Annotated in this window: 49 protein-coding genes, 1 tRNA gene and 2 pseudogenes (2 of these 52 running past the window's edge); 33 read left to right on the top strand and 19 right to left on the bottom strand. The window is 72.0% G+C overall.

Going from position 1 to position 57,671, the window contains the following annotated elements:
* A protein-coding gene (aceE, locus tag AB0H83_RS06870) for a pyruvate dehydrogenase (acetyl-transferring), homodimeric type (RefSeq protein WP_360088050.1) crosses the window boundary here: on the bottom strand, positions 1-1,623 show its 5' portion. 1,122 nt of this gene lie to the left of the window's left edge; the window shows 1,623 of its 2,745 coding nt (coding positions 1-1,623); its start codon is at positions 1,621-1,623; its stop codon lies beyond the left edge, outside the window.
* Between the two features lie 250 nt (positions 1,624-1,873).
* Here aceE and AB0H83_RS06865 point away from each other — a divergent pair, with 250 nt between their 5' ends.
* The 6 genes and pseudogenes from AB0H83_RS06865 to AB0H83_RS06840 all read left to right on the top strand — a co-directional run bounded on the left by AB0H83_RS06865 (position 1,874) and on the right by AB0H83_RS06840 (position 6,535).
* Entirely contained in the window at positions 1,874-2,332 is a 459-nt protein-coding gene (locus tag AB0H83_RS06865; RefSeq protein WP_360088047.1) for a hypothetical protein, read from the top strand.
* A 23-nt stretch (positions 2,333-2,355) separates the two neighbouring features.
* The gene (locus tag AB0H83_RS06860) at positions 2,356-2,769 is read left to right on the top strand and encodes a YjbQ family protein (RefSeq protein WP_360088044.1); all 414 of its coding nucleotides are present in this window, start codon (positions 2,356-2,358) and stop codon (positions 2,767-2,769) included.
* Positions 2,770-2,829: 60 nt separating this feature from the next.
* Complete coding sequence (locus tag AB0H83_RS06855) at positions 2,830-3,273, top strand: NUDIX domain-containing protein (RefSeq protein ID WP_360088041.1); 444 nt, start codon at positions 2,830-2,832, stop codon at positions 3,271-3,273.
* A gap of 54 nt (positions 3,274-3,327) precedes the next feature.
* Positions 3,328-4,509: pseudogene (locus AB0H83_RS06850) on the top strand (thiamine pyrophosphate-dependent enzyme); the annotation flags it as partial.
* A gap of 417 nt (positions 4,510-4,926) precedes the next feature.
* Positions 4,927-5,997: pseudogene (locus AB0H83_RS06845) on the top strand (transketolase C-terminal domain-containing protein); the annotation flags it as partial.
* Between the two features lie 106 nt (positions 5,998-6,103).
* Complete coding sequence (locus tag AB0H83_RS06840) at positions 6,104-6,535, top strand: DUF3052 domain-containing protein (protein ID WP_033362448.1); 432 nt, start codon at positions 6,104-6,106, stop codon at positions 6,533-6,535.
* On the opposite strand, the gene AB0H83_RS06835 is transcribed toward AB0H83_RS06840, so the two are convergent.
* Entirely contained in the window at positions 6,532-6,726 is a 195-nt protein-coding gene (locus AB0H83_RS06835) for a hypothetical protein (protein ID WP_360088038.1), read from the bottom strand. The two genes, AB0H83_RS06840 and AB0H83_RS06835, sit on opposite strands and share 4 nt — an antisense overlap.
* Positions 6,727-7,661: 935 nt before the next feature.
* Positions 7,662-10,310, bottom strand: coding sequence for an Hsp70 family protein (locus AB0H83_RS06830; protein WP_360088035.1), 2,649 nt, complete (start codon positions 10,308-10,310; stop codon positions 7,662-7,664).
* A 47-nt stretch (positions 10,311-10,357) separates the two neighbouring features.
* On the opposite strand from AB0H83_RS06830, the gene AB0H83_RS06825 reads away from it, so the two are divergent.
* On the top strand, positions 10,358-10,810 hold the full coding sequence (locus tag AB0H83_RS06825; RefSeq protein ID WP_360088032.1) for a peroxiredoxin: 453 nt from the start codon (positions 10,358-10,360) through the stop codon (positions 10,808-10,810).
* Between the two features lie 75 nt (positions 10,811-10,885).
* Positions 10,886-10,960: transfer RNA gene (locus AB0H83_RS06820), tRNA-Val, on the top strand.
* Positions 10,961-11,056: 96 nt separating this feature from the next.
* Here AB0H83_RS06820 and AB0H83_RS06815 read toward each other — a convergent pair.
* Positions 11,057-11,290, bottom strand: coding sequence for a hypothetical protein (locus tag AB0H83_RS06815; protein WP_360088029.1), 234 nt, complete (start codon positions 11,288-11,290; stop codon positions 11,057-11,059).
* 308 nt (positions 11,291-11,598) lie between these two features.
* Here AB0H83_RS06815 and AB0H83_RS06810 point away from each other — a divergent pair, with 308 nt between their 5' ends.
* Entirely contained in the window at positions 11,599-12,093 is a 495-nt protein-coding gene (locus AB0H83_RS06810; protein WP_360088026.1) for a hypothetical protein, read from the top strand.
* 14 nt (positions 12,094-12,107) lie between these two features.
* Here the strand turns inward: AB0H83_RS06810 and AB0H83_RS06805 are convergent, their stop codons facing one another.
* Positions 12,108-12,551: a hypothetical protein gene (locus tag AB0H83_RS06805; RefSeq protein WP_360088023.1), complete on the bottom strand. Its 444-nt coding sequence runs from the start codon at positions 12,549-12,551 to the stop codon at positions 12,108-12,110.
* A 66-nt stretch (positions 12,552-12,617) separates the two neighbouring features.
* Complete coding sequence (locus tag AB0H83_RS06800) at positions 12,618-13,967, bottom strand: GH1 family beta-glucosidase (RefSeq protein WP_360088020.1); 1,350 nt, start codon at positions 13,965-13,967, stop codon at positions 12,618-12,620.
* A 65-nt stretch (positions 13,968-14,032) separates the two neighbouring features.
* Here AB0H83_RS06800 and AB0H83_RS06795 point away from each other — a divergent pair, with 65 nt between their 5' ends.
* Positions 14,033-14,806 carry an aldo/keto reductase gene (locus AB0H83_RS06795; protein WP_360088017.1) on the top strand — a complete coding sequence of 258 codons (774 nt, stop codon included), beginning with the start codon at positions 14,033-14,035 and terminating at the stop codon, positions 14,804-14,806.
* 51 nt (positions 14,807-14,857) lie between these two features.
* Here AB0H83_RS06795 and AB0H83_RS06790 read toward each other — a convergent pair whose 3' ends face one another.
* The gene (locus tag AB0H83_RS06790; protein WP_360088015.1) at positions 14,858-15,313 is read right to left on the bottom strand and encodes a hypothetical protein; all 456 of its coding nucleotides are present in this window, start codon (positions 15,311-15,313) and stop codon (positions 14,858-14,860) included.
* Between the two features lie 83 nt (positions 15,314-15,396).
* Between AB0H83_RS06790 and AB0H83_RS06785 the strand changes: the two genes are divergently transcribed.
* Positions 15,397-16,959 (top strand): methyl-accepting chemotaxis protein, encoded by a 1,563-nt coding sequence (locus tag AB0H83_RS06785; protein WP_360088012.1) that lies wholly within the window; start codon positions 15,397-15,399, stop codon positions 16,957-16,959.
* A gap of 408 nt (positions 16,960-17,367) precedes the next feature.
* Here the strand turns inward: AB0H83_RS06785 and AB0H83_RS06780 are convergent, their stop codons facing one another.
* The 4 genes from AB0H83_RS06780 to AB0H83_RS06765 all read right to left on the bottom strand — a co-directional run bounded on the left by AB0H83_RS06780 (position 17,368) and on the right by AB0H83_RS06765 (position 22,232).
* On the bottom strand, positions 17,368-17,721 hold the full coding sequence (locus AB0H83_RS06780; RefSeq protein ID WP_360088009.1) for a hypothetical protein: 354 nt from the start codon (positions 17,719-17,721) through the stop codon (positions 17,368-17,370).
* Positions 17,718-17,843 carry a hypothetical protein gene (locus AB0H83_RS06775; RefSeq protein ID WP_360088006.1) on the bottom strand — a complete coding sequence of 42 codons (126 nt, stop codon included), beginning with the start codon at positions 17,841-17,843 and terminating at the stop codon, positions 17,718-17,720. The genes AB0H83_RS06780 and AB0H83_RS06775 overlap by 4 nt, the downstream gene beginning before the upstream one ends.
* Positions 17,844-18,013: 170 nt before the next feature.
* Complete coding sequence (locus AB0H83_RS06770) at positions 18,014-18,931, bottom strand: hypothetical protein (RefSeq protein WP_360088003.1); 918 nt, start codon at positions 18,929-18,931, stop codon at positions 18,014-18,016.
* Between the two features lie 121 nt (positions 18,932-19,052).
* Positions 19,053-22,232 (bottom strand): efflux RND transporter permease subunit, encoded by a 3,180-nt coding sequence (locus AB0H83_RS06765; RefSeq protein WP_360088000.1) that lies wholly within the window; start codon positions 22,230-22,232, stop codon positions 19,053-19,055.
* A gap of 98 nt (positions 22,233-22,330) precedes the next feature.
* On the opposite strand from AB0H83_RS06765, the gene AB0H83_RS06760 reads away from it, so the two are divergent.
* The 3 genes from AB0H83_RS06760 (at position 22,331) to AB0H83_RS06750 (ending at position 25,576) form a co-directional block, all read left to right on the top strand.
* Positions 22,331-22,825, top strand: coding sequence for a MarR family transcriptional regulator (locus AB0H83_RS06760; RefSeq protein WP_360087997.1), 495 nt, complete (start codon positions 22,331-22,333; stop codon positions 22,823-22,825).
* Positions 22,826-22,833: 8 nt separating this feature from the next.
* Entirely contained in the window at positions 22,834-24,243 is a 1,410-nt protein-coding gene (gene gltX, locus AB0H83_RS06755) for a glutamate--tRNA ligase (protein WP_360087995.1), read from the top strand.
* 64 nt (positions 24,244-24,307) lie between these two features.
* Entirely contained in the window at positions 24,308-25,576 is a 1,269-nt protein-coding gene (locus AB0H83_RS06750; RefSeq protein ID WP_360087992.1) for a cellulase family glycosylhydrolase, read from the top strand.
* Between the two features lie 5 nt (positions 25,577-25,581).
* Here AB0H83_RS06750 and AB0H83_RS06745 read toward each other — a convergent pair whose 3' ends face one another.
* The 3 genes from AB0H83_RS06745 to AB0H83_RS06735 form a co-directional block, all read right to left on the bottom strand.
* Positions 25,582-26,907 (bottom strand): TIGR04013 family B12-binding domain/radical SAM domain-containing protein, encoded by a 1,326-nt coding sequence (locus tag AB0H83_RS06745; protein ID WP_360087989.1) that lies wholly within the window; start codon positions 26,905-26,907, stop codon positions 25,582-25,584.
* A 176-nt stretch (positions 26,908-27,083) separates the two neighbouring features.
* On the bottom strand, positions 27,084-27,494 hold the full coding sequence (locus tag AB0H83_RS06740; protein WP_360087986.1) for a hypothetical protein: 411 nt from the start codon (positions 27,492-27,494) through the stop codon (positions 27,084-27,086).
* A 13-nt stretch (positions 27,495-27,507) separates the two neighbouring features.
* On the bottom strand, positions 27,508-28,398 hold the full coding sequence (locus AB0H83_RS06735) for a ParA family protein (protein WP_360088101.1): 891 nt from the start codon (positions 28,396-28,398) through the stop codon (positions 27,508-27,510).
* A 208-nt stretch (positions 28,399-28,606) separates the two neighbouring features.
* Here AB0H83_RS06735 and AB0H83_RS06730 point away from each other — a divergent pair, with 208 nt between their 5' ends.
* A complete protein-coding gene (locus AB0H83_RS06730; RefSeq protein ID WP_360087983.1) occupies positions 28,607-29,497 on the top strand; it encodes a hypothetical protein in 891 nt (296 codons plus the stop codon).
* Positions 29,498-29,531: 34 nt separating this feature from the next.
* Here AB0H83_RS06730 and AB0H83_RS06725 read toward each other — a convergent pair whose 3' ends face one another.
* Positions 29,532-31,748, bottom strand: a complete 2,217-nt coding sequence (locus AB0H83_RS06725) for a UvrD-helicase domain-containing protein (protein WP_360087980.1) — start codon at positions 31,746-31,748, stop codon at positions 29,532-29,534.
* Positions 31,749-31,858: 110 nt separating this feature from the next.
* Here AB0H83_RS06725 and AB0H83_RS06720 point away from each other — a divergent pair, with 110 nt between their 5' ends.
* From AB0H83_RS06720 to fabF, 6 genes are all read left to right on the top strand, one after another.
* Positions 31,859-32,866, top strand: a complete 1,008-nt coding sequence (locus AB0H83_RS06720; protein WP_360087977.1) for a cellulase family glycosylhydrolase — start codon at positions 31,859-31,861, stop codon at positions 32,864-32,866.
* A 12-nt stretch (positions 32,867-32,878) separates the two neighbouring features.
* A complete protein-coding gene (locus AB0H83_RS06715) occupies positions 32,879-34,105 on the top strand; it encodes a helix-turn-helix domain-containing protein (protein WP_360087974.1) in 1,227 nt (408 codons plus the stop codon).
* Between the two features lie 184 nt (positions 34,106-34,289).
* On the top strand, positions 34,290-35,450 hold the full coding sequence (locus AB0H83_RS06710) for an acyltransferase domain-containing protein (protein ID WP_360087971.1): 1,161 nt from the start codon (positions 34,290-34,292) through the stop codon (positions 35,448-35,450).
* On the top strand, positions 35,447-36,400 hold the full coding sequence (locus tag AB0H83_RS06705) for a beta-ketoacyl-ACP synthase III (protein WP_360087968.1): 954 nt from the start codon (positions 35,447-35,449) through the stop codon (positions 36,398-36,400). The genes AB0H83_RS06710 and AB0H83_RS06705 overlap by 4 nt, the downstream gene beginning before the upstream one ends.
* 95 nt (positions 36,401-36,495) lie before the next feature.
* Positions 36,496-36,741, top strand: a complete 246-nt coding sequence (locus AB0H83_RS06700) for an acyl carrier protein (RefSeq protein ID WP_203847813.1) — start codon at positions 36,496-36,498, stop codon at positions 36,739-36,741.
* A gap of 88 nt (positions 36,742-36,829) precedes the next feature.
* Positions 36,830-38,047: a beta-ketoacyl-ACP synthase II gene (gene fabF, locus AB0H83_RS06695; protein WP_360087963.1), complete on the top strand. Its 1,218-nt coding sequence runs from the start codon at positions 36,830-36,832 to the stop codon at positions 38,045-38,047.
* 77 nt (positions 38,048-38,124) lie between these two features.
* On the opposite strand, the gene AB0H83_RS06690 is transcribed toward fabF, so the two are convergent.
* Positions 38,125-39,840 carry a glycoside hydrolase family 3 N-terminal domain-containing protein gene (locus AB0H83_RS06690; RefSeq protein WP_360087960.1) on the bottom strand — a complete coding sequence of 572 codons (1,716 nt, stop codon included), beginning with the start codon at positions 39,838-39,840 and terminating at the stop codon, positions 38,125-38,127.
* 27 nt (positions 39,841-39,867) lie between these two features.
* Positions 39,868-40,359 carry a DUF3145 domain-containing protein gene (locus AB0H83_RS06685; RefSeq protein ID WP_360087957.1) on the bottom strand — a complete coding sequence of 164 codons (492 nt, stop codon included), beginning with the start codon at positions 40,357-40,359 and terminating at the stop codon, positions 39,868-39,870.
* 262 nt (positions 40,360-40,621) lie between these two features.
* Here AB0H83_RS06685 and AB0H83_RS06680 point away from each other — a divergent pair, with 262 nt between their 5' ends.
* On the top strand, positions 40,622-40,954 hold the full coding sequence (locus AB0H83_RS06680; RefSeq protein WP_360087954.1) for a hypothetical protein: 333 nt from the start codon (positions 40,622-40,624) through the stop codon (positions 40,952-40,954).
* Positions 40,955-41,114: 160 nt separating this feature from the next.
* Positions 41,115-42,173, top strand: coding sequence for an alpha/beta hydrolase (locus AB0H83_RS06675; protein WP_360087951.1), 1,059 nt, complete (start codon positions 41,115-41,117; stop codon positions 42,171-42,173).
* Positions 42,174-42,216: 43 nt separating this feature from the next.
* Here AB0H83_RS06675 and AB0H83_RS06670 read toward each other — a convergent pair whose 3' ends face one another.
* Positions 42,217-43,215, bottom strand: a complete 999-nt coding sequence (locus AB0H83_RS06670) for a saccharopine dehydrogenase NADP-binding domain-containing protein (protein ID WP_360088098.1) — start codon at positions 43,213-43,215, stop codon at positions 42,217-42,219.
* Positions 43,216-43,297: 82 nt separating this feature from the next.
* Here AB0H83_RS06670 and AB0H83_RS06665 point away from each other — a divergent pair, with 82 nt between their 5' ends.
* From AB0H83_RS06665 to galK, 5 genes are all read left to right on the top strand, one after another.
* A complete protein-coding gene (locus tag AB0H83_RS06665; RefSeq protein ID WP_360087948.1) occupies positions 43,298-43,927 on the top strand; it encodes a DedA family protein in 630 nt (209 codons plus the stop codon).
* Between the two features lie 113 nt (positions 43,928-44,040).
* The gene (locus AB0H83_RS06660; protein WP_360087945.1) at positions 44,041-46,203 is read left to right on the top strand and encodes an ATP-dependent DNA helicase; all 2,163 of its coding nucleotides are present in this window, start codon (positions 44,041-44,043) and stop codon (positions 46,201-46,203) included.
* Positions 46,204-46,444: 241 nt separating this feature from the next.
* Positions 46,445-47,224 carry a DeoR/GlpR family DNA-binding transcription regulator gene (locus tag AB0H83_RS06655; RefSeq protein ID WP_360087942.1) on the top strand — a complete coding sequence of 260 codons (780 nt, stop codon included), beginning with the start codon at positions 46,445-46,447 and terminating at the stop codon, positions 47,222-47,224.
* Positions 47,225-47,244: 20 nt separating this feature from the next.
* Positions 47,245-48,318 carry a galactose-1-phosphate uridylyltransferase gene (gene galT, locus AB0H83_RS06650; RefSeq protein ID WP_360087939.1) on the top strand — a complete coding sequence of 358 codons (1,074 nt, stop codon included), beginning with the start codon at positions 47,245-47,247 and terminating at the stop codon, positions 48,316-48,318.
* Positions 48,315-49,454 (top strand): galactokinase, encoded by a 1,140-nt coding sequence (gene galK, locus AB0H83_RS06645; RefSeq protein WP_360087936.1) that lies wholly within the window; start codon positions 48,315-48,317, stop codon positions 49,452-49,454. Before galT ends, galK begins: the two co-directional genes overlap by 4 nt.
* Here the strand turns inward: galK and AB0H83_RS06640 are convergent.
* On the bottom strand, positions 49,444-51,549 hold the full coding sequence (locus tag AB0H83_RS06640; protein WP_360087933.1) for an NPCBM/NEW2 domain-containing protein: 2,106 nt from the start codon (positions 51,547-51,549) through the stop codon (positions 49,444-49,446). The genes galK and AB0H83_RS06640 overlap by 11 nt on opposite strands.
* Positions 51,550-51,800: 251 nt before the next feature.
* Here AB0H83_RS06640 and AB0H83_RS06635 point away from each other — a divergent pair, with 251 nt between their 5' ends.
* The 5 genes from AB0H83_RS06635 to AB0H83_RS06615 form a co-directional block, all read left to right on the top strand.
* The gene (locus AB0H83_RS06635; RefSeq protein ID WP_360087930.1) at positions 51,801-52,886 is read left to right on the top strand and encodes an ABC transporter substrate-binding protein; all 1,086 of its coding nucleotides are present in this window, start codon (positions 51,801-51,803) and stop codon (positions 52,884-52,886) included.
* Positions 52,887-52,957: 71 nt separating this feature from the next.
* Complete coding sequence (locus tag AB0H83_RS06630) at positions 52,958-54,484, top strand: sugar ABC transporter ATP-binding protein (protein WP_360087927.1); 1,527 nt, start codon at positions 52,958-52,960, stop codon at positions 54,482-54,484.
* 85 nt (positions 54,485-54,569) lie between these two features.
* Positions 54,570-55,538, top strand: a complete 969-nt coding sequence (locus AB0H83_RS06625) for an ABC transporter permease (RefSeq protein ID WP_360087924.1) — start codon at positions 54,570-54,572, stop codon at positions 55,536-55,538.
* Positions 55,535-56,542: an ABC transporter permease gene (locus AB0H83_RS06620; protein WP_360087921.1), complete on the top strand. Its 1,008-nt coding sequence runs from the start codon at positions 55,535-55,537 to the stop codon at positions 56,540-56,542. The genes AB0H83_RS06625 and AB0H83_RS06620 overlap by 4 nt, the downstream gene beginning before the upstream one ends.
* Before the next feature lie 204 nt (positions 56,543-56,746).
* Positions 56,747-57,671 carry the 5' portion of a nitric oxide synthase oxygenase gene (locus AB0H83_RS06615; protein ID WP_360087918.1) on the top strand. The gene runs 362 nt beyond the window's last position, so the window shows 925 of its 1,287 coding nt (coding positions 1-925); its start codon is at positions 56,747-56,749; its stop codon lies beyond the right edge, outside the window.

Raw genomic sequence — 57,671 nt, 5'->3', positions numbered from 1 at the left:
GTCGGGGATGACCGGCACCCAGCGCCGACCCATGCCCTTGTCGCGCATGAGGTCCTTGAGCATGCGGACGAACGCCATCGTGGTGGCGACCTTCTGCTTGCCCGAGCCGCGCTTGATGTCGCCGTAGACCGACGAGGACGGCAGCTGCAGCGGCACATGGGTGGTGCGCCGGTTGGGCACCGGCCCGCCCAGCTGCGCGCGCCGCTCCCGCATGTACTGCATCTCGTCGGACTTCTCGTCGGGCCGGTAGTACGGCACCGCGTACGGGTTGTCGCCGATCGCGCTGTCCGGGATGTCCAGGTACAGCCGGTCGCGGAAGTCCTTGACGTCCTGCAGCGTCAGCTTCTTCATCTGGTGGGTGGCGTTGCGGCCCTCGAAGTGCGAGCCGAGCGTCCAGCCCTTGATCGTCTTGGCCAGGATGACCGTCGGCTGGCCGGTGTGCTCGGTGGCCGCCTTGTACGCCGCGTAGAGCTTGCGGTAGTCGTGCCCGCCGCGCTTGAGGTTCCAGATCTCGTCGTCGGACAGGTGCTCGACCATCTTGCGGGTGCGCGGGTCACGGCCGAAGAAGTGCTCCCGCACGTACGCGCCCGACTCGGCCTTGTAGGTCTGGTAGTCACCGTCGGGGGTCACGTTCATCAGGTTGACCAGCGCGCCGTCGGTGTCGGCGGCGAGCAGCGGGTCCCACTCCCGGCCCCAGACGACCTTGATCACGTTCCAGCCGGCGCCGCGGAAGAACGCCTCCAGCTCCTGCATGACCTTGCCGTTGCCGCGGACCGGGCCGTCCAACCGCTGCAGGTTGCAGTTGATGACGAAGGTGAGGTTGTCCAGCTCCTCACGGGCGGCCACGCCGATCGCGCCGATCGACTCCGGCTCGTCCATCTCGCCGTCGCCGAGGAACGCCCATACGTGCTGCTGGCTGGTGTCCTTGAAGCCGCGGTTGTGCAGGTACCGGTTGAACCGCGCCTGGTAGATCGCGTTGATGCCGCCCAGGCCCATGGAGACCGTCGGGAACTCCCAGAAGTTCGGCATCAGCCGCGGGTGCGGGTAGCTGGGCAGGCCCTTGCCCATGCCGCCGTGCGACAGCTCCTGGCGGAACCCGTCGAGCTGCTGCTCGCTCAGGCGGCCCTCCATGAACGCGCGCGCGTACATGCCCGGCGACGCGTGGCCCTGGAAGAAGATCTGGTCGCCGCCGCCCGGGTGGTCCTTGCCCCGGAAGAAGTGGTTGAAGCCCACCTCGTACAGGCTGGCGGCGCTGGCGAACGTGGAGATGTGGCCGCCGACGCCCACGTCGGGGCGCTGGGCGCGCTGCACCAGCATCGCCGCGTTCCACCGGATGTAGGCGCGGATGCGCCGCTCGACGTGCTCGTCGCCGGGGAACCAGGGCTCACGCTCCGGCGGGATCGTGTTGATGTAGTCGGTGGTCGTCAGCGGAGGCACGCCGACCTGTCGCTCCCGCGCGCGCTCCAGCAGGCGCAGCATCACGTAACGGGCGCGCTTCGTGCCGCGCTCGTCGATCACTCCGTCCAGCGAGTCGACCCATTCGGTGGTCTCCTCCGGGTCGATGTCCGGCAGTTGACTCGGCAGGCCGTCGCTGATCACTGGGCGCTTGCGTTCGGTGGACACAGGCGTTCCTTCTAGGTGTAGGACCGGTCGCGCTGCGGTAGGACGGCTAAGACCGGTCGGGATGGCCTCGGGGTGTGCGTGTTGAGGCAATGTGTGAGCCCATGTCCCATCCTGCCTGTCTCCGGTGCCGTCCGTCACGTCTACGGGGAGTCAACTGCGACACGCGACACGATACCGGTCGGTAACTTTCGGGTGACAAAACGGCGACTCATCGTTCATCCCAGGGTCCCGGGTCCGCTACGGTCCGGCCGTGTCCGACAACTCCGCCTGGTGGCTGCTGCTGCCGCTGCTCTGCATCGTGGGCTCGATCACCGTCGTGGCCGTCACGATCACGTTCGTCGTGCGCCGGGTCGTGCGCGGCACGGTGAACACCGCCTTCAACGGCACACTCGGCGGCGGCTTCGGCCCGGGTGGCCGCTCGTCGCCGGGTGGCACGCCGTTCGGCCCCGACTGGACCCCTGACGGCTTCGCCGGCGGCCCCTACGACGGGCACGGCGGCGCCCACGGCTCCCACCACGGCGCCCATGGTGGCTCCCACGACGGGCACGTGCACGGGTGGGGCCACAACATGGACCACGGTCACCACTCGCACTCCCACGACTCCGGGTCGTCCTGGTCGTCGTCGGACTCCGGCTCGTCGTCGTCCAGCGACTCCGGCTCGTCGTCCTCGTCGGACTCGGGGTCGTCGTCCTCGTCGTCCAGCGACTGACACCGGCTGCAACACTGTCGCGTATGCACTCCGAGGTCATCACCGTGCGCACCGGGTCGCGGCCCGTGGTGCGCGACATCACGGACGAGGCGTCGCGGTTCGTCGCCGCGCACGCCCCGGACGGCGACGGGCTGCTGCACGTGTTCGTCCCGCACGCCACCGCCGGGGTCGCGATCATCGAGACCGGTGCCGGCAGCGACGACGACCTGCTGCGCGCACTCGACGCCGTCCTGCCGGCCGACGACCGCTGGCGGCACCGGCACGGCTCGCCCGGCCACGGCCGCGACCACGTGATGCCGGCGTTCGTCGCGCCGTACGCGACCCTGCCCGTCGTGGCCGGCCGGATCGCGCTGGGCACCTGGCAGTCCATCTGCCTGGTCGACCCCAACGGCGACAACGCCACCCGCCAGGTCCGCTTCAGTCTCCTTCGCGGTTGAGCGCCGAATGCACCGCGTTTCTGCCGGACATCCCGGCCATCAGGCGGGAGGATCGCAGGCGTGATCGAGCGTCGCGTCGCCGTCGTGTTCCTGGTCGACCCGCAGGGGCGGATCCTCATGCAGCACCGCGACTCCCACGCCAAGGTCTCGCCCAACCAGTGGGCGATGCCCGGCGGCAAGATCGAGGACGGGGAGACGCCCGAGGAGGCCGCCCGCCGCGAGGTGCGGGAGGAGACCGGACTCGCCGTCACCACCCTGGAGCACTACGTGACCGGTACCCGACCCTCGGTGACCACCGCCGACGGGCTCGTGGAGATGCACGTGTACTACGCGGCGACCGACGCCACCCAGGACGAGATCGTGCTCGGCGAGGGCCAGGCAATGGTGTTCCTCACACCTGAGGAGGCACTCGCCCGTGACCTCGGCGTGACCGCGGCGCTTCTCGTGCCGGGCTTTCTGGCGTCTGCGCAGTACAGGGCCTTGGTGGAGCGTCGCATGCGGTAGCCGGCGCGGCACGCCGGGGCGCATCGGACTGGCAGACGAAGACCAATGTCGGCCATGCTGTCGAGCGTGACCACGCCTCAGGATCTCGACGAGCGGTTCCGCGCGGAGCTCGCCGGGCTCGTCGCCGCCACGGTCATCCGGGATCTCGACGAGCCGGTGCGTGACGACACCGCGCTCACCGGCGCGCAGGCCCGGGCGCTCTACGACGCCCAGTGCACCAGCCGCCACCTCGACCTCGCCGCCCGCTGGCTGCGCAGCTTCGACGCCGGTTACTACACGATCGGCTCGTCCGGCCACGAGGGCAACGCGGCGGTCGCCGCGGCGCTGCGCCCGACGGACCCCGCCCTGCTGCACTACCGCTCCGGCGGGTTCTACTGCATGCGCGCCGCCCAGGTCCCCGGCAGCGACCCGATCCGCGACGTGCTGCGCGGGGTCGTCGCCTCCTCGAAGGAGCCGATCGCCGGCGGCCGGCACAAGGTCTTCGGCCACCCCGACCTGCACGTGGTGCCAACCACCTCGACGATCGCCTCGCACCTGCCGCGCGCCGTCGGCGTCGCCTTCGCGCTCGGCCGCGCCCGCCGGCGCAACCCCGCCGCCGGGGCCGCCAACGGCCACGGCTGGCCCGGCGACGCCCTCGTCGTGTGCTCCTTCGGCGACGCGTCGGTCAACCACGCCGCCGCGACCGCCGCGCTCAACACCGCCGGCTGGTGCGACCACGTCGGCCTGCGGCTGCCGCTACTGTTCGTCTGCGAGGACAACAGCCTCGGCATCAGCGTCCGCTCCCCCGACGGCTGGGTCGCCGCCGCCCTCGGCAGCCGCCCCGGGGTGCGGTACTACACCGCCGACGGCTGCGACAGCGCCGCCACCTACGACCGGGCCGCCGAGGCCGCCGCGTGGGTGCGCCGCTTCCGGCGGCCCGCGGTCCTGCACCTCACCACCGTGCGGCTGATGGGCCACGCCGGCGCCGACGCCGAGATGGCGTACCGCTCCTCCGTCGAGATCGCCGCCGACCTGGCCCGCGACCCCCTGGTGCGCACCGCCCGGCTCCTGGTCGAGGCCGGGGTGGCCACCCCGGCGGAGCTCATGGGCCGCTACGACGAGCTCGGCTGGGACGTGCGCCGCGTCGCCGAGGAGGTCCTGAGCGAGCCGAAGCTCGGCAACGCCTCGGAGGTGACCGCGCCGCTCGCGCCGCGGCGGCCGGTGCGGGTGTCCCGGGCCGTCGCCGACGCCGCCGCCGACCTGGTCGACGAGGCCGTGGACCCCGACGCGGGCACCGACATCGACGACGACCTGGAGTTCACGGAGGCGTACACCGATGCCTCGGACACCGCGGTCGTCGACGGCGCGGCTCCGGCCGCTGGGGACGGCGCGGCTCCGGCCGCTGGGGACGCCGCGGCGGAGGCGCCGGGTGCGCACCGGGCGCCGTCCTCCGATGGCGACGACGCTTCGGAGGCGGCCTCGTCCCGTACACCTGCCGAAAAGAACAATTCGGGCGAGACGGGCAACGAGGACGCCTGGCCGGAGCCTGACCCCGGCGCGGCCGCCTCCCCGGACGGGGTGGTGGAGCCCGCCGGCAGCGAGCCCGGCGACGACCGGGACGCGCCCGAGCCCGCCGACGACAGCCGGCCCAACGGCAACGGCCACCCGCCGACCAGAGCCGCGGCGTTCAACGGCCGGCTGCCCGAGCACGCCGGCCCGCTCACCCTCGCGCAGACCATCAACGCCGCCCTGACCGACGCCATGCTCGCGTACCCGCAGATGGTGGTCTTCGGCGAGGACGTCGCGGCCAAGGGCGGCGTCTACGGGGTGACCAAGGGCCTGCGGGACCGGTTCGGCGCCACCCGGGTCTTCGACACACTGCTGGACGAGACCTCCATCCTCGGCCTCGGCCTGGGCGCCGGCCTGGCCGGCATGCTGCCCGTGCCGGAGATCCAGTACCTCGCGTACCTGCACAACGCCGAGGACCAGCTGCGCGGCGAGGCCGCCACCATGCAGTTCTTCTCGCAGGGGGCGTACCGCAACCCGATGGTGGTGCGGGTGGCGGGCCTGGCCTATCAGCTCGGCTTCGGCGGGCACTTCCACAACGACAACGCCCTCGCCGTGCTCCGCGACATCCCCGGGCTCGTCGTCGCCGCGCCCGCCCGGGCCGAGGACGCGGCGCCCATGCTGCGCACCTGCCTCGCCAGCGCGATCGTCGACGGCAGCGTCTGCGTCTTCCTGGAGCCGATCGCGCTGTACCACACCCGCGACCTGCACACCGGCAGCGACAACTGGTGGCTGTCGGAGTACGCGCCACCGAGCGAGTGGTCGGCCATCCACGTGCCGATCGGCCGGGCACGGGCGTACCACAGCGGGCCCAACGACGACCTGACCATCATCACCTTCGGCAACGGCGTGCGCATGTCCCTGCGGGCCGCGGCCCGCCTGTCCGAGGAGGGCGTCAGCTGCCGGGTCGTCGACCTGCGCTGGCTGTCGCCCCTGCCCGTCGGCGACATCATCAAGCACGCCTCCGACACCGGCCGGGTCCTCGTCGTCGACGAGACCCGCCGCTCCGGCGGCGTCGGCGAGGGCATCATCGCCGCGCTGGTCGACGCCGGGTACGTCGGCGTGGCCCGCCGGGTGGCCGCCGTCGACTCGTTCGTGCCGCTCGGACCGGCCGCCAACCACGTCCTCGTCTCCGAGGAACAGATCGTCCAGGGAGCGAAATCGCTGTTGGCCCGGTAGTTTGTACCGATAGTTTTTCGATCGCATCGGTGCGCCACTTGCGTTGACGGCCCGTACTGTGTGGACTACGCGCTAACAGTGGTGTTGCGACAGGAGGCAGTGGACAGTGAACGCGACCGCGGGTCAGGCCGAGGTGAAGAGCCTGGCGGACCGGTTCGGCGTCGAACCGGGCATGGTCGTTATGGAGATGGGGTACGACGACGACGTCGACCAGGATCTCCGCGACGTCCTGATCGACCGGTGCGGGGACCTGGTTGACGAGGAGACCGACGAGGTCGTCGACGTGGTGCTGCTGTGGTGGCGCGACGACGACGGCGACCTGGTCGAGACGCTCATCGACGCGCTGGGCCCGCTCGCGGACAACGGTGTGGTGTGGCTGCTCACCCCCAAGGCCGGCCGTCCCGGACACGTCGAGCCGAGCGATATCAACGAGTCGGCTCCCACCGCCGGGTTGCAGCAGACCTCGACGGTCAACGCCGGCAAGGACTGGACTGCGGCGCGCCTGGTCGCACCGCGCGCCGCACGGTCCCGCCGCTAGCCGCTGCGCTCGCCGGCGTCCACTTCCATCGGGCCCTTGCCGAGGAAGCGGCCGAAGGCGAGCCAGACCAGCCCGCTCCCGCTCTTCGGCGGGTCCCCGGGCCGATCCTTCCTGCGCGCCTCTGTCCTGTTGCCCGGGGTCCACTTGCCCGGGGTCCACTTGCCCGGGGTCCGCGCCGGCTGCCGCGGCATTTGCGGGGTGAATCGCTGAACGTCGCCACCGCCCCAGCCTCGCTGTCGCACCTTGCGGCGCTGCTGAGGGACATGGCTCCTCAAACTCGGCACAGGCGACCTGGGCGAGGCCGTTTCTGCTCGAGTTGCTGACCCCCGAGGCCGGGCGCCACCGCCGGCACGGCGGTCCCCTCACGCACCGCGATGAGTGCTGCGAAGCCGACGCGCGTTGGCTGCGGCATGTGCGCGACCGGGCAGCACTACCCGGTGGATCGCTGTGCGCCGGCAAACAGGGATCCACCGGGTAGTACCCGTGGTCCAGACCGACTGCGCGCACATCGGCATGACGGTCGGCGTCCACGGAGAGTGACTCAACGTCGCGCTGCGCTGGCTCGGGTTGCGCCTCAAGGGGTGATCAACGCGGCGGTGCTCGTGCTCACCGACACCGGCGCCGTACGCGCCGGCGGGGTGGGGTCGGAGGTGAACACCATCTGGCACCCGTCCTCGCGAACGACGTCACCCGCCCGACCCGACCGGTCGTGACCGACGGCGGCGGTGCGAATACGCCACGAAACAATGTGCCCTATGCCGGTCAGACGTCGGCTGAGCGCCTGTAAGCCCCGCCAGCCGGAGTCAGAGCCAACCCCACCCGCCAGCCGGTCACTGTCGGGACCGCCGACCGGTCACCGCCAGGCCCTCCGGCCGGTCACCGTCGGGCTCGCCAGATCGGGCAGCGGTCTGGCTCCGCCCTGCCGGACGCCGGGGTCCCACGCTCGACGGGCAAGAAGCCGAACGGCCAGGCTGAGGCGGCGGTCCGGCCAGGCCCGCCGGACACCGTCAGGCCGACCAAACACAGCCCTGGCCCGCCGAACACGGTCAGGCTGGCCGGGTGCCGGCCGATCCTGGCGAGGCGGATCGGCTGTCCCGCCACGCTGGACGCGAGTGGTCGTCCCGGCTCAGGTGCGGGTCTGGGTCGGCTTCCAGGTCGGGGTCGGGGACGGGGAGTTGGACCAGCCGGACTTCGACGGGGACGGGGAGGTGCCCGGGTTGCCGCCGCCGGAGTTGGACTGGGGTTGCCAGACCCTGACCTCGGAGAACGTAACGTCGGCCGGGTCGGCGGAGGTGAAGGCGCCCAGGTTGACGCGGCCCTTCTTGATCAGGTCGTGGGTCTTGGAGCCGAGCTTGGTGCCGTTGACGTACACGGACACCTCGATGCCGATGACGACCAGCGCCACATAAGGGTCGCCGGTGATCTTGACCGGCCAGGAGGCGAGCTCGTTGTCCTGGCTGGGGGCGAAGTCGCCGAGGGCGTGCAGCCGGATGACGCCCTCGCAGACGCCGACGGTGTACCCCTTGTCGCCGGTCCTGGCCCAGATGCCGGCGCAGCCGCTCTGGCGGTGCACCTTCGTCTCGATGCCGACGTCGGTCATCGACACGTTGAGCGGGTCCTTCAGGGTGCAGCCGGTCAGGCCCTGGCGCTCCGTCACGACGTGCAGCTCGCTGTCGGACGCCTCGCAGCGGCCGCCCTCGGACTCGTCCTGGGAGTGCCACAGCTCGTGCAGGCCACGCTGCGTGTACAGCTTCCAGTTGCCGGGCAGCCAGGACGGCCGGTCCTCGCGGGGGCGCACCGGGATCTCCAGCACGTTGCCGCTCGCGGACGACGAGGGGCCGGCGCTCACGGTCGTGCTGGTGGTGGGCTCCTGGCCGACGTTGTTCTTCTTGCCGACCTCGTCGTAGACCACGTAACCGGCCAGCGCGAGGGCGAGGACCAGGATGCCGATCAGCACCGGGATCGCCACGTTGCGCTGCCGGGGTGGCGGCGGGAGCGGCTCCTCCCGGGGCAGCGGCGGCGCATAGTCCATGCGGGTCGCCGACGGCGACTGGTACACCTGTTGCACCGGCGGTGGCGGCACGGCCCGCGGCGGCTGGACGGGTGCGTGGCCCTGCTGGTACCCGTGCTGGGGGACCACCGGCGGCGCGCCCTGGTAACCCTGCGGCGCTGGCGGCGGGGTCATCGGACGGATCCGCTGGGTCGCCTCGGCGTCGCCGAATCCGGGGCTCACCGGCGCGCCCGCCGGGTAGCCGCCCTGATACCCGCCGGGAGCACCGCTCACCGGCGGCGGCGCACTGACCGGCATGTTGCCCGCCGGCGGCGCGCTCATCGGCTGCCCGCCCATGGGGGCACCGGCCGGCGGCCCGCTCATCGGCGGCCCGCTCATCGGAGGGCTGCTCACGGGAGGCGCGCTCATCGGCACGGCACTGACCGGCGCGTTACCCCCGGGCGGCGTCCCGGGCCCGTGCTGGAACCCCTGCACCGCACCGGCCGGACCGGCCACGCCCGCCGGACCAGCCACCCCGGCGGGGCCGGCCACACCGGCCGCGCCGAGCGGGCCGCCACCGGCACCCGCGGCTGCCGCCGCCGCACCGCCCGCGACGCCGCCCGCCATCGCACCGCCTGCCGCCGCGGCGGCAGCGCCGCCGGGGAAGGTCTGTGCTGGACCGCCGGCGGCGCCCTGTGCCTCGGCCGGCTGGACGCCGACGTTGACCCAGGCACGGAGGCTGCCCTCGGCGACCACCATCTCGGGCTGCTCGATGATCGTCGGGGCGACCCCGAGCTCCTTCTGCAGCAGCGTCGCGACCATCGGGATCCGGCTCGAGCCGCCGACCAGGAACAACCCGGCGAGCTTGCTGTTGTCCAGGCCGGCCCAGCGGACCACGGCGGCCGTGGTGCGCACCGTCTGCTCCAGCAGCGGCCGGGCCAGGTCCTCGAACGCCTCGCGGGTGATCTCGACGTCGGCGGCCGCGATCGGCACATGCAGCCCCGTCGACGAGGTGCGCGACAGCATCTCCTTGGCCACCCGGGCGTCGTCCCACAGCAGCCGCCGGTGCCGGCGGTCCTCGGTGGTCTGCGGGCTCTCCAGCCGCGCCCAGACCGGCGGGTCCTCCAGCTTGCGCTTGGCGTAGTCGACGATCAACGCGTCGAGGTCGATGCCGCCCAGGTCGTCGATGCCGTCCACGGCGCGCACGTCGAACCCGTCGCCCGCCCTGGTCACGACGCTGGCGTCGAAGGTGCCGCCGCCGAAGTCGTACACGAGCAGGCCCTGCTCCGCGGTCAGCGGCTTCTGCAGTACCCCTGCGAAATAGTGCGCGGCGGCGACCGGCTCAGGCATGAGCGCCGGCTGCGGCAGCCCCGCGATCGTCGCGCCCTCGACGAGCGCGAGCCGCCGGGACACGCCCCAGGCCGCGGGGTGGGTCAGCGTCACCGCGCCCACCTGCCCACCGGCGACCCGCCGGGCCTCCGACGCGACGTGCGTCAGCACCGCCCCGATCAGCGCCGGCACCGTGAACTCGCGGTCGCCGAGCAGCACCGTGCCGTCGTCGATGCGCCGCTTGGGGCTCGCCTCGAATCGAGCCGGGTCGACGCGCGCGGCGTGCACCGCGTCGCGACCCACCAGGACCTGCCCGTCGGGCTGCGCATAGACGCAGGACGGCAGCAACGGAGAACCGTCGAACAGCAAGGGGCGGACCCGCCCATCCGGCCACGCCAGCAGCGCAACGGTATGGGAGGTCCCGAAGTCGATGCCCAGACGCGGACCGGCAGCCATGCGGGCGAGTGTAGGCCCCCGGTACGACAACCTGGCATGCTCGTCCCATGACGGTGGATGTCGGCGGTGAGGCGCCGGACTTCATGCTCAAGGACCAGAACAACCAAGAGGTCCGTCTGTCGGATTTCCGCGGTCGCAAAGCGGTGCTCCTGGTGTTCTACCCGCTCGCCTTCACCGGCACCTGCCAGGGCGAACTGTCCACGGCCGGGGACTTCCAGTCCGACCGGGTGCAGGTGCTCACCGTCAGCGTCGACTCGCCGTACAGCCACAAGGTGTGGGCCGACCGTGAAGGCTATGATTTCCCTCTCCTGTCGGACTTCTGGCCGCACGGTGCGGTGGCGCAGGCGTACGGCGTCTTCAACGACAAGGCCGGATTCGCCAACCGGGGCACGTTCCTCATCGACATCGACGGTGTCGTCAGGTTCGCCGAGCACCACGGCCCAGGCCGCGCCCGCGACCAGGAAGCCTGGCGCACGGCGATCGCATCGTTGCAGAGCTGATACAGAGCTGATACCGACTGGGGCGGATGAGGCGCGGCAGGTAGCATCCTTGGGTACCCGGGTTCGCCGACTTCGGGGCGCGTAGCTCAGTGGAAGAGCACCCGCCTTACAAGCGGGGGGTCGTTGGTTCGAACCCAACCGTGCCCACCAGCATTGACCAGGCAGTTTGCCGTCAACCCCAAGGATGACAGCGGCAATCTGTAGCAGCGGCTGTAGCAGCTCAAGTCCAGCCCGTCGGGCCGCCCCCTACTCGGCAGAGCCCGTGAGCCTTCGGCGTAGCCGACGCCAGATCGCTGTGACCGGTCCCTCCTCGTGGCGCCAAGCTGGAGTGATGAGGAAGCCCGGCCGGTTGAAGCAGTACGCGAACAGGTGCACCGGGAGCAGGGGCAGGCCGGCGAAGAACAGCAAGAACCCGCAGCGGCCAATGATGTCGAGCAAGACGACACGACCGACCAGCACGTTCATGGCAGAGAAGAACATCGCGAGGCCGGTACCGCCAACGAGCATCGTGAACCACAGCGCGTAGGGAAGGATGTCCGTGCCTGGGGCGGTATGCGGGGGACGATCGGAACCCGCGAAGCATCCCCTCGCCAGATTGCTCGGGCTGGAGACAACACTCGGTAGACCATCCAGCCCGCCAGCGCCGCGTACCCGAAACCGAACAAGGCCTGGCCCATCACGGCCGGATGGTACCGAGCCATCTCTTCGTCAAAGGTCGCCGTCGTTGGCCGGAAGCCGGAGTTTGGTCCCCCGCTACCGTGTGACCGGAGGATCGACGGAAGGCGGCCATGTCCGCGAAGCTCGAGGACTACGACGGGGTGCCTGAGGTGCACGGTGAGGTCGTCTACGAGCCTGGCTGGTACCTGCTCGCCGTCCCCGCCGACACCCATGCCGCCCTCATCACGCTCGCCGGGGCGGCCGGTGTGGTGTTCAAGCCGGCGGCGCGGCCGCATGTCTCGGTGATGAAGGGGGAGGCGCCGTGCCGCAACGTGCAGGACTGGGGGACGGCGTTCGTCGGTGAGCGGGTCGCCTTCCGGGTCGCGCCCGGGGTGAGGGGCGAGAACGGCCTGCACCTGTGGGTCGACTGTCACAGCGCCCGGCTGTGCGAGATGCGGGAGCACTTCGGGCTCGCCACGCTGCGGCGGGAGGACGGGGCGTACCTCGTCAATTTTCACCTGACGATCGGGCTGCGCAAGCAGGCCGTCGAGGCGAGGAAGCGCCCGCAGCTGCGCCTGTCACCGCAGAGTCACCTCGATGCCGGAACGGGCATGCAGCACCTGTGACCGAACCAGTCCGCTCAGGGGCGCTTGTGCGGGCACTGGTACAGCGGGCGCCGCGGGATGCGGGCGGGGCGGCGGATCGACACGAGCCGGGCCGGGCGGACCACCGGAGACGACCGCGGTGCGTTCGACGAAGCAGCGGTGCGGGACACCGCGGCCAGGTGCGACGACAGGGCGGCGTGCAGCAGCGTGGGCGACTGCTGCGCCGAGGCCTGCACGCGCCGGTTGCCGCCGGTGTACACAGAGGAGCCGGTGGACGAAGAGGAGCCGGTGGACGACAGGGAGCCGGTGGACGACGGCGGCGCCGCATACGTGCGCTGCGCGGGGACCCGCCGGCCGGACGGCACCGCATCCAAGATGGGCGCCTCCTCCTTCTCCGGCCTGGTGACCACGAACGCGACGACCGCCGCCACGATGACCGGGACCAGGTAGAGCAGGGCTCCGGCGTATTGCTCGGTCACGACGACTCCCAATGCTGCGCACGACTTGACCTGCGCAACGCTACGGATTGCCCCGCATGGACGATGTCATCCGGTCGGTCCGGCCTGCAAGTCCGGCCGGGGTGCAGCTGAGGTGCAAATCTGCCGGAACCAGTCGAACGACGCCCGGCGCGTCCGCTCCTGGGTCGTGAAGTCGACGTGGACGAGGCCGAAGCGCTGGTCGTACCCCTCGGCCCACTCGAAGTTGTCGAGCAGCGACCATGCGCAGTAGCCGCGCACGTCGACCCCGGCGGCGATGGCCTCGCGGACCGCGTCGAGGTGCCCGGCGTGGTAGTCGATGCGGAACTGGTCGTCGACAGGTGCGTACGAGCATCCGCTCTCGGTGATCCAGACGGGCGGGAGCTTGTCGCCGTACGTGCTGCGCAGCGTGACGAGCAGGTCCCGCAGTGCGGACGGCACGACGGGCCAGCCGAAGTCCGTCGTCGGGTAGCCGGTGATGTCGAGCCGGCTGAACGGCAGGTCTTCGCCGGGCAGCGGGGCGCTGATGAGGCTCGGGTTGTAGTAGTTGACGCCCAGCGCGTCGATCGGCTGGGAGATCACCTGCAGGTCGCCGTCCAGGACGATTGAGTCGATGTCGGCGCCGCCGGTGAGCCCCTCGACGATCGGCGGGTACTCGCCGAGCAGGACCGGGTCGGTGAAGAGCCGGTTCTGCACCAGGTCGTAGAACATGGCGGCGGCCTGGTCGTCCTCGGCGTCGCTCTTCGGCCAGACCGGCGAGTAGTTGTTGGCGAGGGTGACCTGCGCGCCGCTGACGCGGCGCAGCGCCGACACGGCCAGGCCGTGGCCGAGCAGCTGGTGGTGGATGACGGGCAGCAGGTCCATGCCGAGCTGCAGGCCCGGGGCGTGGATGCCCAGGACATGGCCGAGCACGAGGTGGATGTACGGCTCGTTGAGCGTCACCCACAGCTTCACCCGGTCGCCGAGCGCCTCGCCGACGAGTTCGGCGTACTCGCCGAAGCGCATCGCGGTGTCGCGGTCGGCCCAGCCGCCCCGGTCCTGCAGCGCCTGCGGCAGGTCCCAGTGGAACAGGGTGACGAGCGGGTCGATGCCGCGGGCGAGCATGCCGTCGACGAGCCGGTCGTAGAACGCGATCCCGGCGGCGTTGACGGGGCCCTCGCCGGTCGGCTGGACGCGGGGCCAGGAGATCGAGCAGCGGTACGCGGTCGCGCCGAGCTCCTGGATCAGGTCGAGGTCGGACTCCCACCGGTGGTAGTGGTCGCAGGCGACGTCGCCGGTGGCCCCGCCGCGCGTCGTGCCGGGGGTGCGGCTGAACGTGTCCCAGATGGACAGGCCGCGGCCGTCCTCGTCCGCGGCGCCCTCGATCTGGTACGCGGCGGTCGACACACCGAACTGGAACCCTGTTGGAAAGTCCGACATGATCGCACGCTACCGGTTCACGTCGCGCCGCGGAATGATCCGGTCTCTCGGGCAGTATTGGGCGTATGGCACATGAGATCCCAACCGCCGAGCTGGGCCCGGGCGTGCAGCTGCCGGCGATCGGCTTCGGCACCTGGCAGATCACCGGTTCGTCGGCGTACGAGTCGACCCGGACGGCGCTCGACGTCGGGTACCGGCACATCGACACCGCCACCATGTACGGCAACGAGGAGGAGATCGGCAGGGCGCTGCGTGACAGCGGCGTCGACCGGTCGGAAATCTTCATCACCACGAAGCTCCCCCCGTCGCAGGCGGGCCGGGAGCGGCAGACGATCGAGGCGAGCCTGAAGGCCCTCGGTGTTGACCACGTCGACCTGTGGCTCATCCACTGGCCGCCGGCGCGCGGGAAGTCGGTGCCGGTGTGGACGGCGTTCCTGCAGGCCCGCGAGGCCGGCCTGACCCGGTCCGTCGGGGTCAGCAACTACGACGCCGCGCTGATCGACGAGCTGGTCAAGGAGACGGGCGAGACGCCGGTCGTCAACCAGGTCGCGTGGAGCCCCGCCCAGCACGACGAGCGGTTCCTCGCCGACATGCGCGACCGGCGGATCGTGGTGGAGGGGTACAGCTCGCTGAAGAACACGCCGCTGGACGACCCGCGCCTGGTCGCGATCGCCGAGGCGCACGGCGTGACCGTGCCGCAGGTGGTGCTGCGCTGGCAGCTGCACCACGACATCGTCATCATCCCCAAGTCGACCCGCCGGGAGCGGATGGTGGAGAACCTGTCGGTGCTCGACTTCTCGCTGACGGCGGCGGAGCTGGAGACCATCAACGCCTGGTGACGCCCCGGTCCGCGCGCCTGTTTTCGCTGACGGCGGCAGAGCTGGAGACCATCAACGCCTGGTGACGCCGCGGTCCACGCGCGCCCGCCAGCCCCCGTCGCGGGGCTGGCGGCGCAGCGCCGCGAGGGCCTCGACCGCGCCCGTCACCAGCTCGCCGTAGTCGGGCTCCGGTCCCTTCTGGATGAGGAACGCGAGGCCGTTGGAGTTGCTGACGGCCCAGCCGGTGCGCCGCCCGAGCCGGTGCGCCGCGTCCGCGCCGTGCGCGGTGACGAGCTGGATGTCGTACGGGCAGCGCACCTCGCCACCGTCGCGGGTCACCACGATCCTCGCCTGCGCCAGGGCGTCGTCCCGGTTGAGCAGCGCCTGCCACCACCGCCGCCGCGGGGCCTCCACGACCACCTCGACCCCCTGGCCGTGTTCACCCGGGTCGTTGGCGGCCGCGACGGTACGCACGAGCTCCACGACCTTCGCGGTGTCCGACCGGCGGAACGGCACCCAACTGTCCACGGCGACATCTTCGCGCACGCTTTTCCTCAGATGGTCACGTCGTCGGTCGTTCAGTCGGACAGAACATCCGAAAGGACATCACCATGCGCCGCTGGCTCGGTTCCCGCCGCGTCTACACCAAGATCCTCATCGTCGCGGCGGTCGCGATCGCCGGTACCGCTGCCACCGGCATCCTGGCCCTCGCCGGCATCGACGACCTCAGCGACACCCGCAACGAGGAGGTCGGGCGTGCGGTGCCCTACATCACGGCGCTGAACGAGGCGGCCCTGATCGCGAAGTCCGCCGCCAACGACGAGCGCGGCTTCCTCCTCGGCGGCGACCCGTCCTTCCGCGACGATGCCCTCGGCCGCCGGGCCGACATCGACCACCTGCTCGACGCCGCCCGTGCCCTCGCCCCGTCCGGCCGGGCCGTGCAGGAGATCCAGGCCGCCGTCGACGCCTGGTACACCGCGCTGCAGGCCGAGTTCACGCTGTTCGGCACCGACCCCGCGGCCGCCGTGACCGCCGCGCTCGGCCCCAACCGCGACCTGCGCAAGGTGTACGAGAACCTCCTCGACCAGGAGATCACCCGCGCCGACGCGGCCCTCGTCGCCGGCAAGGACTTCGGCGACACGGTGTCCTCGGTCCGCTTCACGGTCATCGTGCTGCTGATCGTCGCGCTCGCGCTGGCCGTCGCGCTCGCCCTCTACATCGCCCGGCTCATCGTCGCGCCGCTCGGCCGCGTCTCCCGCGTCCTGCGCGCCGTCGCCGACGGCGACCTCACCCAGGACCCGGCCGTCGACCAGCGCGACGAGGTGGGCCAGATGGCCGACGCGCTGCGCACCGCCACCGGCAACCTGCGCCGTACCGTGGCGACCCTGGCCGAGCACTCCACGGTCCTCGCCAGCGCCGCCGAGGAACTCGCCACCACCAGTACCCAGAGTTCCCAGGGCGCCGCGACCGGCGCCCGCCAGGCCGGCGCCGTCGCCGGCCTGGCCAGCGACATGTCCGGCGCGATCTCCACCGTCGCCGCAGGCGCCACCGAGATGGGCGCCTCGATCCGCGAGATCGCCCAGAGCGCCACCCAGGCCGTGACCGTCGCCAGCCGCGCCGTCGAGATCGCCGGCACCACCAACACCGTCATGGGCAAGCTCGGCGACTCCTCCGCCGAGATCGGCAACGTCATCAAGGTGATCACCTCGATCGCCGAGCAGACCAACCTCCTGGCCCTCAACGCCACCATCGAGGCCGCCCGCGCCGGCGACGCCGGCAAGGGCTTCGCCGTCGTCGCCTCCGAGGTCAAGGACCTCGCCCAGGAGACCGCCCGCGCCACCGACGACATCAGCCGCCGCGTCGCCGCCATCCAGGCCGACACCACCGGCGCCGTCGCCGCCATCGAAGAGATCACCGGGATCATCGCCCAGATCAACGAGCACCAGACGACGATCGCCTCCGCCGTCGAGCAGCAGTCCGCCACCACCGAGGAGATGAGCCGCAGCGTCGAGCAGGCCGCCGCGACGGGCAACCAGGTCGCCGCGACGATCGGCGAGGTCGCCACGTCGGTGCAGCTCACCACGACCGGCATCACGGAAGCGGAGCGCGCGGCGGGCAGTCTGGCCGAGCTGTCGGGCAGCTTGCGCAGCATCGTCCAGACGTTCCGGTACTGACCGCCGGCCGCCTACCTTGCTCACGTGGGCTACGACATGTCCGCCCAGCGCCCCCGCCCCGATGGCCGGTGCGGCGTTCCTGACCGTCTTCGCGCCCCGGGCAGGTCAACTCCTGGCGCATCAGCGCCGCCGACGGCGGCACCGCGGACCTCTACGCCGCCCTCGCCCACGACACGCCCGACCACCTGATGATCAGCCGGTCCTCGACCGGCTCGGTGCTCGACGTGGAGAGCGTGCTCCAGAGCTGCTCGGCATGTGCACGGCGAAATGCCTGGTAGGTGTTGGTGGGCACGGTTGGGTTCGAACCAACGACCCCCCGCTTGTAAGGCGGTCGCCTTACCGCAGGTCAGGGACACTGCCCAAACCCGCCGTGTCTCTCGCGTGCCCCAGACGTCAGTGCGCGCGGGATCAGCCGGTCAGCGTCGGGTGGCCGGTGCCGGCATGTTTGATCCAGCAGGTGCGGGTCTCATGGTCGACGAGGTACCAGACCCGGCCGCCGGCGGTGACTTCGTACTGCCACTGGGCCAGCGCTCGTCCGCCGTAGGTGTCGGTGGACAGACTTCCTTTGAGTTGGTGCTGTCGACCGGTCGGCGGAGCGGGGCAGGGGTCGGCTTCGATCGCGTCGAATGCGGCTCGGGTGTCTGCGGCTGCTTGCCGGCACAGCTCTTCCCAGCCCTTGGCCGCGTCGTTGGTCGCGAAACGCAGGACGTAACCGCCAGGCCGGGGAGGTGGGGCCGCTCGGTCGCCGCGCTCTGCGCTCACTGCTCGGCGGGCCGAGGCACCGGCCCGAAGTCGTCGAGCGGCTGCGTCGTCAACGCCCGGTGCAGGTCGGGGTCGGCGTGGATCTCCGCGGTGTGCCGCCACTCGACCAGCAGCTGTGACACCGCCGCGCCAGCGGACTTCGAGCGGCTCGACGGTGTTGGTGGCGATCAGCTCGTCGACGGCGCTCTCCGTCCAGCCTCGGCGCACGGGTGCGAACGCGCAGCGTTTGCATGGGGGGCGCGGGGTGGGAACCCCCCGCCGGGGAGCAGGCGGAGCCTGCGCGGGACACAGCTCATTCCAGAGCGGCGAGCAACTCCGCGACCGGGCCGAACGACAGCACGCCTGACTGGGCGCCCGCCTGTTCCGCGGCTGCCGGAAGCAGCGCCGCATGCAACAACCGCATCGTCGGGCGGTCCTCCAGCGCGACCGCCGCCCGCGCCGCGAGGCACAGCCGGGCCTCCAGCAGGGCGTCGTGCGGGGACGGGGGCAGCGACCGCAGGGCCCCGAGGGCCTCGTCCCGGCGGCCGGCGCGGATCAGCAGCAGCGGCCGCACCCACGGCTCGTACGGGCCCCAGTCCCCGCCGGCGTCCACGTCCAGCGTGAGCAGGGACAGGCTCAGCAGGCCCTCCTCCATGCCCGGCATGTCGGCGCGGGCGAGCAGGGTGTGCGCCGTGCGGTACGCCGCCTCCGAGGGCCGGCGCAGTGCGGCGTACAGGGATGTGAACACCCTCACGAGGGGCAGGTCGTAGCGGGTGGCGAGGGTGTCGGCGGCGGTGGCGTGGGCGTCGGCGGCGGGCAGGTTGCCGAGGGCTGCGGCCGACTGCAGCTGGATGAGGTGGCCGAGAACCTCGAACGTGGCCAGGTCGTGCCGGGCGGCCAGGTCGGCGAGCTCGGCGCCGATGGCGGCGCGGGCCGGGGCCAGGCCGGGGCGGTGGAAAGTGTGCATGTAGCGGGCGTTCAACACGAGCGCCAGCTGCACGGGGTCCCCGGTGGTGCGGGCGATGCGCTCCGCGGACGACGCCGACTGCCGGCCGAGCGGGCCGGTGCTGCCGCGCAGCTCCAGGGCCAGGGTGCTGAGGATCCGGCCCCGGTGCGGTTCGTCGAGCGGGCCGGCCAGGGCGCGGGTGGCGGCGGTGGCGAGGAGCCGGGACAGGTGCTCGTCGTCGTTGCGGGGCCAGATGGCGGGCACGTCGAAGGCGGTGAAGGCCATCCGGGCCCTGCTGGCCCCCTGACCCCCAGCGCCGTCCGGGCCTCTGCTGGTCCGCTGATCCCCCCGTACACGACCGGCCACCCCTCGACGTGAGGAGTGGCCGGTCGCGTGTCGGGCCGTCCTAGTGCGACGGGGCGGGCTCGAGCGGGTCGACGCGGTGCCGGCCCTCGCCCTCGTCGCCGGCGGCCGGCGGCTCGGGGGCGGTGGTGACGGCGGCGTGCCGGCCCTCGCGCCGGATCCGGCGGCGCTCCTTCACGCCCTCGACCATCGTGTACAGCGTCGGCACCAGGACCAGGGTCAGCAGGGTCGAGCTGACCAGGCCGCCGATGACCACGATGGCCAGCGGCTGGGAGATGAACCCGCCCTCGCCGGTGAGGCCGATCGCCATCGGCGCGAGGGCGCAGATGGTGGCGACCGCCGTCATGAGGATCGGCCGCAGCCGGTGCCGGCCGCCCTCGATGACCGCCTGGCGGACGGGCATGCCGCCCTCCCGGTACTGGTTGATGAGGTCCATCAGCACGATCGCGTTGGTGACGACGATGCCGATGAGCATCAGTACACCGATCATGGCGGGCAGGCCGAGCGGCGTGTTCGTCGCGAGCAGCAGCAGGATCGCGCCGGTCGCGGCGAACGGGATCGACACCAGCAGGATGATCGGCTGGGCGATGCTGCGGAACGTCGCCACCATGATGACGAACACGATCGCGATCGCGGCGAGCATGGCCAGGCCGAGCTGGGCGAACGCCTCCTGCTGGTCCTCGGTGACGCCGCCGAGGGTCACGGTCGCGCCGGCCGGCAGGGTCAGCTCGTCGAGCTTCTTCTGCAGGTTCGTGGAGACATCGCCCAGGTCGGAGCCTTCGGCCCGGCCGGTGACCGAGGCGCTGCGGTTGCCCTCGATGCGGGTGATGGCGACCGGGCCGGCGCCCTCCTTGACGTCGGCGACCTGGTCCAGGCGCACGAACGGGGTCGTGCCGCTCTGCACCGGGATCGGCAGCGCCTTGAGCTGCTCCAGGGTCGCCGGGGCCGGGCCGGAGCGCAGGATCAGGTCGCGCTGCTGGCCGTCGACGGTGAGCTGGGCGAGGTTCTGCCCGCGGTACGCGGCGCTGACGATGCCGCCGATCGCGGCGTCGGACAGCCCGTACCTCGCCGCGACGTCCCGCTTGACCCGCACGTCGACGCGCGGGCTGCTGGCCGCGAGGTTGCTCTCCACGTCGGCGATGCCGGGAGTGTCGGTCATCGCCTTCTGGGCCTGCGTGGCGGCCTTGGCCAAGTCGTCGGGGTTGTTGGCCTTGACGACGACCTCGAGCTGGTCGGTCGAGCCGCCGCCACCGCCGCCGGCGGTGATCTTCACGACGCCGAACGCGGCCTGGTCGGTGACCTGCTGGCGCAGTTCCTCGATGACCTTGTCGACGTCGGCGTCCTCCTTCGCGCTGACCGAGAAGTTGGCCGTGTTGCCCGACTGGGCGCCGGCGAAGCCGAAGCCGGCCGAGGCGCCGACGGTGACCTGGTAGGTCTCGATGTCGCTGCGGGCGCCGAGGAGGTCCTCGACCTTCTTCGCGGCGGCGTCGGTGACGGCGAGGCTGGAGCCGACCGGCAGCTCCTGGGAGATGGAGAACTCCGTCTGCCCGCTCTGGTCGATGAAGTTCGTCTTGAGCAGGGTGCCGGCGTACATCGTCGCGACGAACACGACGAGGCTGAAGCCGACGGTCGCCCAGCGGGTGGCGCGGCTGCGGGTGACCCAGCTGATGACCGGCACGTAGGTGCGCTGCAGCCGGCTGCGCTCCTCCTTGTCGAGGGCCTTGGCGAGGATCGCCTCGCGCTCCAGGGCGCCGACCTGCTTCGGCGGGCGCAGGAACCAGTACGCGAGCACCGGCACGACGGTGAGCGACACCAGCAGCGAGGCGAGCAGCGCGACGGTGATGGTGACCGCGAACGGGCGGAACAGCTGCCCGGCGAAGCCGCCGACGAGACCGATCGGCAGGAACACCGCGACCGTGGTCAGGGTGGAGGCGACGACGGCGCTGGTGACCTCGCGGACGCCGGTGAGGATCGCGTGGCGTTTCTCCTCGCCGTACTCCAGATGTCGTTTGATGTTCTCCAGCACGACGATCGAGTCGTCCACGACCCGGCCGACGGCGATGGTGAGCGCGCCAAGGGTGAGCAGGTTGAGCGAGTAGTCACCGATCCACAGGCCGATCAGGGCGACGACCACCGACAGCGGGATCGACACGGCGGTGACGAGCGTCGAGCGCAGCGAGAACAGGAAGACCAGGATCACCACGACGGCGAAGAGCAGGCCGAGGGCGCCCTCGGTGCTGAGGCTCTTGATGGACTTCTCCACGAACGGCGCCTGGTCGAAGACCGGAGTGATCGCCGTGTCGCCGCCGAGCTCCTTCTTGAGCTCGTCGAGCTTGTCGCGCACCGCGTGGCTGATCTTGACGGCGTTGCCGTCGGGGGACGCGGTGACGGCGATGCCGAGGCTGGACTTGCCGTCGGTGCGGGTGATCGAGGTGGTCTCGGCCGTCTTCAGCTCGACCTTCGCCACGTCGCCGAGCTTCGTGGCCGGCGTGATGTTGAGCGCCTTCAGGTCCTCCAGGGTCGCGAGGGTACCGCCGACCTGCACCGCCAGGGAGCGGCTGCCCTCGGTGAGGGTGCCGGCGGGGAACGACACGCCGTTGGACTTCAGCGCGGCGGTGAGCGTCTGCGCGTTGACCCCGGCCGGGAACGCCTTCGCCGGGTCGAGCGTGATCTCCACGTCCTGCGTCGCCGCGCCGGTCACCTCGACCGCCCGCACGCCTTCGATCCCCTGCAGCGCCGGCACGACGATCGCGTCGAGCTGCTGGGCGAACGCGACCTGGTCGCCGGTCTTGCTGGCGGCGAGCACCACGGCCGGCAGGTCGTCGGTCGAGCCGGCGATGACCTGCGGCTCGACGGTCGACGGCAGCGTCGACTTGATCCGGTTGATCGCGGTCTGGATCTTGTTGGTGATGTCGGCGATGGACGAGCCGAACTCGAAGGACACCTGGACCGTCGCGACACCCTCGCGGGTGGTGGAGGTGACGTCGGTGAGCCCGGGGACGCCCTGCAGGGCGTTCTCGATCGGCTCGGTGACCTGCTCCTCGACGATGTCCGGCGACACGCCCGGGTACGGCGCGAGCACGAACGCCGCGGGGAAGTCGATCGACGGGATGAGCTGCTGTTTCAGTGACGGGATGGCAATGGCGCCGAAGCCCAGGACGACGATCGCGATGATCGCGACCAGCCCCCGGTTCGCCAAACTGAGCCGGGCGAGGAACGACATGTCTGGAGTCTTCTTCCGATCGGCTAAGACACACGTTAGTTCGTGTGATGCTAACGGTTCGCCTCGCGCAAAGCTTTTCCAGGGGGTAAAACATTGCTGTGACAACTCACAGGAATGCGCTGCTGCTGCGCGTAATGAGGGCCGAGCAGCGTCTGCGCACCCTGTTCGCGTATGACCGGACCAACCGGATCTTCTCAGTAAACCTCACGATGCAGCAGCTCAAGGTGCTTATCCTGCTGTCGCGCCACGACGGGCTCGCCTCCCACGAGCTGACCCGCCACCTCGGGGTGACGTCCGCCACGCTCACCGGCATCGTCGACCGCCTGGTGACCCATGGTTACGTGACCCGCACCGAGGACCGGCAGGACCGCCGCATCCGCCGCATCCACCTGTCGCCGGCCGGGCGCGAGGTGCTGACCGAGATCATGGACAGCGGCAACCAGGCACAACGCCGCCTGCTGGACCGGCTCGACGACGAGACCCTGCTCATGCTGGAGACCGTGCTGTCCCGGCTGCTGGACGCCGCCCGCGCCGACGCCCTGGAGCAGGGCGTCGTTATCCCGGATGACGAGGCCACTAGTCTGGAGGTGTGACGGTTCGCGTGCGTTTCGCCCCCTCCCCGACCGGGATGTTCCATGTCGGCGGTGCCCGCTCGGCGCTGCAGAACTGGATCTACGCCAAGCAGCAGGGCGGGGTGTTCGTGCTGCGGATCGAGGACACCGACGCGGCGCGCAACCGTCCCGAGTGGACCGAGGGCATCCTGACCGCCCTGGAGTGGATCGGCATCGCCCGGGACACCTACGAGGGGCCCTACTTCCAGTCGGCCTACGCGGAGGCGCACACCGCCGCCGCCCACGAGCTGTACACGGCGGGCAAGGCGTATTACTGCGACTGCACCCGCGAGCAGATCCAGGAGCGCGCCGGCGCGCAGTTCCGCGGCTACGACGGCTTCTGCCGCGACCGGGCGCTCGGCCCGGGTGAGGGCCGGGCGCTGCGCTTCCGCTCCCCCGACGAGGGCTCCACCGTCGTGGTCGACCTGGTCCGCGGCGAGCCGACGTTCGACAACAAGCTCATTGAGGACTTCGTCATCGCCCGCGCCGACGGCTCCGCGGTGTTCCTGCTCGCCAACGTCGTCGACGACATGACCATGGGCATCACCCACGTGATCCGCGCCGAGGAGCACCTGCCCAACACGCCGAAGCAGCAGCTGCTGTGGTCGGCGCTGGGCCGCACCCCGCCGGTGTGGGCGCACGTGCCCGTGGTGGTCAACGAGAAGCGCCAGAAGCTGTCGAAGCGCCGCGACAAGGTCGCCCTGGAGCAGTACCGCGACGAGGGCTACCTCGCCGACGCGATGCGCAACTACCTGATGCTGCTCGGCTGGGCCCCGTCGGGCGACCGCGAGATCGTGCCGTGGTCGGTCATCGAGGACGAGTTCCGCCTCGAGGAGGTCAACCCGTCGCCGGCGTTCTTCGACGAGAAGAAGCTGCGCGCGTTCAACGGCGAATACATCCGCGCCCTGTCGCCGGAGGCGTTCGCCGAGGCGTGCCGGCCATGGCTGACCGGCACCCCGGTCGCGCCCGGCAGCACCCCGGTCGCCGCACCCCCGTGGGACCCGGCCGACTACGACCCGAAGGTGTTCGACGCCCTCGCCCCGCACGCGCAGACCCGCATCGCGCTGCTCGCCGAGATCGTGCCGAACGTCGACTTCGCGTTCCTGCCGGAGCCCGCCGTCGACGAGGCCGCCTGGGCGAAGGCGATGAAGGACGGCGCGGCCGACCTGCTCGGCGCGGCCGTCGCGGCGTTCGAGACCGCGGCGTGGGACGCCGAGTCGCTGAAGTCGACCCTGGAGGCGGTCGGCGCCGAGCGGGGCCTGAAGCTCGGCAAGGCCCAGGCCCCGATCAGGGTCGCGGTCACCGGGCGGTCGGTGGGGCTGCCGCTGTTCGAGTCCCTGGAGGTCCTCGGCCGCGACCGCACCCTCACCCGCCTGCGCGCGGCCCTCGCGAAGCTGTAGTACTCCCGGCGCTCGCCTTCTCCGGCGGGTGTAACACGCACCGGCCGGGGTAGCGGTTCGCCTCGTGAGAAGCCTGGTCCTCGTCGCTGTGCTCGCCGGTGCTCTGCTGATGCCGGCGACGGCGCACGCCGAGACGGCCGCCCCGCACACCGGGATCCACGTGCGTGACGGGCGGCTGGTCGAGGCGACCGGCAGCGACCTCGTGCTGCGCGGCGTCAACCACGACTTCATGTGGTACCCGGACCGCAACGGCTCGTTCGCCGGGATCAAGTCCGCCGGCGCCAACGCGGTCCGCATCCCGCTCGGCATCGGCCACCAGTGGCGCCGCAGCGGCGCCAAGGACGTGGCCACGGTCGTCGGGCTGTGCAAGGCGAACCGGCTGATCTGCATCCTCGACGCGCACGACACCACCGGCTTCGGCCAGGACAAGAAGGCCGCCACGATGGCACAGGCCGTCCAGTTCTGGCTCGGCCTGCGTGACGTCCTCGTCGGCCAAGAGGACCACATCATCGTCAACATCGCCAACGAGCCGTTCGGCAACGGCACGACGATGCCGTGGGTGCAGCAGACCACCGACGCGATCCGCACCCTGCGGGCCGCCGGCTTCCGGCACACCCTCATGGTCGACGCGCCCGGCTGGGGCCAGGACGAGTCGTTCGTGATGCGCGACAACGCCGAACGGGTCCGCGACGCCGACCCGACCGGCAACACCGTCTTCGACATCCACATGTACGGCGAGTTCGACACCGCCGCGAAGGTCAACGCCTACCTCAGCTCGTTCACCAGCCGCCGCCTGCCGATCCTTGTCGGCGAGTTCTCCGGCGAGCACCAGTGGGGCGACCCCGACGAGGACGCCATCATGGCCTACGCGGAGGCCCGCGAGCTCGGCTACTTCGGCTGGTCCTGGAGCGGCAACGACAAGCAGTACAGCTACCTGGACCTGGTCGACAACTTCGACGCGGGCAAGCTCACCGCCTGGGGCCGCCGGTTCATCTCCGGCCCGAACGGCCTCACCACCGACACCCGCGAGGCCACCGTCTACCGCAACGCCGCCGGCACCTCCCCGGCGCGCGCCCCGCAGCAGGTCCGCGTGCTGGACGTGACCAGCTCGACGGTCACCCTCGGCTGGAAGCCCCGGCGCAACGCGTCGTTCCAGGTCGTCGCCGTGGAGGGCGCGGCGGAGGTCCGGGTCGCCACGACGAGCCGGTCCACGGTCACCGTGCCCAAACTGCGCGGCTCCACGGACTACACGTTCGCCGTGTACTCCCGCGACCTGCTCGGCACCCGCTCACCACGCTCGGCCCTGGTCGCCGCGGTCACTCCCCCGGCATAACCCCCTCAGCCGGGCGGCTCGCTTCCGGTGGCGGGGCGGTCGGTCAGCGGCAGCAGGGTGCGGCTGCGGCCCGGGCGGGGGTACTCGACCGCCGCGGCGGCGAGGCGGGTGGCGTGCTCGCGCTGCTTCTGCCAGTGGCCGTACAGGGCGCCCTGCTGGGCCAGGCGGGACACGGCCCGGATGGTCTCGGGGTCGACGTCGCCGGGTGGGGCGTCGCGCCAGGGGGTGCCGGGCAGCGGCATGAAGACGTGCGAGTGGATGCGGGCGCCGAGGGCAGCCAGCTCCTGGGCGAGCTTCAACGACGCCTCGGCGTCGGCCGGGTCCTCGCCGGGCATGCCGAAGATCATGTCGACGTTGATGCGGAAGCCCTCGGCGATGCCGATGCGGACCGCGCGGCGGACCGACTCGACGTCGTGACCGCGTTTGGCGGCCTCCAGGACGCGTTCCGAGCCCGACTGGGCGCCGACGATGAGATTGTCGTTCGCGCAGTACCGCTTGACGAGGCGCAACGCGTCGACGGTCATGTGCTCGGGGCGGATCTCGCTCGGGAACGAGCCGAAGAACACCCGGCCGCCGGGGCCGATCCCCTCCTTGCAGGAGGCCAAGAGGGCCTCGACGGCGGCGAGGTCGGGCTCCTCACCGTCGGTGCCGTAGGACAGCGACGTCGGGGTGATGAACCGCACGTCGCGCTTGCCCAGCTCCCGCATCCGGTCGACGTGCCAGCGCACGTTCTCCACGCTGCGGTGGCGGAACTTCGCGGAGAACATGAACGGCGTCTGGCAGAAGCGGCACGCGTACACGCAGCCGCGGGTGATCTCGATCGGGTTCATCCGCTTGTACGTGAGCGGGAACGCCCGGTACGTGCCGAGCGGCTCCTTGTGCGCCTTGCCGGTGCGCACCAGGCGGCCGGTGCCGTCGCGGTACACCAGGCCGGTGATGCCGGCCGGGTCCCCGCCGCTGTCGACGAGGTCGAGCAGCGTCCGCTCCCCCTCCCCGACCGCCGCGACGTCCCAGCCCGCGTCGAGGGTCTGCACCGGCTCGGCGGTCGCGTGCACGCCGCCGGCCACGTGGGTCGCGCCGGGCGCGGCGGCCTTGATCGTCGCGAGCTCTTCGGCGAGCGCGGCCGCGTCCGGCGAGTAGAACGACCACAGCACCAGCGTCCGGGCGCCGCGGGCGGCGGTGATCGCGTCGATCGTGGCCTGCGCCGACTCGGCGAACACCACCTCGTAGCGGGTGTCCGTGCCGTGCTCCTCGAGGGCCGCGAGCAGCGTGTGGAACCCGTACGTCACCGCCTTGCGGTACCGCAGCACCAGGACGAGATCGGTCAGCACGGTCATATCCTGCCAGGCCTCTCAGGAGGCCGGCCGCTGCCACAGCGACCACTGCGGTGGGCCGGGGGCACCGGCTGCTGTTCGTCGCGCTCACCCGCACGATCCGCCACCTGGACATCGTCCGCGCCGACGCCTTCGGCCCGGCGAGAGACGCGAGGCGACGGAGCGCGGCGCCGTCAGCGGGACGCCAGCCGGCTGATCGCCGCCGAGTCGAGGCGGCGCCCCACCACCGAGTCGACGATCTTCGTGATGACGGCGTCCTTCGTCGACTTGCTCGGCAGCGCTACCCCGAGGACCTTCGCCAGCTCGCGCAGCTGCGGCACGGTCAGGCGCTCGTCGTGGAGGTACTGCACGGCCGCGGCGCGGGTGCCGATCTCGGCCAGCATCGTCTCGATCTCCGCGACCGGGCGGGACAGCGGTTTCGAAGCGGTGGCGCGGGAGGGGGCAGCCGCGCGGCCGGCGCGCGGGACCAGCGTGAGCGTCGCGGCGCCCGAGGCGAGGTCGGCGAGCTGGTCGGCCGGCAGGGACTTCACGAACGCGGCGACCTTAAGCAGGACGTCGTGGGCGAGGTCGGCCGGGTCGGTCATCGCGGGCTACTCCTCAGATCCGGGTGCGGGCCAGGAACTCACTGGTCAGCTGCTGAAACTCGTATCGTAGGGTCTCGATCGAGGCGGTGCCGGGCGGGGCGAGGACGACGGGAAGGCTGCGCTCGCCGGCGTCGGTGACGGCGGTCTTGTTGTCACGGACGGTCTGGCGGAAGACGGGGATCTCGATACGGGAGGTCTCGTTGACCGAGGTGCGCTGGGAGATCAGCGGGCCGGTGCCGGTGTACTGCACCATCGTGTAGACCACGCCGATGATCTCGGGGTTGATCGGGCGGGGTGCGGCCGCGTTGTACTCCTCGACCAGGCGGGACATGCGGGTCCGCAGGTAGTCGATGCCGCGGGTGGACAGGTAGTCGGGGCGGGCCGGGACGATGACGTGGTCGCTGGCGACCATCGCGGTGCGGGTGACCATGTTGAAGTTGGGTGCGCAGTCGATGAGGATCGAGTCGTAGCCGTCGAACGCGTGGTCGCTGAGGGCGTCGGCGAGCAGCCGGTGCACCGGCAGGTAGCGGGGGTTGCCGGTCTGCAGGCGGGCGCCGCCCAGGGCCGCGGCCAGGTCCAGGTCGGTCTCGATGAGGCCCAGGTCGCCGGCGAGCAGGTCGAGCCGCCCGCCCAGCGGCTGCACGACGGCGTTGACCTCGCGGGGGCTCACCACGTACTTGTGCAGCGGCTCGGCGGCGTGGGTGGCCAGGTACCCCTCGAACCACGGCAGGATCGTGCGCCGCGACTCGAACTCGGCCGGGCGGTAGAAGGAGAACGTGAGGCTCGACTGCGGGTCGAGGTCGATGAGCAGCACCTTGCGGCCGCGGGCGGCGAGCTCGGCGCCGATGTTGGCCGTCAGTGTGGTCTTGCCGACCCCGCCCTTGTAGTTGATCACCGAGACCACGCTCAAGCCGTCACCTCCGCCGCGCTCCGGGACCGCTCATGGCAGCAGCATGACATCGGCCCGCTCCGTTGTCGTCCCTCGCCGGTGGCCGTTAGGCTGTCTTTCCTATCGACTGGATAGGTATGTGGCTGATGGCGTTGCCGGTCGGGTGAGTCGTACGCAGACTGGCTGAGCCTCGAGCACGCCAGCAACTACCACTAGGAGTGTCGTGTCAGCGTTGCCCCGCCTCACGGGTTCCACCGTCGTCGTCGCACCGCCCGAGGGCGGCCCCGGCAACTGGGCCGGCGGTCCGAGCGCCGTGGTGCACGGGTCGTCGGTGCTCCTCGCGTACCGCCTGCGCCGGCCGATCGGGTCGGGGCGCGGGTACGCCAACGTGATCGCCCGCTCCACCGACGGCGGGCTGACGTTCACGCCCGTGGCGGAGGTGTCGAAGGAACGCTTCGGCGGCGCCTCCCTGGAGCGCCCCGCGCTCGTCGTCACCGCCGAGGGGCGCTGGCGGCTGTACGTCAGCGTCGCCACCCCAGGCACCAAGCACTGGCGGGTCGACCTGCTGGAGGCCGACGAGCCGGAGAAGCTCGGCGAGGCGCCCGCGCTCACCGTCCTGCCCGGCTCCGACGAGGAGGGCGTCAAGGACCCGGTCCTGCACTTCGACGGCCGGCGCTGGCACCTGTGGGCATCGGTGCACCCCCTGGAGACCGCCGAGCACGCCGACCGCATGTCGACCTGGTACGCGACCAGCGCAGACGGCGTCGACTGGACGTGGCACGGCGTCGCCCTCGCCCCGCGGCCCGGCGCCTGGGACGCCCGCAGCGTGCGGCTCAGCGCCGTGGACGTCCGCGACGGGGTGCTGCGCGCCACGTACGACGGCCGCGCCACCGCCGAGGAGAACTGGGAGGAGCGCACCGGCACCGCCCGCGGCACCCTGGGCGCCGACGGGCTGTTCACGCCGCTGACCGCGGCCGACGCCGAGCCGTGCGGGTCGCCGCACGCGCCGCACGGGCTGCGCTACCTGACCACGATCCCGGGCCGCCTCTACTACGAGATCACCCGCGAGGACGGTGCCCACGAGCTGCGCACCGAGCCGTCCCTGGACGAGTAGTCGGCAAGCGGCTCGGCAACCGACCCCGAGGGAATCAGTCTCGGCGGTGGCGGCCTGACGGGCGGGAGCGGTCGGCGCGGGCGTCGAGCAGGGCGGCGGTGCGCAGCAGGACCTCGTCCCACATCGGCACCGGGGCGCCGGCGACCACCAGTGCCGCGAGGTCCTCGGCGAGGCGGTCCAGCTGGGTCATGTCGAGCGTCGGGTCGGCGTCGGGCTCGATGACGGTGCGCTGGCGGGGGATGCGGGAGGTGACGTCGGGGGCGGGCTCGACCGGCAGGGGGTCGCCGGCGCAGACGATGTCCAGGTAGCGGATCGTGCGGGTGAGCGCGACGAACAGCAGCCGGTGCCCGCGGTCGTCCTCGGCGACGATCTCCTCGGGCTCGACCACGATGACCGCGTCGAACTCCAGGCCCTTCGCCTCCTGGGGGCTGACGAGGTTGATCGCGTGGTCGAGCTCGCCCTGGTCGGCGCGGCCCCACTGCAGGTCGTTGGCGTGCAGGGCGAACTCGAGCTCGGCGCGGCAGGCGGCGGGGCAGACGATGCCGACGAAGCGGCCGCCGAGGGCGTGGTCCTTGGCGATGAGGGCGGCCCGGCCGGCGCGTTCCGCGGGCTCGACCACGTGGACGCCGGGGTCGGCGGGGCCCTCACGGACGGCCCTGGTCGGCTCGACGTCGGGGGCGGCGACCGGGAGGAGCTCGGCGGCCAGTTCGTAGACCTGGCGCGGGACGCGGTAGCCGTACCGCAGCCCGACGACGACCTGGGGCAGCTGGGTGGGCAGGTGCTCGGTGACCTCGCCCCAGTGGTCGCGGGCCCAGGCGCCGGTGGACTGGGCGAGGTCGCCCACGACGGTGAGGGAGCCGGTCGAGGAGCGGCGGGCGACGGCGCGCAGCTGCATCGGGGAGAGGTCCTGCGCCTCGTCGACGACGATGTGGCGGTACCGGCGCGGCGGGCCGTTGAGCAGCTCCTCGAGCTCGTCGAGCAGCGGCAGGTCGGTGTTGCTCCAGATCTGCTCGGAGAGCTTGTCGGCGCCGCGGCGGTGCAGCAGGGCGAGCTCGTCGGCGGTGAACTCGTCGCCGGCGGCGTTGGCGAGCCTGGCGCGGGAGCCCAGCAGGGCGCGCAGGAACGCGGCGGCGCTCTGCAGCGGCCAGAGGCGTTCCAGGAGGTTCTCGACCGGGCCGAGGCGCTCGGGGTCGGTGGGGCCGCCGCGGCCGCGGACGAGGTCGGCGAGCTGGGCGCGCAGGCGTTGGCGGCGTTGCGCGTAGGGGCCGCCGGCCTGCCGGGCGGCGGCGACCGCGGCGGCCACCTCGACGCCGGACAGCGTGATGAACGCGCCGTCGAAGAGCAGGCGTTCGGCGGGTTCGGGGGTGCCGACCCGGTTCTCCAGGGCGCGGGCGAGCAGCCGGGCCATGCGGGCCTCACCCTTGAGCCGGCGGGTCTCCGGCGCCTCGGGCCTGCCGCGCTGTACGGGCGGCCCCAACTGGTCGATGTCGAGCTGCGCCACGTCGGCGTCGCCCAGGCTCGGCAGGACGGTGCGGATGTAGCGGGTGAAGGCCGGGTGCGGGCCGACGACGAGGACGTCCTGGGGGCGCAGGCGGTCGCGGTGGTTGAACAGCAGCCACGACACGCGGTGCAGGGCGACGGCGGTCTTGCCGGTGCCGGGGCCGCCCTCGATGACGAGCAGCTGGTCCAGGGGCGAGCGGATCAGCCGGGACTGGGCGCCCTGGATGGTGGCGACGATGTCGGTCATCGTGCCGGTGCGGCCCCGGTCGAGCTCGGCCAGCAGCGCGTCGTCGGGGGCGTCCAGCGCCGCGACGGCGCCGGCGAGCTGGGCGAAGACGACGTCGTCGAAGTCGCGGATCTGGTTGCCGGTGCAGTGGAACGTGCGTTTGCGCTCCAGGCCGCGCGGGTCCTCGTGGGTGGCCTCGTAGTAGAGGGCGCCGATCGGGGTCTGCCAGTTGACGACGAGGACCTGCCGCTGGTCGTCCAGGACGGTCTCGCGGCCGATGTAGAAGACGTCGCCGACGCCGGGGTCCGCGGGCGTGCAGTCGATCCGGCCGAACGCGACCTGCTCCTCGGGGGCGGCGAGGGCCTCCTTGCGGTTGCGGCGGAAGAGCGCCAGGCGGCGTCCGGCGCCGGCGTTCGCCGCGGCGTCGGGGGCCTCGCCCAACTCGGCGCGGACCCGCTCGCGATGCTTGCGGGCCAGGTCGAAGTGCTGCTGCTCGGTCGCCAGCTCGGCCGACTTGGACTCCACGGCCCGCCTTTCAGCGATCTTGACCACGGTACGTGTTGCCAAGATTACCCGCGGCCAGGGACCGTGGTCGATAGCCGTTTGGTGGGCACATCGGCGGGTAGCGCCCGGCCGTGCTGATCAGAGCGGCGTTCCTCGCCCTGCTGCTGTCGTTGCTCGGTGCGGCGTACGTGTCGGTGGAGCCCGCCTACGGGGCGAGCGGCATCAAGGCCCAGGGCGGGCACCTCGTCGAGGCGAACGGGGAGCGGCTCGTGCTGCGGGGGGTGAACCACGGGTACTACTTCGGCAAGGGCCCCGAGTCGGTGTTCGCGGACATCAAGGCCGCCGGGGCGAACTCGGTGCGGGTGGCGCTGTCCAGCGGCACCGGGTTCCCCGCGACGACCCCGGCGGAGGTCGCCGGCATCATCGGCCGGTGTCGGGCGAACCGGCTGATCTGCGTGCTCGACGTGCACGACACGATGGGCTACGGCACGGAGCCCAACGCCGCGACGATCGCGCACGCCGTCGACTACTGGCTGACGCTGCGCAAGGTGCTGGTGCGGCAGGAGTCGTACGTCATCATCAACGTCGCCAACGAGCCCTCCGGGCACGCGGTGAACATGGACTGGGTCGGCGACACGAAGACCGCGATCACCCGGCTGCGCGGCGCCGGGCTGCTGCACGCGATCATGGTCGACGCGCCGAACTGGGGCAACGACTCCTTCCACGTCATGCGCGACCACGCGGCCGAGGTGTTCGCCGCCGACCCGGAGCACAACACGATCTTCGACGTGCACATGTACGGGCCGTTCGACACCGCGCCGAAGGTCGCCGCCTACCTGGACCCGTTCGTGCGGCAGCGGCTGCCGATCGTGGTCGGCGAGTTCTCCGGGATCCACCAGTACGGCGACCCCGACGAGGACGCGATCATGGCGTACTGCCGGCGCCACGACCTCGGGTACCTGGGCTGGTCCTGGAGCGGCAACAGCCCCGAGTACCACTATCTGGACATGGTCGAGGCGTTCCGGCCGGCGAAGCGGACCGGCTGGGGGCGGCGGCTGATCGACGGCCCTGACGGGCTGCGGCAGACCTCGCGGGAGGCCGGGATCTACGGCGGCTTCTGGTTGGCGGCCAGACGATGAAAAGCTGTGCGGGTGACGAACCAGGAGCTGCCGGGAGGGCGTGACGGCCACCAGAGCCTCGAGGCGAGCGTGCGCTCGATCGAGCGGGCGGCCGGCGCCCTCGCGACCGCCAGCGTGGCGCGGATGGATGAGACGCTGCCCTGGTTCCGGGAGCTGCCGGCCGACCAGCGCGCGTGGGTGATGCTGGTCGCGCAGGCCGGCGTGCGGTCCCTGGTCGAGTGGCTGCGCAACCGGGAGGAGGGCGGCGCCCCGCCGCCGGACAGCTCCGACGAGTTCTTCGACGCCGCGCCGCGGGCCCTGGCCCGCTCGATCAACCTTGGCCAGACGGTCCAGCTGATCAGGGTGACCATCGAGGTCGTCGAGGAGCAGCTGCCGCACCTGGCCGCGGAGGGCGAGGAGGCCGGCATCCGGGAGGCGGTGCTGCACTACAGCCGGGAGGTCGCCTTCGGCGCCGCCCGCGTCTACGCGCGGGCCGCGGAGACCCGGGGCGCCTGGGACGCGCGGCTGCAGGCGCTGCTGGTCGACGCGCTGCTGCGCGGCGACTCCTCCGACGTCCTGGCCAGCCGGGCCGCGGCGCTGGGCTGGGCGGACGCGCCGCCGGTCGCGGTCGCCGTGGGCCGCTCGCCGGGCGGGGAGGCCGCGGCGGTGCTGCACACCGTCTACCGGGCGGCCCGCCGCATCGGCGTGGAGATCCTCGGCGGGGTGCACGGCGACCGGCTGGTCGTGGTCCTCGGCGGCGCGCCGGACCCGATCGCGGCGACCGAGCGGCTCCTGGCCGGCTTCGGCGAGGGCCCGGTGGTCGTCGGCCCGGCGGTGCCGTCGCTGGACGAGGCGACCGAGTCCGCCCGCGCCGCCCTGGCCGGCTTCCGGGCCGCGCCCGCCTGGCCGGCCGCGCCCCGGCCGGTGGCCGCCGCCGACCTGCTGCCGGAGCGGGCCCTGGCCGGCGACGCCGAGGCCCGCCGGATCCTGCGCCAGGACATCTACGGCGCCCTGGTGCGCGCCGGCGGCGAGCTACTGGAGACCCTGGACGCGTTCTACGCCGGCGGCGGGGTCCTGGAGGTCGCCGCCCGCGGGCTGTTCGTGCACCCCAACACCGTGCGGTACCGGCTGCGCCGCATCGGCGAGGTCACCGGGTTCGTCCCGTTGGTACCACGTGACGCGTTTGCCCTGCGGATCGCGCTGACCATCGGCAGACTGGATCCGTTCGCACCCGCACCATCCGGCCCGCCGCCGCAGTGACGGATTTCATCGCCGCAGTGACCCAGGTCGCAGGGAAGGTGAACGTAGGATTGCGGTGGGTGACGGCGTGGATCTGTTGGGGCAACACCACGCAATCTTTTGTAGGGTTCCTACAAACGAGGTGGTCCACTTTGGTGCGTAGCGCTACCCGCGCGATTGACGGGAATCCGGAAAAGTCATAGACGTGCTCGCCGTACTCGCCCCAGGGCAAGGCTCCCAGAAACCCGGCTTCCTGACCCCGTGGCTCACGCTGCCCGGCGTCGAGGCCCGCCTGCGCTGGTGGTCGGTCCTCGCCGGGGTCGACCTGGTCCACCTCGGCACCGAAGCCGGCGCCGAGGAAATCAAGGACACCGCCAAGACCCAGCCGCTGCTCGTGGCCGCAGCGCTGGTCACCGCGGAGCAGCTGCCGATGCACGACGCCGCCGTCTTCGCCGGCCACAGCGTCGGCGAGCTCGCCGCGTCGACCCTGGCCGGGGTGTTCAGCCCCGAGGCCGCGGTCACCCTCGCCGCGGTCCGCGGCCGGGAGATGGCCGCCGCGTGCGCCCTCGAGCCGACCGGCATGAGCGCGATCCTCGGTGGCGACCCCGACGAGGTGCTCGCCACCGTCGAGGCCGCCGGGCTCTACCCGGCCAACCGCAACGGCGCCGGCCAGGTCGTCGCCGCCGGCGCGCTCAGCGGCCTGGAGAAGCTCGCCGCCAACCCGCCGGCCCGCGCCCGCATCATCGGGCTGCAGGTCGCCGGCGCGTTCCACACGCCGTACATGGCGCCGGCCGAGGAGGCGCTCGCCGCGATCGCGGCCGGGGTCACCACCGCCGCGCCCGCGAAGCTGCTGCTGTCCAACCGCGACGGCTCCGTCGTCGACCACGGCCCGAGCATGCTGCAGCGCCTGGTCAAGCAGGTCACCGCGCCGGTGCGCTGGGACCTGTGCATGGCCGCCCTGGTGGACCTCGGCGTCACCGCCGTGATCGAGCTGGCGCCCGCCGGCACCCTCGCTGGGCTGGTCAAGCGCACCATCAAGGGCATCGAGATCGTCAGCGTCAACACGCCCGACGACCTGGCCGCCGCCCGTGATCTGATCACGCGGCACGGCAGCGCGCCGGTCCACGAGCCGCACCAGCAGTTCAGTGTGGTCGTGGCCACGACGGCCGGCACGTTCACCCCCGTCGAGGGCCTGGTCGAGGGCACCGAGGTGAGCGACGGGCAGCGCATCGGCGCGGTGCAGACCGGGCAGGGGCCGATCGACGTCACCACCCACGGCGCCGGCGTGCTCGCCGAGTGGCTCGTCGCCACCGACGAGCCGGTCGCGCCCGGCCAGCCGCTCGCTCGCATTGGAGACCAGCTATGAACCAGCCGACCGGGTCGAAGATCCTCGCGTTCGGGCACTACCAGCCGTCACAGGTGGTCACCAACGACGACCTGTCCAAGGTGATCGAGACCAACGACGCGTGGATCCGGGACCGGGTCGGCATCGCCGCCCGCCGCGTCGCCGGCAGCGAGAGCGTCGCCGACATGGCGACCGCCGCCGCCGGCAAGGCCCTCGCCGCGTCCGGGCTCACCGCCGCCGACATCGACCAGGTGATCGTCGCGACGTGCAGCTCGATGGACCGCTGCCCCAACGTGGCGACCCGGGTCGCGGCGAAGCTCGGCATCCTGGCGCCGGCCGCGTATGACCTCAACACCGCCTGCTCCGGGTTCTGCTACGGCCTGGCCAGCGCCGACCACGCGATCCGCGCCGGCGCCAGCCGCAACACCCTGGTCATCGGCGCGGAGAAGCTCTCCGACATCACCGACTGGACCGACCGCACCACCGCCGTGCTGTTCGGCGACGGCGCCGGCGCCGCGGTTGTCACCGCGACCTACGGCGACGAGCCGACCGGCGTCGGTCCCGTCGTGTGGGGCTCGGCGCCCGAGAAGGGCGACGTGCTCAAGATCGAGGGCTGGCGGCCCTACATCAAGCAGGAGGGCCAGGCCGTCTTCCGGTGGGCCACCACCGCCATCGCGCCGTTCGCGCAGGCCGCCCTGGACCGCGCCGGCGTGCAGGGCAAGGACATCGCCGCGTTCGTGGCGCACCAGGCCAACACCCGCATCATCGACGGCATCGTGAAGCGGCTCGACCTGCCCAACGCCATCATCCTCAAGGACCTCGTCGAGTCCGGTAACACCTCGGCGGCGAGCATCCCGCTCGCGCTGTCCAAGGCCGTCGAGCGGCGCGAGGTCCCCTCGGGCGCACCGGTGCTGCTGTTCGGCTTCGGCGGCGGCCTGACGTATGCGGGGCAGGTCATCCGCTGCCCCTGAGCCCTCGGGCCGCTGTGCCGCTGTGCCGGCGTTTGTTGTTTCTCCAGCGTTCGACTCCGTGTCGGCCCTGCGTCAACCCAAGGAAGGAAAGCTCTATGTCCACCCGTGAAGAGATCGCCGGCGGTCTCGCCGAAATCCTCGAAGAGGTCGCCGGGGTCAACCCCGACGACGTCGCCGAGGAAAAGTCGTTCACCGACGACCTGGACGTCGACTCGCTGTCGATGGTCGAGGTCGTGGTGGCGGCGGAGGAGAAGTTCGGCGTGAAGATCCCGGATGACGAGGTGCCGAACCTCAAGACCGTCGGTGACGCCGTGTCGTACATCGTGAAGTCGCAGGCCTGAGAGCCGTTGTCGCGGTCTCGGGTCCGGACGGTCACCCCGGACGTGCCCGAGACCGCGCCATGTGGGTCAGCCAGAGAGGTGTTGTGCTGTGAGTGTTGAGGTCGTCGTCACCGGTCTCGGGGCCACCACGCCCCTGGGCGGGGATGTCGCGTCCACGTGGGATGCCATGCTCGCCGGGAAGTCGGGTGTGTCGCCGCTGACCCAGGACTGGGCCGCGCAGCTGACCGTGCGGATCGCCGCGCAGCTGGCCGTCGAGCCCAGCACCGTGATCGACCGGGTGCAGGCCCGCCGCCTGGACCGCTCGGAGATGACCGCGATCATCGCCGCCCGCGAGGCGTGGGCCGACGCCGGCTCGCCCGAGGTCGACAAGCTGCGGCTCGCCGTCAGCGTCGGCACCGGCATCGGCGGGGCCCAGACGCTGCTCAACCAGGACGACATCCTGGAGGCCAGCGGCCCGCGCAAGGTGTCGCCGCACACCGTGCCGATGCTGATGCCCAACGGCCCGGCCGCCTGGGTCGGTCTCGAGCTCGGCGCGCAGGCCGGAGTGCACTGCGTCGCCAGCGCCTGCGCCACCGGCGCCGAGGCCATCGCGCACGCCCTGGACCTGATCCGGCTCGGCCGCGCCGACGTCGTGGTCGCCGGCGGCACCGAGGCCGTGATCCACCCGCTGCCGATCGCCGGGTTCGCCTCGATGCGCGCCATGTCGATCCGCAACGACGAGCCCGAGCGCGCCTCGCGCCCCTGGGACAAGGGCCGCGACGGCTTCGTGCTCGGCGAGGGCGCCGGCGTCATCGTCCTCGAACGCGCCGACCACGCCCGCGCCCGCGGAGCCCGCATCTACGCCCGGCTCGCCGGGGCCGGGCTCACCTCCGACGGGTACGACATCGTCCAGCCGCACCCCGAGGGCGACGGCGCGGTGCGCGCCATCGACTTCGCGCTGCGCGACGCCGGTGTCGCCAAGTCCGACGTGGTACACGTCAACGCGCACGCCACCTCGACCCCGGTCGGCGACCTGGCCGAGATCAAGGCGCTGCACCGGGCGCTCGGCGACCACCCGCTGATCACCTCCACCAAGTCGATGACCGGGCACCTGCTCGGCGCGGCCGGCGCGGTGGAGTCGATCGCGACGATCCTCGCGATCTACCACGGGATTGTCCCGCCGACGATCAACCTCGACGAGCCCGACGACGGGCTGGACCTCGACGTCGCCGCGCACAAGGCCCGTCACCTGGACATCCCCGCCGCGCTGAACAACTCCTTCGGCTTCGGCGGGCACAACGCCGCGCTGGTGTTCGCCCGCGCCTGAGGTTCCGCAGGGTCACACGCAGAAGGGGGCGCCGGCTGGTCCGGCGCCCCCTTTCGGCTGCTGTCGCCGCCGTGGTCTCAGCCGCAGGCGGTCGCCGGCAGCCCCTGCACCGGCACCGGCGAGCGGCCCGGGGCCTTCGCCTTGCCGACCAGCACGTCCGCGAGGGCCGACATCGAGGCCTGCGACGAGGAGTACGTCGCCAGCAGGGTGCCCTTCGCGGAGCGCAGCACGTACGGCGTGTCGAGGGCGACCGTCACCGCCGCCGACGCGGACAGGTCGGAGGCGCCCTTGCCGTAGCCGATGAGCCGGACCTCGGCGCCGCCCTGTTTGACCACGGTGGCACCGGCGGCGGTCAACGCGGCCTCGAGGTGGCCGCGGGCGGTCTCGCTGCCGGCGGTGGTGACCCGGACCGGTCCGGTGACCAGCGCCCCGGAGCAGGGGCCGCGCAGAACGGTGACGGCGGCCGCCGCGCTGGCCCTGGCCGCGGCCTTGCCGGCGTCGCCGTTGACGACCGAGGCGTCTGGGCGGGGCACGGCGGCGAGCCGGAACTTCAGCGTCAGGATCCGGGTCGCGGCCTCGATGAGGCGCTGCTTGGGCAGCCGGCCGGAGCGCACCGCGTCGAGGAGCCCCTTGTGCGCCTCGGTCAGCTTCGGCGGCATCAGCAGGATGTCGTTGCCGGCGAGGACGGCGCGGACGGCGGCCTCGCCGGGCCCCCACTGCTCGGCGGGCGCCATGTTGAGCGCGTCGGTGACCACGACGCCGGTGTATCCGAGCTTCGTGCGCAGCAGGTCGATGAGGACCTTGCTGGAGAACGACGCGGGCACCCCCGGGTCGACCGACTTCACGTCGAGGTGGCCGGACATGACGAGGCCCACACCGGCCTGGGCGGCGGCGACGAACGGCGGCAGGTCGCCGCTCTGCAGGCTGGACAGGCTCTGGCTGAGCACCGGCAGGCTGCTGTGGCTGTCGACGGTGGTGTGGCCGTGGCCCGGGAAGTGCTTCACGGTCGCCGCGACCCCGGCGGACTGCAGGCCGCGGACCGCGGCGGCGACCTGCTCCGCGACGAGCTTCGGGTCGCTGCCGAAGGCACGGGAGCCGATCACCCCGCCGGGCTGGGCGCCGAGGACGTCGGCGTCGGGGGCGAAGTCGAGGTTGACGCCGATGGCGGCGAGCTCGGTGCCGGCCGCCTTCCACGCGGCCTCGGTCAGGGCCGGGTCGTTGCCGGCGCCGAGGGCGAGGGCGCTGGGCAGCTGCACCATGCCGTCGCGGATGCGGGTGACCTGCCCGTACTCCTGGTCGGTGCCGATGAGCAGCGGAATCCTGGCGGGCAGGCCGAGCGCCGCCGACTGCAGCCCGCCGGTGAGCTTCGTGACCTGGGCGGGCGACTCGACGTTGGTGGTCTTGTTGGTGCCGGCGGTCGGGTCGTCGGCGCTGCTGGACACCAGGATGATGCCGCCGAGCCGGTACTTGCGGACGATCTCCGCCGGGGTCGGGGCGCCGGCATACGCCTTGTTCGCCGACACGGAGCCGGAGCTGACCTTGTCGGCGTCGTTGCCGTACGCATACGGCATCAGCAGCTGCCCGACGAGCTCCTCGTCGGACAGCCGAGCGACCAGCTCCGCGGCCTGCTTCGCCGGGTCGCCGGTGGGCCGCACGGCGGAGTCCTGGGCGGTCACGGACGGCGACGGTGCGGCGGACCCTCCGCCACCGCACCCGCCGAGCAGCACGGCGGCGACCGCCAGCGGCACCAGCAGGCGCGACCGGGGTCCTGACAGGGTTGCGAGGCGCGGCACCGTGCCACTCAACCACGCACGTGCAAGTTACCCAACTCGGGTGAGCAGGGTCATGGGTACGCCGTCGGCGGCGTGCCGGTAGGGCTCCAGCTCGGCGTCCCACGGGCCACCGAGGGCTTTCTCCATCGCGTGGGCGAGCGTCTCGTACCCCCGCGACGTGGCGATCAGGTGGCGCAGTCGGTCTTCGGACAGCACGATGTCGCCGTTGGCGCTCGTCGAGCCGTGGAAGAGCCCGCGGCCGGGCACGTGCATGAACCGCTCGCCGTCGACCCCGGGGCTCGGCTCCTCGGTGACCTCGAAGCGGATCATGGGCCACTGCCGCAGGGCGGCCGCCAGCTCCCCTCCGGTCCCGGTCGCTCCGGTCCATGAGCATTGGGCCCGGCGAGCCGACGGCTCGACAGGCTGCGGCGTCCACTCGAGCCGGACCGGCGCGCCGAGGACGCGGGCGATCGCCCACTCGACGTGCGATGACACGGCGAGCGGTGACGAGTGGACATATATGACGCCACGCGTGGGCACGGATGACCTCCCGGAGACCGAGGTGCGTCTTCCCCTACGACCTCGAAACCCGGCGGGTCCTGCTTCAGCCCTGTGGCTATGTGCTTGTGGGACTCATGATGACGATGTTGCGCTCGGTGCGCCAGCGAATCGGCAACTCGGGTCCTACGAAATGTCCAACGGGTGGAGCCCCCACCAGGTAACTCGTTTTTTTGGCCGGACCTGACGGGTGTTACAGTTTTGCTGTCTTCAGCAGTTTCAGCCTCGACAAGGAGTTCCCGCCGTGGCGAGCAACACCTCAAAGACCGCGCGGGCCTCAGTCCGCGCAGGCCAGGCCGGCGCATCCGGCGCCCTGAGCGTGCTGGGTGAGTTCAAATACCTCATCCCGCTCAACGGCGGCAAGCACGTCTACGTGCGCAACCTGACCAACGGCAAGACCAACCGCCTCGCCACGTCCTCCGACGCGTTCGTCGAGGAGATCCGGGTCCTCGCCGGCGCCGGCCACGCAGCGAAGCTGCGGGTCGAGCTGCAGGCCCTCAACGCCGCGCACCCCGGCCACGGCTGGGACGCGACGGAGCAGCGCCTCGTCGACGCGGGCGTGTTCGAAGCCGCCTGACGCGCTTCACTTCCACAGCCGTCGCCCGGGACACCCCGGGCGGCGGCTGTGTGCTGTCCCGGGCCCGGTCACCGCTGAAATCCTCCTGCGGATCACCGGGGTAATTTGACGTACTTCCGGGTAACAATGGGCCATGGGTACCGTCGTCTCCCCCTCTGCCGTGAGGCTCCCGGACGGCGCCCGCCTGTACAGCGTGCTGTACCCGCCCGCCACCGGCGGTGACAGCGCGGCGCGGACCCCGGTGACCGTGGTCTTCCTGCACGGCTGGACGCTCGACAACCGCCTCTGGCGACAGCAGATCGCTGACCTCCCCGCCCGTCTCGGCGCCCCCGTGCGGATGCTCGCCTTCGACCTGCGTGGTCACGGCCGCTCCTCCGCCACGTCCGGCACCGACGCCACCCTCGAACAGCTCGGCGACGACCTGGCCGAGGTCCTGACCGCCCACGTGCCCACCGGACCGGTCGTGCTCGTCGGGCATTCCCTCGGCGGCATGGCGATCATGGAGTACGCACAACGCCACGCCGCCGCCTTCGCCACCCGCGTCGCCGGTGTGGTCCTCGTCTCGACGTCGGCGGAGGGCTCGTCGCGCACCAGCTACGGCCTGAGTCCGCGGCTCGCCCGGGTCATGCGCATCCTGGAGGTCCAGGGTGCCGGCCTGCTCGCCCGCTCCGGCGCATGGCGCCCGCACCGCAGGCTGATGCCGCTGCTGGCGCCCGGCGTGCGCTGGCTCGTGTTCGGCCACCGCGTCGACACGTCCTGGATCACCCTGACCACGTCCATGGTCGCCAACGCCCCGCTGTGCGCGATCGGCGGTTTCCGCCCCTCCGTCGACCTGCACCACCGTGTCGAGACCCTGGCCGCGATGCGCGGCCTGCCGGTCGCCGTGCTCGTCGGCACCCTGGACCGCCTGACCCCGCCCGCCTGCGCCGCGACGATCGCCGGCGAACTGCCCGACGCCGAGCTGATCACCTGCGAGGACGCCGGTCACATGCTGCCCATCGAACGCCCCGACGTCGTCACCGGCGCCATCGTCGGCGTGATCCGCCGCGCGGCGGCGACGACCCGGATGGCCCGCCAGCCCGCGGGTGCGGCGGCGGCCGCCGCGGTCAGGGCCGGCGCGGCAGCCGCCGGTGAGCTCGGCGTGGCAGCCGCCGGCGAGGCCGCCGCGGCAGCCACCGGTGACGCCGGCGACGGCGCGGAGGCCATCGCCGCGGCGTGACCGCGGACCAGGCAGCGGATCAGGCAGCGGATCAGGCAGCGGATCAGTGCGGCTGGACGACCGTGACGCCGTCGAGGGTTTCGACGAAGGACGGGCCGAGCCCCGTCGCGGGGGTGTGCGTGCCGGGTGCGATGCCGCCGGCCAGGACGCGCTGCACGGCGCGCAGTGACGCGTCTGCGGTCAGGGCGTAGGCGTTCGGTCCGGTCAGTGTCGCGGTACGGGTGGCGCCGGCGGCGTCGGTCACCTGGCCCCACACCTCGCAGCCGGTGCCGGCGCGGCGGGCGGTGGAGGGGCCGCCCGAGGGGATGAGGGCCTGGGCGGCCGCGCGCAGCGGGCGCAGGCGCAGCAGCCGCACCAGCGGCGATCCGGCGTTGCGGGGCAGCCGCATGTACACGGTGATGTCCGGGATACCGGTGGAGTGGTACGCGGTCACGAGATCCCCCCAGCGGGTCGCGCCGACCTCCAGTGGGCCCGACGGGAACGGCACGGTGCGGGAGGGGGTGCCGAAGGGCGTGGCGACAAGCTCGCCGCCGACGCGGCGGCGGCCGCCGGACGCGGCCTCGGCGAGGCTGGTCCTGGCGGTGCCACGGCTGAGGCCGCCGGGCGCGTCGAAGGCGAGCTCGAGGGTCACCGCGCCGGGCAGGGCGGCGGCGAGCATGGCGGCGAGGCAGTCGGTCGGCACGACGTCGAACCCGGCGCCGGTCAGCAGGACCACGCCGGCGCTCACGGCGCGTGACGACTGGGCGAACATCCAGTCGAAGACGTCGAGTTCGCCGGTGATGTCGAGGTAGTGCACGCCGGCTGTGAGGCATGCCTCGACCAGAGGGCGTGCGGTGGCGGCGAACGGCCCGGCACAGTTGACGACGGCGGTGACGCCGGTCAGGTCGGGCGCCGACAGCGGGAACGTCCGGTGCGGCAGGCCCAGTTCGCCGGCGAGGCCGGCCACGGCGGAGGAGCGGCCGGCGAGCACGGGACGTTCGCCGCGGGACGCCGCAAGCCGGGCAAGAAGTGACCCACTGTAACCGTTCGCGCCATACACCATCCACGTCACGGTGGTCACCGTATGAGAGGGTGGAGGCGAAATCCACCGCGGGGAGGCGACTTTGCATCACATCGAGACGTGGATGGCCACCCTCTCGCCGATCTGGGTGTATCTGCTGGTCGGCGGCGTGATCGGGATCGAGAGCATGGGCATCCCCGTGCCGGGCGAGATCACGCTGGTCACCGCGTCGCTGCTGTCGGTGACGACGAAGATCGACCCGTGGCTGGTGGCCACGTCCGCGTCCGTGGGCGCGATCGTCGGCGACTCGATCGGCTACCTGATCGGCCGGCGCGGCGGCCGGCACCTGCTGGAGCGGGTCGGGCGGCGGTTCCCGAAGCACTTCGGGCCGGCGCACCTGGCCAAGGCGGAGCGGGCATTCCAGCGGTGGGGCGTGTGGGCGGTGTTCTTCGGCCGGTTCATCGCGCTGCTGCGCATCCTCGCCGGCCCGCTGGCCGGGGCGCTGCGGGTGCCGTATGGCAAGTTCCTCGTCGCGAATGCCCTGGGCGGTCTGACCTGGGCGTTCGGCACCGTGTTCGCGATCTACTCGGTGGGGCGGGTGGCGGAGAAGTGGCTGAAGGACTTCTCGTGGATCGCCCTGGCGATCGCGGTCGTCGCCGGCCTGGCCACGACCGTCTACCTGCGCCGCAAGGCCGCCGCGGAGGCCCGGACCGTGCCGGAGGACGTCGAGCAGGCGCCGGCGCCCACCCCGTAAGCCCGCCGGGCGGTCCCCGGCAGCACACCGCGAGCAGCCGAGCAGACGCCGGCGATCACGCCGTGCAGTAGGCTCGTAGGGTTGTTTTTTAACCCGGTGCTAGGGGTGGGGCGTTGAACGACGCGGTTCGCGAGTCGGAGATCGCCGCCGAGCAGGCATACCTCGACCGGGTCTACGCCCGTCTCGACCAGCTGCGGATCACCGCCGCCGAGGTGGAGCGCGAGGGTTACAGCCTGGCCCGGGTCGGCAACTTCGGTGCGCTGGTCGAGCGCGACGCGATGGTCTATCACGCCGCGAAGCGGCGGCGGGCCCTGGAGAGCGAGCACGACGGCCTGGTGTTCGGCCGGCTCGACCTGGGCCCCGACGGGCGGTCCGGCGACGGCAAGGACGCCGCGTCCGCGGATCCGGTCGTGCCCGGCGGTGAGGTTCGTTACATCGGCCGGCTCGGGCTGCGCGACGAGTCGTACGAGTCGCTCGTCGTGGACTGGCGGGCGCCCGCGGCGGCGCCGTTCTACCGGGCGACCCCGGCCGACCGGATGGGGGTCGTGCGCCGGCGCAGCATCCGCAGCAGCGGCGAGAAGGTCGTCAGCATCGAGGACGACCTGCTCGACCCGGAGGCCGCGCCGAGCGACATGGCGGTCATCGGCGACGGGGCGCTGCTGGCGAACCTGTCCCGCGCCACCGGCACCGGCATGAAGGACATCGTCGCGACGATCCAGCGGGAGCAGGACGACGCGATCCGCTCCCCCAGTCTCGGCGTGACGATCGTGCGCGGCGGGCCGGGCACCGGCAAGACGGCGGTGGCCCTGCACCGTGCGGCGTACCTGCTGTATGCGGACCGTAACCGGTACGAGTCCGGCGGCGTCCTCGTCGTCGGCCCGTCGGACGTGTTCGTCGGCTACGTGTCGCGGGTGCTGCCGTCGCTGGGCGAGGACACCGCGTCGCTGCGGTCGCTGGGGCAACTGCTGGAGGGCGTGCAGGCGACCCGGCACGAGCCGCCGGAGGTCGCGGCGGTCAAGGGGTCGCTGCGCATGCAGCGGGTGCTGGGCCGGGCGGCGCGCGGCCCGGTGCCGGACTCGCCGGACCGGCTGCGCGTGCTGTACCGGGGTGAGCTGCTGGTGCTGGAGCGCCCGGCGCTGGACGAGCTGCGCCGCACCGTGCTCAACCTGGGGGTGCGCCGCAACGCGGCCCGGGCGAAGGCGGCCGGGCACGTGCTGGACGCGCTGTGGCGGCAGAGCGTGGAGCTGCTGCCGTCGGGGCGGCAGCAGAAGCGGGAGGAGTTCGCGCCGGACATCGCCGAGCGGCCGGAGTTCGTGGCGTTCATGCGGGCCTGGTGGCCGGTGCTGCGCCCGGCGCAGGTGCTCGGCTGGCTCACCGACCGTCACCGGCTGTCGCGGTGGGCGAACGGGGTGCTGAGCAACCGGGAGATCGCGGTGCTCGCCGGGTCGATCGACCCCGAGGACCCGTCGGTCGAGGACGTCGCGCTGCTGGACGAGCTGCACGAGCTGCTCGGCGACCCGCCGGTGCGCAAGCGGGTGGCCCGGGACCCGTTCCACGTCGCGGAGGGGGTGCGGGAGGTCACCACGTACGCGGACCGGATGGCGGCGGCCAGGGCGCAGGCCGTGGAGCGCCCGACGGACTACCGCGACTACGCGCACATCATCGTCGACGAGTCGCAGGACGTGTCGCCGATGCAGTGGCGGATGATCGGCCGGCGCGGGCCGAACGCGACGTGGACGATCGTCGGCGACCCGGCGCAGGCGGCGTGGGCCGACGCGGCGGAGGCGGAGCGTGCGATGGACGGCGCGATCGGCGGCCGGCGGCGTTCGGCGTTCACGCTGACCACCAACTACCGCAACTCGGCGGAGATCTTCGAGGTCGCGGCACGGGTGATCCGCGCGGCACAGCCGGACATCGAGCTGCCGGCGGCGGTGCGGTCGTCCAACCAGACGCCCGTACTGACGACGGTGGACGCGCCGGAGCTGGAGGCGGCGACGCGGGCGGCGGCGCAGACGCTGCTGGAGCAGGTCGAGGGCACGGTCGGGGTGATCACGCCGACGGCCCGCCGCGACGAGGTCGCGAAGTGGGTCGACGGGCTGGACGAGCGGCTGCAGACGGTGGGTGCGCTGGACTCGAAGGGCATGGAGTACGACGGGGTGCTGGTGGTCGAGCCGGCGCAGATCCGCGACGAGGCCAGGACCGGGTTCCGGACCTTGTACGTGGCCTTGTCCCGGGCCACGCAACGTTTGACCACGGTCGGAACCGCGCCGTTCTGAACACAGTTCGCACAGTTTACTGTTCGAGTTTGTTGACTTCTGGTCGGCTAGGTTCGAAGCTGTAGCGCATGCGCGCGCACCCAGCCGCCCTTCGTGGTGGTGTCCACCCGGCCGTGAACTTCGGCCGGGTCACCGGGGTGCGCACCGTCCCTGGCGACGTAACGTCTGCGTTGGAATCTGCGATGGGATTTGCCATCCGCGCAGCCGCGCCGGCCGCTGCGCTCGCGAAGGGAACCGCGTGATGCTCGCACAGCAACGGCAAACGGCCATTCTTGATCTGGTGCGTCGTCATGGGGGCGTGCGGGTCAGCCAGCTCGTGCGCCAGTTCGGCGTCTCCGACATGACGATCCGCCGTGACCTGGAGGCGCTCGCCGACCGCGGGCTGGTCGACAAGGTCCACGGCGGCGCCACCATCGCCGACCCGGGGTCCACCGAGGAGCCCGGGTTCGACGCCAAGTCGGTGCGCCAGCGCAACGAGAAGGCCGCCATCGTCGAGCGGGCAGCGAAGCTCATCGAACCGCACACGGCGGTCGCGCTGTCCGCCGGCACCACGACGGCGGCGCTCGCCGCGCACCTCGTCGACGTCCCGGGACTGACCGTCGTCACCAACTCGATCCCGGTCGCCGACACCCTGTACCACGCCGGCCGGCCCGACCAGACGGTCGTGCTCACCGGCGGCATCCGCACCCCGTCCGACGCCCTCGCCGGCCCGGTCGCGGAGGCGGCGATCGGCTCGCTCAACGTCGACGTGCTGTTCCTCGGCGTGCACGGCATGAGCCCGCGCACCGGTTTCACCACGCCGAACCTCATGGAGGCCGGCACCAACCGCCTGATGGTCTCCGCCGCCCGCAGGCTGGTCGTGCTGGCCGATCACACCAAATGGGAGATGGTCGGCATCGCCACCATCACCCCGCTCGACGAGGCGGACATTCTCATCACCGACGTCGGACTGCCCGCGGAGGCACGGGTGCAGCTCGCTGAGCGCGTCGGTGAACTCATCGTGGTCGATCCGAGCGGTTAGCCACCCCACCTGGAGAACGAGTGAAGCGCACGGTCACCCACCTCGCCGACGGTCGGGAACTCATCTACTTCGACGAACGTGACGACGCGTCCCGGGACGCGGTCGACCAGCGGGAGCTTCCGCCCCCGCCCGCGGCGTCAGAGATGCGTCACGACCCCATCCTCGATGAGTGGGTGGCCATCGCCGCGCACCGGCAGTCCAGGACCTATCACCCGCCGTCCGACGAGTGCCCGCTGTGCCCGTCGACGCCGCAGTGGCAGAGCGAGATCCCGGCCTCCGCGTACGACGTGGTGGTGTTCGAGAACCGGTTCCCGTCGTTCAGCCACCGGGTCGGGCCCGAGCAGGGCGACGTCCTGCCGGGGCTGGTGCCGACCCGGCCGGGCGCCGGCCGCTGCGAGGTGGTCTGCTTCACCTCCGACCACAACGCGTCGTTCGCGTCGCTGTCGCCGGCGCGGGTGCGCACCGTGCTGGAGGCGTGGGCGGACCGCACCGCCGACCTGTCCACCCGCGACGACGTCGAGCAGGTCTTCTGTTTCGAGAACCGCGGGACCGAGATCGGGGTGACCCTGTCGCACCCGCATGGGCAGATCTACGCGTACCCGTTCATCACGCCGCGCACCCGCCGGATGCTCGCGTCGGCCCGCGGGCACGGTGACGGCAACCTGTTCGCCGGTGTCCTGGCCGCCGAGCGCGCCGACGGATCCCGGGTCGTCGCGCAGAACGCGCACTGGACGGCGTTCGTGCCCGCCGTGGCACGCTGGCCCTTCGAGATCCACCTGTACCCGCACCGCCAGGTCCCGGACATCCCCGCGCTGGGCGCCGAGGAGCGCACCGCGTTCGCCCCCATCTACCTGGAGGTGCTGCGCCGCCTGGACGGCATGTTCGGGCTGCAGATGCCCTACATCGCCGCCTGGCACCAGGCGCCGGTCCGGGTCGACCGGGACCTGGCGTACCTGCACCTGCAGGTGTTCAGCACCCGCCGCGCGCCGGGCAAGCTCAAGTACCTCGCCGGCTCCGAGTCCGGCATGGGTGTGTTCGTCAACGACGTGCGGCCGGAGCAGGCCGCCGCGATGCTGCGGGAGGTCCAGCTGTGAAGTTCGCCGCGCAGCGCCTGAGGGACGGCACGGACGGCGCCGGCACGCTGTGGGTGAGCCCGGGCCGGGTCAACCTGATCGGCGAGCACACCGACTACAACGACGGGTTCGTGCTGCCGTTCGCGTTGCCGCACGCGACCGCGGTCAGCGGGGTCCGGCTGGAGCGGCGGCACTGGGTCGTCACGTCGGAGCAGACGGGTGAGACGGTCACCTTCGACCTGAGCGAGAAGGTCGGGGGCTGGGCCGCGTACGTGGCCGCGGTCGTGTGGGTGCTGCGGGAGGCCGGCGTCGACGTGCCCGGCGCCCGGCTGGAGATCGCCTCCGACGTGCCGTTCGGCGCGGGGCTGTCGTCGTCGGCTGCCCTGGAGTGCGCGGCGATGGCGGTCCTCGCCGACCTCGCCGGGGTCGACGGCACCGGCCTGCCGATGCGGGACCGGCCACGGCTGGCGCAGCGCGCCGAGAACGAGTACGTGGGCGCCCCGACCGGCATCATGGACCAGGCCGCGTCGACCCTGTGCCAGGAGGGCCACGCGCTGTTCCTGGACTGCCGTTCCCTGGCCACCGAGCAGGTGCCGTTCGACCTGGCCGCGGCCGGGTTGAAGATCCTGGTCGTGGACAGCAGGGCGCCGCACGCGCACGTCGACGGCGAGTACGCGGCCCGCCGCCGGGCGTGCGAGGAGGCCACCGCCGTGCTGGGCGTGGCGGCGCTGCGCGACATCGACACCGACGCGCTGCCCGACGCCCTGGCCAAGCTCGACGACGACACCACCCGCCGCCGGGTGCGGCACGTGGTGACGGAGAACCAGCGGGTGCTGGACACCGTCGCGATGCTGCGCGCCGGTGACCTGCGCGCGGCGGGGCCGCTGATGACCGCGTCGCACGCGTCGATGCGCGACGACTACGAGATCACGGTGCCGCAGGTCGACACGGCGGTGCAGGCCGCGCTGGAGCACGGCGCGCACGGTGCCCGGATGACCGGCGGCGGGTTCGGCGGCTGCGTCCTGGCGCTGGTCGACGAGGAGCGCTGCGACGCGGTGGAGGCCGGCGTGCGGGAGGCGTTCGCCGTGGCCGGCTTCACGCCTCCCGACACCTTCGTGGTCACCCCCGGACCGGGGACGCACCGGTTCAGCAGATGAGGCGCGCGTCGGCCCAGTCGGCGTGGTCGTAGTCGATGGAGCCGGCGCCGCCGGTGACGAGCCGCAGGTCGGTGCGGCCGGCCACGGCGACATCCACGATGACGGGCGCGGCGGCGGTCACGGTCGGACTGGTCCACAGCGTGACGCCGTCGGCGACGACGCTGAACACGACGCCGGTCGAGGACGTGCCGACCTCGGCGTCGAGGCCGGCGACGGCGGTGAACCGGCTGCACGCCCCGCCGAGGGGCACGGTGAGGTCGCCGCCGGCGTGGACGCCGACGCCCTTGGGGTAGCTGACCCCGCCGACGGTGATGAGGCTGCCGTCGCCGGTGGCCTGCTCGCCGTTGGAGGTGTCGCGTTCCGCGGGTCCCCAGCCGTTGACGGCGGTGCCCCAGGTGCGGTCGCTGACGGCCGTACCGGCGCCGCTGCCGCCGCAGACGAGGGTGGGGGCACCCCAGTCGGCGTGGTCGTAGTTGACGCCGTCACGGGCGTCGGTGACCCGCAGCTCGAGGGTCAGGTAGCCGCCGGTGGACATGGTCAGCCTGGTCGGTGCCTGCCCACCGGTCTTCACGGCGGTGTAGCCGAGGAGCCGGCCGTCGCCGTACACCGCGAACCGCACGGAGCCGTTGGCGCCGGCCTCGCCGTCGACGCCGACCTGGACGGTGAACGTGCGGCAGGCCCGGCCGAGCCAGACGTGCACGGCCGCGTCGGCGTGCGTGCCGATGCCCTTGGCGAACGCGGTCCCGCCGATGTTCAGGGCCGCGCCGTCGCCGGCAGCCTGCTCACCGTTGGCGCGGTCGCGTTCCACGGGTCCCCAGCCGCCGCTGGAGGCGAGCCACGGCAGGTCGCTCACGTGCAGCGTCCCGGCGGCGGCCGGTGGGGCGGCGAGGGTGCCCGCACGGGTCACCCGGAACATCGCGACGCCGTGCGGCGCGACGGTCGCCGAGACGGTCCCCGCCGTGGTGCCGGTGGCCGCGGTCCAGAGGTTGCGGGTGGTGTACGAGCTGGAGCCGCCGAGCCCGAGCGCCGCGGCGGTCGTGGAGACGGTCGTGGCCGATCCGCCGCGGTTGAACAGCACGGTCGCCACGGAGCCGTCGCTCATCGGCTTGGCCCACACCTCGGTGTCGCCGTTGTCGGCGACGCGGCGGCCCTGCGATCCGCCCCAGTCCTGGTTGACGGCGATGACTTCGGCATTGCGCAGCACGTCGAGGGTGGCGGTGGAGACGCTGCGCAGGTCGTTGCCGAGCAGCAGCGGCGCGGACAGCAGCGCCCACAGCGAGAAGTGCGCGACATTCTCGTCCTGGGTGAGCGGGCCGTTGCCGACCTCGAGCATGTCGGGGTCGTTGGAGTAGCCCTTGCGGGCGAAGGTCTCCAGCCCCGCCTGCTGGTCCAGCAGCGAGGTGATGCTGCCCCAGCTGGCGTTGATGTCGTCGGTGGTGCGCCACAGGCTGCCGCCGACGTCCGGGCCGAACACCCACGGCGCGTCGTTGCCCCAGTTGCAGATGCTGTAGACGATGTGCCGCCCGGTGGCCTTGAGCGCGTCGCCCATCGCCTTGTACCGCGCGACGGCGGGGCGGCCCTGGTTGTTGCAGTTGTCGTACTTGAGCAGGTCGACGCCCCATGACGCCCAGGTCTGCGCGTCGGCGGTCTCGTGGTCGAGGCTGGCCGGCAGGCCCTGGCAGGTGGCGGTGCCGGCCGAGGAGTAGATGCCGAGCTTGAGCCCGCGGGCATGCACATAGTCGGCGAGGGCGGCGATCCCGCCGGGGAAGCGGACCGGGTCGGGGCGCAGCCGGCCCTGCGCGTCGCGGGTGGATGCCATCCAGCAGTCGTCGATGTTGACGTACGTGTAGCCGGAGGCACGCAGCCCGGTGCTCACCATGGCGTCGGCGGTCGCCTTGATGAGGTTCTCGTCGATGTTGCAGCCGAACCGGTTCCAGCTGTTCCAGCCCATGACGGGGGCGGTGACCGGGCCGGGTCGCGGGGTGGCGGTGGCGGCCGCCGGTGTGGTCCCAACCGAAGTGATGAACGTAGATGCCAACAGCGCCGTGGCGGCGGCGGTGAGGACGCGCCTCAACGCCCGGGGATTTCGGGCCATCCCAGCTCCCAGGGTCGAGAGATCGAAATTGTTGAATATTGTGGCATACCCGCCGGCGGTTGCACGCGATCGATCGCCGCGATGTCGGGACAACTTCGCCAAGGTCTCGAACATGTGACAGTTGTTGTTTGGTTTTGGGCGGGTGGGTGGAAACTCTTGACAGAAAAAGTTGGAGGATGAGTGAATGCGGTACACCCCAACGCGGCGTACCTCGCGCCGCGGTCCACCCCTCGCTCAAGGGAGTGACCGAGATGATCGATATGCGTGGCCGCTGGCGGCCCGCCCTGGCCGTTCTCAGCGCCGCCGCCCTGCTGATGACCGGCTGCGCGAAGTCCGAGGACGACCCCGCCGCGAAGGCGACCGCCGACAGCTCCGCCGCGGTGCAGACGACGAAGTCCGCCGGGGCCGGAGGCTCCACCTGCACCCTGCAGCAGTTCGGCGGGACGAAGATCGACCTGAAGACCGCCACGATCGGCTTCTCGCAGTCGGAGAAGGAGGCCAACCCGTTCCGCATCGCCGAGACCCAGTCCATCAAGGACGAGGCGGCGAAGCTGGGCATCCCGGCCGCCAACCTGAAGGTCACCAACGCCGACTCGAAGTTCGACAAGCAGATCACCGACGTCAGCACGCTGATCGACCAGGGCGTGCAGCTGCTGGTCATCGCGCCGCTCAACTCCGACGGCTGGGACTCGGTGTTCCAGAAGGCCGCGGCGAAGAAGGTCCCGATCGTCACCATCGACCGGAAGATCAACGCGAAACACTGCACCGACTTCCTGACGTTCATCGGCTCGGACTTCTACGAGCAGGGCAAGCGCGCCGCCGACAAGATGGCCAAGGCCCTCAACAACACCGGCACCGTCGCGATCCTGCTCGGCGCCCCCGGCAACAACGTGACCACGCTGCGGACCAACGGGTTCAAGGACCAGATCGCGAAGGTCGCCCCGAACATCAAGATCGAGTTCGAGCAGACCGGCCAGTTCTCCCGTGAGGAGGGCCAGAAGGTCTCCGAGCAGCTGCTGCAGTCCAAGCCCAACATCAACGGCATCTACGCCGAGAACGACGAGATGGCGCTCGGCGCGATCACCGCGCTGAAGGGCGCCAGCAAGAAGGCGGGCGACGTCAAGATCGTGACGATCGACGGTACCAAGGGCGCCGTCCAGGGCATCGTCGAGGGCTGGATCTCCTCGGTCATCGAGTCCAACCCGCGCTTCGGCCCGCTGGCCTTCGGCACCGCCACGAAGTTCTTCAACGGCGAGGCGATCCCGGAGAACATCATCATCTCCGACCGGGAGTACGACTCGACCAACGCCGCGGCCGACCTGGGCCTCGCGTACTGACCGACCCTTGCGCCGGAGCCCAGGTCGGGGATGATCCCGGCCTGGGCTTTCTTCAAGATGGGACCTCTCGCATGTCCGCTCCGGACGCGCCGCTGCTCGAAGTGGCAGGCGTCAGCAAACAGTTCCCGGGGGTGCGCGCCCTCGACGACGTCTCGTTCACCCTGCGCGCCGGCGAGGTGCACGCCCTCGTCGGCGAGAACGGCGCCGGCAAGTCGACCCTCATCAAGGTCCTCACCGGCGTGTACCAGCCTGACGGCGGCGACCTGCGGCACCTGGGGCGGCCGGTCACGTTCAACGGCCCGCTCGACGCGCAGGCGGCCGGCATCTCCACCATCTACCAGGAGGTCAACCTCGTCCCGCTGATGAGCGTGGCGCGCAACCTCTTCCTCGGCCGGGAGCCGCGCAACCGGCTCGGCCTCGTCGACGTCGGCCGGATGAACCGGGATGCCGCCGAGATCCTCGCCGGCTACGGCATCACCTCCGACGTGCGCCGCCCGCTGGGCCTCATGGCGCTCGGCGCGCAGCAGATGGTCGCCCTCGCCCGCGCCGTCATGGTCGACGCCCGCGTCGTCGTCATGGACGAGCCGACGTCCTCGCTGGAGCCGCGCGAGGTCGAGACGCTCTTCGGCGTCATCCAGCGCCTGCACGAGCGCGGCGTCGGCATCATCTACGTCAGCCACCGCCTCGACGAGCTGTACCGCATCTGCGACCGCGTCACCGTGCTGCGCGACGGCAGGCTCGTGCACACCGGCCTCATCAAGGACCTCGACCGGCTGCAGCTGGTCTCGCACATGCTGGGCCGGCCCATGTCCGAGGTGCGCAAGGCCGGCTTCACCAGCTTCGGCGGCGAGCACTCCGCCGCCGACAGCCGGCCCGTGCTGCGCGCCGACGGCCTCAGCAGCCGGCACAAGCTCACCGGGGTCAGCTTCGAGGTGCTGCCCGGCGAGGTCGTCGGCCTCGGCGGCCTGCTCGGTGCCGGGCGCAGCGAGACCATCAAGGCCGTCGCCGGGGCGCTGCCGCTGGACCAGGGCACCGTCGAGGTCGACGGCAAGGCCCTGCGCCGGCCCAACCCGGTCGCCGCGCTGAAGGCCGGCATCGCCGTGCAGCCCGAGGACCGCAAGGCCGAGGGCATCGCCCTGGGGCTGTCCGTCCGGGAGAACATCGCCCTGGCCGTCCTGCCGCGGCTGGCCACCGCCGGCATCGTCTCCGAACGCCGGATCGACAAGATCGTGGAGACGTTCATGCAACGGCTGCGGATCAAGGCGTCCAGCCCGCACCAGCGCGTCGGTGACCTGTCCGGCGGCAACCAGCAGAAGGTCCTGCTCGCCCGGCTGCTCGCCACCGGGCCCAAGGTGCTGCTGCTGGACGAGCCGACCCGCGGCATCGACGTCGGCGCCAAGGCGGAGGTCCAGGCGCTCATCGACGAGCTCGCCGCCGAGGGCCTCGGCGTCGTCCTCGTCTCCTCCGACGCCGAGGAGCTCATCGAGGGTTCCGACCGGGTGGTCGTGCTGCGCGACGGCGCCGTCGCCGGCATGCTGCGCGGCGACGAAGTGACAACGGAGCATCTGATGAACGTGATCGCGACGGCGGCGTCATGACCGCCCCGCAGCGCAGCGAGGAGGCGGGCATCATGGGCGCAGTTCGACGGTCAGGGCGGCGCCGGAGCGCAGCGGAGGTGACGTCATGACCGCCCCGGCCGTTTTCAAGCCGCGCGGTGTCGACACCGCGACCCTGCGCCGCCTGCTGCCCGTGTACGGGGTGTACGTGGCGCTCGCCCTGCTCGTGCTGTTCAACATCGCCTGGACCGACAACTTCCTCGCCTGGAACAACCTGCGCATCCAGCTGGTCCAGGTCACCCCGGTCGTCATCGTGGCCCTCGGCATGGCCCTGGTCATCGGCACCGAGGGCATCGACCTGTCCGTCGGGTCGGTGATGGCGCTCGGCGCCGCCCTCATCCCCCTGTACCTCGGCTACGGCACCGTCCCGGCGATCCTGCTCGCCGTCGTCGGCGGCATCGTCGTCGGGCTGGTCAACGGCAGCCTCGTCGCGTTCGTCGGGCTCCAGCCGATCGTGGCCACCCTCGCCATGCTCGTCGCCGGCCGCGGCGTCGCGCTGGTGCTGTCCGACGGCAAGTACAAGGACATCCGGGCCAAGGACTTCCTCGCCATCGGCACCGACGCGTTCCTCGGCGTGCCGTACACCGTGTGGATCGCCGCCGTCCTCGCCGCCGTCGTCGGCTTCGTCGTGCGCCGCACCGTGTTCGGCCGGCGGCTGCTCGCCGTCGGCGACAACCGGGCCGCGGCCCAGCTCGCCGGCGTCCCCGTCAAACGGGTCCTGATCACCGTCTACGTCATCGCCGCCGTGCTCGCCGCCGTCGCCGGCGTGATCCAGGTGTCCCGGATCGGCTCCGCCGACGCGTCCCGGATCGGGCTGCTCATCGAGCTGTCCGCGATCACCGCCGTCGTCGTCGGCGGCACCCCGCTCACCGGCGGGAAGGTCCGCGTCCTGGGCACCGTCGCCGGCGCGTTCCTCATGCAGCTGCTGACCGCGACGATGATCGCCAACAACCTCAAGGACTCGACCGCGCAGATGGTCCAGGCGGTCATCATCCTGGTCGCGGTCTACACGGCACGTGAACGGAGGACCCGATGACGCTCGTCGCCGAACCCCGGACCGAGAAGGCCGAAGCGGCGTCGCTGCGCACCGAACGCGTCGTCGAGCTCGTCCAGCGCCAGGGCGCCCTGGCCGTGCTCGGCATCGTGCTCGTCGTCGGGCTGGTCGCGTACGACAACTTCCGCAGCCTCGACAACGCCGGCACCATCCTCATCTCGGCCGCGCCGGCCGCCCTCATCGCGCTCGGCATGACCTTCGTGATCATCACCGGCGGGATCGACCTGTCCGTCGGCTCCCTCTACGTCCTCGGCGGCGTCCTCGCCGCGTGGGCGTCGCAGTACGGCGTCGCGGCCGCGTTCGCCGTGCCCCTCGCGGTGTGCGGGCTGTTCGGGCTCGTGCAGGGCCTGGTCATCGCGTACGCGCGGCTGGCGCCGTTCATCGTGACGCTCGCCGGGCTGCTCGGCGCGCGGGGGCTGATGCTCGCCCTGTCCGGCGAGGGCCGCACCACGTACCTGGTGGACCCCGGGGCGTTCAAGGACTTCGGCCAGGGCTCGCTGCTCGGCGTGAAGTACCCCGTGTACCTGGTCGTGTTCCTGTTCGCGGCCGGCATGGTGACGCTGTACCGCACCCGCTTCGGCCAGTCCGTGTACGCGATCGGCGGCAGCGAGGACGCGGCCCGGCTCATGGGCGTGCGGATCCGGGCCACGCAGATCCGGGTGTACGTGCTGTCCGGGCTCCTCGCGGGGCTGGCCGGGGCGCTCAACGCGGCGCGGCTCGGCTCCGGCGTCACGGTCCTGGGCACCGGCATGGAGCTGGACGCGATCGCCGCCGTCGTCATCGGCGGCACCCTGCTCACCGGCGGGGCCGGCACGCTGGGCGGCACGATCGCCGGGGTGCTGCTGTTGCAGGTGATCCAGAACCTGATCAACCAGGACGGCACGGTCACGTCCGCGTGGCAGACCGTGATCAGTGGGGCGTTCATCGCGCTGGTCGTCGTGGCGCAGACGTACCTGGCCAAGCTGCGGCGGGTCGCGTCGGGCTAGCACATTTTCCCGGTCGTATCGGGCACTCCGGCCGTCATCATCCTTTCGGCCGGAGTGCCCCTGCCGTTTTGCATCTTGCATCGCTGACCCACCGACACAGACCGCACACATTGTGCGACTCTGGCGAGGGAGAGACGCCCAACATGAACTTCTTGCCGCGTCGGAACCCACCCCCAGGGACCCCGTCGCCGTTGGGAGGTCAGTGTGAGCGTGCCTGGATACCGCGATATGCCAGGTCAGCAGTGGGATCCGCACCTGCCGGTGGATCTTCGGGAGGCCGAGGACTTCCTCGAGCAGTACTACCGCGAGAACCCCCAGCGCGGTGACGGGCGGGAGCGCCTCGCGCAGATCCGGGACGAGGTCGCCGAGACGGGCACGTACGTCCACACGTACCCGGAGCTGGTCTTCGGCTGCCGGGTGGCGTGGCGCAACGCGAGCCGCTGCATCGGCCGGCTGTACTGGCGCAGCCTCGTCGTGCGCGACCTGCGCAAGGTCAGCGCCCCCGACGAGGTCTTCGAGGAGCTCGTGCGCCACCTGCACCTCGCCGGCCAGCGGGAGCGCAACGTGATCCGCCCCGTCATCTCGGTGTTCGCCCAGCACGTCCCCGGCCGCGACGGCACCCGCCTGTGGAACGAGCAGCTCATCCGGTACGCCGGCCACCGCCACGGCGAGGGCCCGCACGCCGGCACCGTCGTCGGCGACCCCCGCTACACCCAGTTCACCGAGACGCTGCAGCAGTACGGCTGGCGCGGCAAGCCCGACAATCCCTTCGACGTGCTTCCCCTCGCGATCGAAGGCCCCGGCGGTGACGTCAGGCTGTACGACCTGCCCGAGACCGCGGTCTGGGAGGTGCCGATCGAGCACCCGACGCTGCGCTGGTTCGCCGAGCTCGGCCTGCGCTGGCACGCGGTGCCCGCGATCTCCAACATGCGCCTCACCATCGGCGGGGTCGACTACCCGCTGGCGCCGTTCAACGGCTGGTACCTGGGCACCGAGATCGGCGCCCGCAACCTCGCCGACGCCGACCGCTACAACCTGCTGCCGGTCATCGCCGAACGCATGGGCCTGGACACCAGCACCGAGCGCTCCCTGTGGCGCGACACGGCCCTGCTCGAGCTCAACCGCGCCG

The sequence above is a fragment of the Dactylosporangium sp. NPDC050688 genome (genome assembly GCF_040654515.1).
GTDB lineage: Bacteria > Actinomycetota > Actinomycetes > Mycobacteriales > Micromonosporaceae > Dactylosporangium.
The sequence above is the reverse complement of the archived record's forward strand: the minus strand, read 5'-3'. Positions and strand labels throughout refer to the sequence as shown.

What these genes read in the sequence shown, in the direction of transcription:
- AB0H83_RS06860 (WP_360088044.1), top strand. Translation starts at nt 2,356, where the DNA reads ATGCACTCCGAGGTCATCACCGTGCGCACCGGGTCGCGGCCCGTGGTG.
- AB0H83_RS06835 (WP_360088038.1), bottom strand. Translation starts at nt 6,726, where the DNA reads ATGCCGCGGCAGCCGGCGCGGACCCCGGGCAAGTGGACCCCGGGCAAG.
- AB0H83_RS06830 (WP_360088035.1), bottom strand. Translation starts at nt 10,310, where the DNA reads ATGGCTGCCGGTCCGCGTCTGGGCATCGACTTCGGGACCTCCCATACC.
- AB0H83_RS06825 (WP_360088032.1), top strand. Translation starts at nt 10,358, where the DNA reads ATGACGGTGGATGTCGGCGGTGAGGCGCCGGACTTCATGCTCAAGGAC.
- AB0H83_RS06815 (WP_360088029.1), bottom strand. Translation starts at nt 11,290, where the DNA reads ATGTTCTTCTCTGCCATGAACGTGCTGGTCGGTCGTGTCGTCTTGCTC.
- AB0H83_RS06810 (WP_360088026.1), top strand. Translation starts at nt 11,599, where the DNA reads ATGTCCGCGAAGCTCGAGGACTACGACGGGGTGCCTGAGGTGCACGGT.
- AB0H83_RS06800 (WP_360088020.1), bottom strand. Translation starts at nt 13,967, where the DNA reads ATGTCGGACTTTCCAACAGGGTTCCAGTTCGGTGTGTCGACCGCCGCG.
- AB0H83_RS06795 (WP_360088017.1), top strand. Translation starts at nt 14,033, where the DNA reads ATGGCACATGAGATCCCAACCGCCGAGCTGGGCCCGGGCGTGCAGCTG.
- AB0H83_RS06785 (WP_360088012.1), top strand. Translation starts at nt 15,397, where the DNA reads ATGCGCCGCTGGCTCGGTTCCCGCCGCGTCTACACCAAGATCCTCATC.
- AB0H83_RS06770 (WP_360088003.1), bottom strand. Translation starts at nt 18,931, where the DNA reads ATGGCCTTCACCGCCTTCGACGTGCCCGCCATCTGGCCCCGCAACGAC.
- AB0H83_RS06765 (WP_360088000.1), bottom strand. Translation starts at nt 22,232, where the DNA reads ATGTCGTTCCTCGCCCGGCTCAGTTTGGCGAACCGGGGGCTGGTCGCG.
- AB0H83_RS06740 (WP_360087986.1), bottom strand. Translation starts at nt 27,494, where the DNA reads ATGACCGACCCGGCCGACCTCGCCCACGACGTCCTGCTTAAGGTCGCC.
- AB0H83_RS06705 (WP_360087968.1), top strand. Translation starts at nt 35,447, where the DNA reads ATGAACCAGCCGACCGGGTCGAAGATCCTCGCGTTCGGGCACTACCAG.
- AB0H83_RS06700 (WP_203847813.1), top strand. Translation starts at nt 36,496, where the DNA reads ATGTCCACCCGTGAAGAGATCGCCGGCGGTCTCGCCGAAATCCTCGAA.
- AB0H83_RS06670 (WP_360088098.1), bottom strand. Translation starts at nt 43,215, where the DNA reads ATGGTGTATGGCGCGAACGGTTACAGTGGGTCACTTCTTGCCCGGCTT.
- AB0H83_RS06665 (WP_360087948.1), top strand. Translation starts at nt 43,298, where the DNA reads ATGGCCACCCTCTCGCCGATCTGGGTGTATCTGCTGGTCGGCGGCGTG.
- AB0H83_RS06655 (WP_360087942.1), top strand. Translation starts at nt 46,445, where the DNA reads ATGCTCGCACAGCAACGGCAAACGGCCATTCTTGATCTGGTGCGTCGT.
- AB0H83_RS06640 (WP_360087933.1), bottom strand. Translation starts at nt 51,549, where the DNA reads ATGGCCCGAAATCCCCGGGCGTTGAGGCGCGTCCTCACCGCCGCCGCC.
- AB0H83_RS06635 (WP_360087930.1), top strand. Translation starts at nt 51,801, where the DNA reads ATGATCGATATGCGTGGCCGCTGGCGGCCCGCCCTGGCCGTTCTCAGC.
- AB0H83_RS06630 (WP_360087927.1), top strand. Translation starts at nt 52,958, where the DNA reads ATGTCCGCTCCGGACGCGCCGCTGCTCGAAGTGGCAGGCGTCAGCAAA.
- AB0H83_RS06625 (WP_360087924.1), top strand. Translation starts at nt 54,570, where the DNA reads ATGACCGCCCCGGCCGTTTTCAAGCCGCGCGGTGTCGACACCGCGACC.
- AB0H83_RS06620 (WP_360087921.1), top strand. Translation starts at nt 55,535, where the DNA reads ATGACGCTCGTCGCCGAACCCCGGACCGAGAAGGCCGAAGCGGCGTCG.